General features: G+C 69.1%; 52 protein-coding genes (2 of these 52 running past the window's edge). 34 read left to right on the forward strand and 18 right to left on the reverse strand.

Annotated features, from left to right (window positions below; genetic code table 11):
* Positions 1-174 carry the final stretch of a hypothetical protein gene (locus EV647_RS17715; RefSeq protein WP_134004023.1) on the forward strand. Its footprint begins 423 nt before the window's first position, so 174 of the gene's 597 nt are visible here — the last part of the coding sequence; its start codon lies off the left edge, out of view; it ends in the stop codon at positions 172-174.
* Between the two features lie 405 nt (positions 175-579).
* On the opposite strand, the gene EV647_RS17720 is transcribed toward EV647_RS17715, so the two are convergent.
* The 4 genes from EV647_RS17720 to deoC are packed head-to-tail and all read right to left on the reverse strand — an operon-like array spanning position 580 to position 4,854.
* Positions 580-1,593, reverse strand: a complete 1,014-nt coding sequence (locus EV647_RS17720) for a S66 peptidase family protein (RefSeq protein WP_134004025.1) — start codon at positions 1,591-1,593, stop codon at positions 580-582.
* Positions 1,594-2,466, reverse strand: coding sequence for an aldehyde dehydrogenase (locus tag EV647_RS17725; protein WP_131344378.1), 873 nt, complete (start codon positions 2,464-2,466; stop codon positions 1,594-1,596).
* A complete protein-coding gene (locus EV647_RS17730; protein WP_134004027.1) occupies positions 2,456-3,892 on the reverse strand; it encodes an aldehyde dehydrogenase family protein in 1,437 nt (478 codons plus the stop codon). The genes EV647_RS17725 and EV647_RS17730 overlap by 11 nt, the downstream gene beginning before the upstream one ends.
* A gap of 5 nt (positions 3,893-3,897) precedes the next feature.
* Complete coding sequence (gene deoC, locus EV647_RS17735; RefSeq protein WP_134004029.1) at positions 3,898-4,854, reverse strand: deoxyribose-phosphate aldolase; 957 nt, start codon at positions 4,852-4,854, stop codon at positions 3,898-3,900.
* Between the two features lie 46 nt (positions 4,855-4,900).
* Between deoC and EV647_RS17740 the strand changes: the two genes are divergently transcribed.
* The 4 genes from EV647_RS17740 to EV647_RS17755 all read left to right on the forward strand — a co-directional run bounded on the left by EV647_RS17740 (position 4,901) and on the right by EV647_RS17755 (position 8,045).
* Entirely contained in the window at positions 4,901-5,461 is a 561-nt protein-coding gene (locus EV647_RS17740) for a PH domain-containing protein (RefSeq protein WP_134004031.1), read from the forward strand.
* Positions 5,462-5,468: 7 nt separating this feature from the next.
* Entirely contained in the window at positions 5,469-6,365 is an 897-nt protein-coding gene (locus EV647_RS17745; protein WP_238177258.1) for an alpha/beta hydrolase family protein, read from the forward strand.
* Between the two features lie 112 nt (positions 6,366-6,477).
* Positions 6,478-7,440: a neutral zinc metallopeptidase gene (locus EV647_RS17750; protein ID WP_134004033.1), complete on the forward strand. Its 963-nt coding sequence runs from the start codon at positions 6,478-6,480 to the stop codon at positions 7,438-7,440.
* A gap of 155 nt (positions 7,441-7,595) precedes the next feature.
* Positions 7,596-8,045 carry a hypothetical protein gene (locus EV647_RS17755; protein WP_133785185.1) on the forward strand — a complete coding sequence of 150 codons (450 nt, stop codon included), beginning with the start codon at positions 7,596-7,598 and terminating at the stop codon, positions 8,043-8,045.
* 38 nt (positions 8,046-8,083) lie between these two features.
* Here EV647_RS17755 and EV647_RS17760 read toward each other — a convergent pair whose 3' ends face one another.
* Entirely contained in the window at positions 8,084-9,718 is a 1,635-nt protein-coding gene (locus tag EV647_RS17760) for a phospho-sugar mutase (RefSeq protein WP_134004035.1), read from the reverse strand.
* A gap of 9 nt (positions 9,719-9,727) precedes the next feature.
* Positions 9,728-10,189 carry a gamma-glutamylcyclotransferase gene (locus EV647_RS17765; RefSeq protein WP_134004037.1) on the reverse strand — a complete coding sequence of 154 codons (462 nt, stop codon included), beginning with the start codon at positions 10,187-10,189 and terminating at the stop codon, positions 9,728-9,730.
* 31 nt (positions 10,190-10,220) lie between these two features.
* On the opposite strand from EV647_RS17765, the gene EV647_RS17770 reads away from it, so the two are divergent.
* From EV647_RS17770 to EV647_RS17785, 4 genes are all read left to right on the forward strand, one after another.
* Complete coding sequence (locus EV647_RS17770; RefSeq protein ID WP_134004039.1) at positions 10,221-11,600, forward strand: NAD(P)H-quinone dehydrogenase; 1,380 nt, start codon at positions 10,221-10,223, stop codon at positions 11,598-11,600.
* Between the two features lie 164 nt (positions 11,601-11,764).
* A complete protein-coding gene (locus EV647_RS17775; protein WP_238177259.1) occupies positions 11,765-12,526 on the forward strand; it encodes a hypothetical protein in 762 nt (253 codons plus the stop codon).
* A gap of 21 nt (positions 12,527-12,547) precedes the next feature.
* Positions 12,548-13,438 (forward strand): hypothetical protein, encoded by an 891-nt coding sequence (locus EV647_RS17780; protein ID WP_238177260.1) that lies wholly within the window; start codon positions 12,548-12,550, stop codon positions 13,436-13,438.
* Between the two features lie 23 nt (positions 13,439-13,461).
* Positions 13,462-14,352 carry a hypothetical protein gene (locus tag EV647_RS17785; RefSeq protein ID WP_238177261.1) on the forward strand — a complete coding sequence of 297 codons (891 nt, stop codon included), beginning with the start codon at positions 13,462-13,464 and terminating at the stop codon, positions 14,350-14,352.
* A gap of 57 nt (positions 14,353-14,409) precedes the next feature.
* Here EV647_RS17785 and EV647_RS42075 read toward each other — a convergent pair whose 3' ends face one another.
* Positions 14,410-15,255, reverse strand: a complete 846-nt coding sequence (locus EV647_RS42075; RefSeq protein ID WP_166680157.1) for a hypothetical protein — start codon at positions 15,253-15,255, stop codon at positions 14,410-14,412.
* A 175-nt stretch (positions 15,256-15,430) separates the two neighbouring features.
* Between EV647_RS42075 and EV647_RS17795 the strand changes: the two genes are divergently transcribed.
* The 3 genes from EV647_RS17795 to EV647_RS17805 all read left to right on the forward strand — a co-directional run bounded on the left by EV647_RS17795 (position 15,431) and on the right by EV647_RS17805 (position 19,262).
* Positions 15,431-16,804 carry a peptidoglycan recognition protein gene (locus EV647_RS17795; protein WP_134004041.1) on the forward strand — a complete coding sequence of 458 codons (1,374 nt, stop codon included), beginning with the start codon at positions 15,431-15,433 and terminating at the stop codon, positions 16,802-16,804.
* Positions 16,801-17,985, forward strand: coding sequence for a SpoIID/LytB domain-containing protein (locus EV647_RS17800; protein WP_134004043.1), 1,185 nt, complete (start codon positions 16,801-16,803; stop codon positions 17,983-17,985). The genes EV647_RS17795 and EV647_RS17800 overlap by 4 nt, the downstream gene beginning before the upstream one ends.
* A 110-nt stretch (positions 17,986-18,095) precedes the next feature.
* Entirely contained in the window at positions 18,096-19,262 is a 1,167-nt protein-coding gene (locus tag EV647_RS17805) for a glycoside hydrolase family 76 protein (protein ID WP_134004045.1), read from the forward strand.
* An 86-nt stretch (positions 19,263-19,348) separates the two neighbouring features.
* On the opposite strand, the gene EV647_RS17810 is transcribed toward EV647_RS17805, so the two are convergent.
* From EV647_RS17810 to EV647_RS17825, 4 genes are all read right to left on the reverse strand, one after another.
* Positions 19,349-20,200: a peptidylprolyl isomerase gene (locus EV647_RS17810; protein ID WP_134004047.1), complete on the reverse strand. Its 852-nt coding sequence runs from the start codon at positions 20,198-20,200 to the stop codon at positions 19,349-19,351.
* Between the two features lie 109 nt (positions 20,201-20,309).
* On the reverse strand, positions 20,310-20,714 hold the full coding sequence (locus tag EV647_RS17815; RefSeq protein WP_166680361.1) for a VOC family protein: 405 nt from the start codon (positions 20,712-20,714) through the stop codon (positions 20,310-20,312).
* Complete coding sequence (locus tag EV647_RS17820; protein WP_134004049.1) at positions 20,714-22,489, reverse strand: biotin carboxylase N-terminal domain-containing protein; 1,776 nt, start codon at positions 22,487-22,489, stop codon at positions 20,714-20,716. The genes EV647_RS17815 and EV647_RS17820 overlap by 1 nt, the downstream gene beginning before the upstream one ends.
* A 63-nt stretch (positions 22,490-22,552) precedes the next feature.
* Positions 22,553-23,002 carry an Lrp/AsnC family transcriptional regulator gene (locus EV647_RS17825; RefSeq protein WP_134004051.1) on the reverse strand — a complete coding sequence of 150 codons (450 nt, stop codon included), beginning with the start codon at positions 23,000-23,002 and terminating at the stop codon, positions 22,553-22,555.
* A gap of 61 nt (positions 23,003-23,063) precedes the next feature.
* Between EV647_RS17825 and EV647_RS17830 the strand changes: the two genes are divergently transcribed.
* Together EV647_RS17830 and EV647_RS17835 are read left to right on the forward strand one after the other, a co-directional pair.
* A complete protein-coding gene (locus tag EV647_RS17830; RefSeq protein WP_134004053.1) occupies positions 23,064-23,987 on the forward strand; it encodes an SMP-30/gluconolactonase/LRE family protein in 924 nt (307 codons plus the stop codon).
* A 61-nt stretch (positions 23,988-24,048) separates the two neighbouring features.
* On the forward strand, positions 24,049-24,978 hold the full coding sequence (locus tag EV647_RS17835) for an SMP-30/gluconolactonase/LRE family protein (RefSeq protein ID WP_134004055.1): 930 nt from the start codon (positions 24,049-24,051) through the stop codon (positions 24,976-24,978).
* A 5-nt stretch (positions 24,979-24,983) separates the two neighbouring features.
* Here EV647_RS17835 and EV647_RS17840 read toward each other — a convergent pair whose 3' ends face one another.
* The gene (locus tag EV647_RS17840) at positions 24,984-26,420 is read right to left on the reverse strand and encodes an Nramp family divalent metal transporter (RefSeq protein WP_134004057.1); all 1,437 of its coding nucleotides are present in this window, start codon (positions 26,418-26,420) and stop codon (positions 24,984-24,986) included.
* Between the two features lie 95 nt (positions 26,421-26,515).
* On the opposite strand from EV647_RS17840, the gene EV647_RS17845 reads away from it, so the two are divergent.
* Positions 26,516-29,614 (forward strand): LuxR C-terminal-related transcriptional regulator, encoded by a 3,099-nt coding sequence (locus EV647_RS17845; protein WP_134004059.1) that lies wholly within the window; start codon positions 26,516-26,518, stop codon positions 29,612-29,614.
* On the opposite strand, the gene EV647_RS17850 is transcribed toward EV647_RS17845, so the two are convergent.
* Together EV647_RS17850 and EV647_RS17855 are read right to left on the reverse strand one after the other, a co-directional pair.
* Positions 29,601-30,041 carry a YdeI/OmpD-associated family protein gene (locus tag EV647_RS17850; RefSeq protein ID WP_134004061.1) on the reverse strand — a complete coding sequence of 147 codons (441 nt, stop codon included), beginning with the start codon at positions 30,039-30,041 and terminating at the stop codon, positions 29,601-29,603. The two genes, EV647_RS17845 and EV647_RS17850, sit on opposite strands and share 14 nt — an antisense overlap.
* A gap of 10 nt (positions 30,042-30,051) precedes the next feature.
* The gene (locus EV647_RS17855; RefSeq protein WP_238177262.1) at positions 30,052-32,169 is read right to left on the reverse strand and encodes an MMPL family transporter; all 2,118 of its coding nucleotides are present in this window, start codon (positions 32,167-32,169) and stop codon (positions 30,052-30,054) included.
* A gap of 147 nt (positions 32,170-32,316) precedes the next feature.
* On the opposite strand from EV647_RS17855, the gene EV647_RS17860 reads away from it, so the two are divergent.
* Genes EV647_RS17860 through EV647_RS17890 form a run of 7 tightly spaced genes read left to right on the forward strand, consistent with a single transcriptional unit; the run spans position 32,317 to position 42,144 of the window.
* Complete coding sequence (locus tag EV647_RS17860) at positions 32,317-33,684, forward strand: MFS transporter (protein WP_134004066.1); 1,368 nt, start codon at positions 32,317-32,319, stop codon at positions 33,682-33,684.
* Entirely contained in the window at positions 33,681-35,801 is a 2,121-nt protein-coding gene (locus EV647_RS17865; protein WP_134004068.1) for a molybdopterin oxidoreductase family protein, read from the forward strand. Before EV647_RS17860 ends, EV647_RS17865 begins: the two co-directional genes overlap by 4 nt.
* Positions 35,798-39,694: a nitrite reductase large subunit NirB gene (gene nirB, locus EV647_RS17870; RefSeq protein ID WP_134004070.1), complete on the forward strand. Its 3,897-nt coding sequence runs from the start codon at positions 35,798-35,800 to the stop codon at positions 39,692-39,694. Before EV647_RS17865 ends, nirB begins: the two co-directional genes overlap by 4 nt.
* Complete coding sequence (gene nirD / locus EV647_RS17875; protein WP_134004072.1) at positions 39,691-40,035, forward strand: nitrite reductase small subunit NirD; 345 nt, start codon at positions 39,691-39,693, stop codon at positions 40,033-40,035. The genes nirB and nirD overlap by 4 nt, the downstream gene beginning before the upstream one ends.
* On the forward strand, positions 40,025-41,152 hold the full coding sequence (locus EV647_RS17880; RefSeq protein ID WP_166658589.1) for a uroporphyrinogen-III synthase: 1,128 nt from the start codon (positions 40,025-40,027) through the stop codon (positions 41,150-41,152). Before nirD ends, EV647_RS17880 begins: the two co-directional genes overlap by 11 nt.
* A complete protein-coding gene (locus EV647_RS17885; RefSeq protein ID WP_134004074.1) occupies positions 41,149-41,895 on the forward strand; it encodes a sirohydrochlorin chelatase in 747 nt (248 codons plus the stop codon). Before EV647_RS17880 ends, EV647_RS17885 begins: the two co-directional genes overlap by 4 nt.
* 21 nt (positions 41,896-41,916) lie before the next feature.
* On the forward strand, positions 41,917-42,144 hold the full coding sequence (locus tag EV647_RS17890) for a hypothetical protein (RefSeq protein WP_134004076.1): 228 nt from the start codon (positions 41,917-41,919) through the stop codon (positions 42,142-42,144).
* Here the strand turns inward: EV647_RS17890 and EV647_RS17895 are convergent.
* Entirely contained in the window at positions 42,141-42,539 is a 399-nt protein-coding gene (locus tag EV647_RS17895; protein WP_238175304.1) for a MerR family DNA-binding transcriptional regulator, read from the reverse strand. The two genes, EV647_RS17890 and EV647_RS17895, sit on opposite strands and share 4 nt — an antisense overlap.
* A gap of 68 nt (positions 42,540-42,607) precedes the next feature.
* Between EV647_RS17895 and EV647_RS17900 the strand changes: the two genes are divergently transcribed.
* Positions 42,608-43,771, forward strand: coding sequence for an acyl-CoA dehydrogenase family protein (locus EV647_RS17900; RefSeq protein ID WP_134004080.1), 1,164 nt, complete (start codon positions 42,608-42,610; stop codon positions 43,769-43,771).
* Between the two features lie 7 nt (positions 43,772-43,778).
* Positions 43,779-45,308, forward strand: coding sequence for an acyl-CoA carboxylase subunit beta (locus EV647_RS17905; RefSeq protein ID WP_134004082.1), 1,530 nt, complete (start codon positions 43,779-43,781; stop codon positions 45,306-45,308).
* Here EV647_RS17905 and EV647_RS17910 read toward each other — a convergent pair.
* Complete coding sequence (locus tag EV647_RS17910; protein ID WP_166680362.1) at positions 45,305-46,210, reverse strand: phosphotransferase family protein; 906 nt, start codon at positions 46,208-46,210, stop codon at positions 45,305-45,307. The genes EV647_RS17905 and EV647_RS17910 overlap by 4 nt on opposite strands.
* A gap of 72 nt (positions 46,211-46,282) precedes the next feature.
* Here EV647_RS17910 and EV647_RS17915 point away from each other — a divergent pair, with 72 nt between their 5' ends.
* Both EV647_RS17915 and EV647_RS17920 read left to right on the forward strand, forming a co-directional pair.
* A complete protein-coding gene (locus EV647_RS17915) occupies positions 46,283-47,059 on the forward strand; it encodes an HpcH/HpaI aldolase/citrate lyase family protein (protein ID WP_134004086.1) in 777 nt (258 codons plus the stop codon).
* 631 nt (positions 47,060-47,690) lie between these two features.
* On the forward strand, positions 47,691-48,386 hold the full coding sequence (locus EV647_RS17920; protein WP_134004088.1) for a maleylpyruvate isomerase N-terminal domain-containing protein: 696 nt from the start codon (positions 47,691-47,693) through the stop codon (positions 48,384-48,386).
* A 664-nt stretch (positions 48,387-49,050) separates the two neighbouring features.
* On the opposite strand, the gene EV647_RS17925 is transcribed toward EV647_RS17920, so the two are convergent.
* Positions 49,051-50,124: a GTP-binding protein gene (locus EV647_RS17925; RefSeq protein WP_134004090.1), complete on the reverse strand. Its 1,074-nt coding sequence runs from the start codon at positions 50,122-50,124 to the stop codon at positions 49,051-49,053.
* Positions 50,125-50,209: 85 nt separating this feature from the next.
* On the opposite strand from EV647_RS17925, the gene EV647_RS42565 reads away from it, so the two are divergent.
* The 7 genes from EV647_RS42565 (at position 50,210) to EV647_RS17960 (ending at position 56,106) form a co-directional block, all read left to right on the forward strand.
* A complete protein-coding gene (locus EV647_RS42565) occupies positions 50,210-50,593 on the forward strand; it encodes a hypothetical protein (RefSeq protein ID WP_202876201.1) in 384 nt (127 codons plus the stop codon).
* A gap of 12 nt (positions 50,594-50,605) precedes the next feature.
* On the forward strand, positions 50,606-51,817 hold the full coding sequence (locus EV647_RS17935) for a GNAT family N-acetyltransferase (RefSeq protein ID WP_134004092.1): 1,212 nt from the start codon (positions 50,606-50,608) through the stop codon (positions 51,815-51,817).
* A gap of 17 nt (positions 51,818-51,834) precedes the next feature.
* A complete protein-coding gene (locus EV647_RS17940; protein WP_134004094.1) occupies positions 51,835-52,548 on the forward strand; it encodes a DUF4129 domain-containing protein in 714 nt (237 codons plus the stop codon).
* Positions 52,545-53,129, forward strand: coding sequence for a hypothetical protein (locus tag EV647_RS17945; RefSeq protein WP_238177263.1), 585 nt, complete (start codon positions 52,545-52,547; stop codon positions 53,127-53,129). Before EV647_RS17940 ends, EV647_RS17945 begins: the two co-directional genes overlap by 4 nt.
* A 7-nt stretch (positions 53,130-53,136) precedes the next feature.
* Positions 53,137-54,144, forward strand: coding sequence for a MoxR family ATPase (locus tag EV647_RS17950; protein WP_238175303.1), 1,008 nt, complete (start codon positions 53,137-53,139; stop codon positions 54,142-54,144).
* Positions 54,141-55,442, forward strand: a complete 1,302-nt coding sequence (locus EV647_RS17955) for a DUF58 domain-containing protein (protein WP_134004096.1) — start codon at positions 54,141-54,143, stop codon at positions 55,440-55,442. Before EV647_RS17950 ends, EV647_RS17955 begins: the two co-directional genes overlap by 4 nt.
* Positions 55,443-55,557: 115 nt before the next feature.
* Positions 55,558-56,106, forward strand: coding sequence for a hypothetical protein (locus tag EV647_RS17960; RefSeq protein ID WP_134004098.1), 549 nt, complete (start codon positions 55,558-55,560; stop codon positions 56,104-56,106).
* Here EV647_RS17960 and EV647_RS17965 read toward each other — a convergent pair.
* Complete coding sequence (locus tag EV647_RS17965) at positions 56,103-56,648, reverse strand: TetR/AcrR family transcriptional regulator (protein WP_134004100.1); 546 nt, start codon at positions 56,646-56,648, stop codon at positions 56,103-56,105. The two genes, EV647_RS17960 and EV647_RS17965, sit on opposite strands and share 4 nt — an antisense overlap.
* 92 nt (positions 56,649-56,740) lie before the next feature.
* On the opposite strand from EV647_RS17965, the gene EV647_RS17970 reads away from it, so the two are divergent.
* Positions 56,741-57,671, forward strand: the 5' portion of a protein-coding gene (locus EV647_RS17970; RefSeq protein ID WP_134004102.1) for an MFS transporter. 482 nt of this gene lie beyond the right edge of the window; only the first 931 of its 1,413 coding nucleotides appear in the window; the start codon lies at positions 56,741-56,743; its stop codon lies off the right edge, out of view.

Genomic DNA, 57,671 nt, shown 5'->3' on the forward strand with positions numbered 1-57,671 from the left:
CTGAAGTCCGGCCGCCCCGGCACCACCATCGAAACCAAGCTCAAAGGCACCAGCTACGACGACCCCGGCCTCACCTTCCAGGCCACGATCAAGTGGAAGTTCGTCACCACCACAGCCCCGGTAGCCTGCTACCCCGACCCGAACCCGACCCTGACCCGCACGGTGGTGAGGTGACCCGTGCAACGTGTCAGAAGCGGCCCTCCCCCAATGGGAACGGATAACCTGTCGCGTGCAGGGGGTCTGTGACTGGGGAATCCTGCTGAACGTTCCAGGTGCATTGCATTCCCCACTCCCGCGGACCAGACCCGGACCGGGGAGTGCCCACCCGAAACGAGCAGCCCGCGCATCGAGCAGGAGAGCCGGTTCACCGGCGCCTTCGCCGGCCCCGCGGCCCGGCGCCGGATCTGGGGTGGATCTTCCCCCCAAATCGGGACAAGACCCTCCCCAAGTCACCTCCACCCGGCCTCACGCCGCTTCCCGGAACGTTTCGTCACCGGCTGGCGTTTTTGTTCCGCAAACCACCACCCAACGGATCGTCACAAGCGCCGGATAACCGGGTCTGTTGGTCCGCGCGCTACGTCAGTAGGTGACCGTGATCCGTTCCGCGGCTGGGTCGACGTGGATCTGGCCGCCGTACGGGAGGACTTGCTGGGGGTCGGTGTGGCCGATGTCGAGGCCCTTCACGACGACCGCGTTCGGGTTGTACTCCGCTAGCGCGCGGTCGACCGCCAGGTACTGGCCGGCGACGTAGGCGACCGACTCCTCCGGCGTGAGGACCTGATCGAGTGACGTGGACTTCGGACGGCCCCAGAGGACTGCGTCGAAGCGTTCGAGCAGGCCGCGTTCGCCGAAGTTGCGGAGGATGCGGTAGACCGTCTCGGACGACGGCATCTCCTCGCTCGTCTCGCCGAACAGCACACCGCCGTACGACTCGGTCGGAAGCATCCAGCGGTTGGCGGACAGTTGCCAGTCGAGGATCTCGATGCAACCGCCCCAGAGCTTTCCGCTGACCGCCCGCGATCCGCTCCAGGTCCAGCCGGTGCCGGGGAACAGTGGCGGTTCGGTCTCCAGGTTCTCCGGGACGTTCCAGTCGTGGTCGTGGTCGGTCCAGGCCTTCGCAGGTGTCAGCTCGAACTCGCCGCCGGTGAACATCGCCGCCCGCAGCGACCGCTCGGTGTCCGGGTGCATCGCGCCGCCGCGCCCGAACTGCACCATCACACTGCCGCCGTGGAAACCCGGCAACCCCAACGAATACAGGAAGTTCAGCAGGTTCGTGTTGTCGCTGTACCCGAAGAACGGCTTCGGGTCCGCCTGGAACACCGCCGGATCCAGATGCTTCAGCACGGTGATCTGGTCCTCGCCGCCGATCGACGCGAACACCGCGCGGATCGACGGGTCGGACCAGGCCGCGTGCAGATCCGCGGCCCGCTCCTCCGGAGTGCTCGCGAGCTTCCGGGTGGTCGGGTACTCGACCGGCTCCAGCCCGAAGTCGTCGCGCAGCCGACGCAGCCCCAGCTCGTACGGCCCGGGAAAGATCTCCGGCAGTCCCCGGGACGGCGAGACGATCGCGACCCGGTCACCTGGCTTCAGCACTCAGACCCCGATCGGATGCCAGACGGTCTTCAGTTCGAGGTACTGCGTGAGGCGGGACAGGCCCTGGTCCGCGGACCAGTCCTCCTCGGCGGGACGGCGTACCCGCTTGAGGTTTCCGGCGGCGGCGATCTCAAGGTCGCGGGCCTCGTCGTCGGACGTGATGCCGCACAGGTCGATCGCGTTGACGTCGTCGTGCGACGCCAGCCACGGCCCGATCTCGGACGCCGACCCGGTGAGGAGGTTGACCACACCACCGGGTACGTCGGAGGTCGCCATCACCTCGCCCAGCGTCACGGCCGGCAACGGGCGCTCGTACGACGAGACAGCGACGACCGTGTTGCCGGAGACGATCGCAGGCGCGATCACACTGGTCAGGCCGAGCAGGCTGGAGTCCTGCGGAGCGAGCACCGCGACCACGCCGGTTGCCTCGGGCAACGAGAAGTCGAAGTACGGTCCCGCGACCGGGTTCGAAGAGCCGACCACCTGGGCGAGCTTGTCGGCCCACCCGGCGTACCAGACCCAGCGGTCGATCGACGCGTCGACGACCGCCCGAGCCTTCGAGATCGACAGGCCTTCACCAGCGGCGACCTCGGCGCTGAACTGCTGGTGCCGGCCCTCCATCACCTCGGCGATCCGGTACAGCACCTGACCGCGGTTGTACGCCGTCCGCGCGTGCCAGCCGCCGAACGCCTTGCGGGCCGCGACGACCGCGTCCCGGGCGTCCTTGCGGGAGGCCTGCGACGCGTTCGCCAGGAACTTGCCCTTGGCATTGTTCACGACGTACGACCGGCCGGATTCGCTGCGGGGGAAGGCGCCGCCGATGTAGAGCTTGTAGGTCTTGCGCACCTCGAGCCTTTGCGTGTCAGTGGGCAAGGTAGGCCTCCAGACCGTGGCGACCGCCCTCGCGGCCGTAGCCCGACTCCTTGTAGCCGCCGAACGGCGACGTCGGGTCGAAGCGGTTGAACGTGTTCGCCCAGACCACGCCGGCGCGCAGCTGGTTCGCCATCCAGAGGATCCGGGAACCCTTCTCGGTCCAGATCCCCGCGGACAGCCCGAACGGGGTGTTGTTCGCCTTCTCGACGGCTTCGGCCGGGGTCCGGAAGGTCAGCACCGACAGCACCGGGCCGAAGATCTCCTCGCGGGCGATCCGGTGTGCCTGCGAGACGCCGGTGAACACGGTCGGCGGGAACCAGTAGCCGTTGGCCGGCAGCTCGCACTCCGGCGACCAGCGCTCGGCGCCCTCGTCCTCGCCGATCTGCGACAGCTCACGGATCTTCGCCAGCTGCGCCGCCGAGTTGATCGCGCCGATGTCGGTGTTCTTGTCCAGCGGGTCGCCGACGCGCAGCGTCCCCATCCGGCGCTTCAGCCGCGCGAGCACCTCGTCGTACACGCTCTCCTGGACCAGCAGCCGCGAACCCGCGCAGCAGACGTGGCCCTGGTTGAAGAAGATGCCGTTGACGATGCCCTCGATGGTCTGGTCGATCGGCGCGTCCTCGAAGACGATGTTCGCCGCCTTGCCGCCGAGCTCGAGCGTGACCGCCTTGCGGGTGCCGGCCACCGACTTCGCGATCGCGCGGCCGACGTCGGTGGAGCCGGTGAACGCGACCTTGTCGACGTCCGGGTGCTCGACCAGCGCCTGACCGGTGCGGCCGGCGCCGGTGACGATGTTCACCACGCCCGGCGGCAGATCGGCCTGCTGGCAGATCTCCGCGAACGCGAGGGCAGTCAGCGGCGTGGTCTCGGCCGGCTTCAGTACGACGGTGTTGCCGGCGGCCAGTGCGGGCGCGATCTTCCACGCCAGCATCAGCATCGGGAAGTTCCACGGGATCACCTGGCCCGCGACACCCCACGGCTGCGGGTCGTCACCGACACCGGCGTACTCGAGCTTGTCGGCCCAGCCCGCGTAGTAGAAGAAGTGCGCGGCCACCAACGGGATGTCGACGTCGCGGGACTCGCGGATCGGCTTGCCGTTGTCCAGCGACTCCAGCACCGCGAGTTCACGTGAGCGCTCCTGGATCAGCCGCGCGATCCGGAACAGGTACTTCGCCCGGTCCTTGCCGCTCATCGAGCCCCAGACCCTGTCGAACGCCTTGCGGGCCGCGCGAACGGCCTTGTCGACATCCGCCGGTCCGGCCTCGCTGACCTCCGCGAGCACCTCCTCGGACGCCGGGGACACGGTCTTGAACGGCTTCCCGTCCGTGGCCTCGACGAACTGGCCGTTGACGAACAGCCCGTACGACGACTTGATGTCCACGATCGCCCGGGACTCGGGCGCGGGTGCGTACTCGAATCTGCTCATGCCTGTCAGTCCAAGGTGAAGTAGTCGGGGCCCGGGTAGTGCCCGGTGGCCAGCTTGGTGCGTTGCATCAGCAGGTCGTTCAGCAGGCTGGACGCCCCGAAGCGGAACAGCTCCGGGTCCAGCCAGTCCGGGCCGGCCGTCTCGTTGACGGTGACCAGGTACTTGATCGCGTCCTTCGCGGTCCGGATCCCGCCGGCCGGCTTGACGCCGATGTGCAGCCCGGTGGCCTCGTGGTAGTCGCGGACCGCCTCCAGCATCACCAGTGTGACGGGCAGCGTGGCCGCGGGGGACACCTTGCCGGTGGAGGTCTTGATGAAGTCCGCGCCGGCCAGCATCGCCAGCCAGGAGGCCCGCCGGACGTTGTCGTAGGTGACCAGTTCGCCGGTCTCCAGGATCACCTTCAGGTGCGCGTCGCCGGCCGCCTCGCGGATCGCGGCGATCTCGTCGAAGACCATCGCGTACCGCCCGGACAGGAAGGCGCCGCGGTCGATCACCATGTCGACCTCGTCGGCGCCGGAGGCGACCGCGTCCTTGGTGTCCTGGATCTTGATCGCGAGGCTGGAACGCCCACTGGGGAAGGCGGTTGCGACACTCGCGACGTTGATACCGGTGCCCTGCAGCTCGCGCTTCGCGGTCGCGACCAGGTCCGGGTACACACAGACCGCGGCGACCTGCGGAGCCGTCGGGTCGGCCGGGTCGGGCCGTTTCGCCTTCGCGCACAGGGCCCGCACCTTGCCCGGGGTGTCCTGTCCCTCCAGCGTGGTCAGGTCGATCATCTGGATCGCCAGGTCCAGCGCGTACTGCTTCGCGCTGGTCTTGATCGACCGGGTGCCCAGGGTGGCGGCGCGGGCCTCCGCGCCGACCTGGTCGACGCCCGGCAGCCCGAGCAGGAACCGGCGCAGCCGATCCTCGGACGAAGTCACGTCGGCCAAGCTGTCGACGCCGCTGTCGAGTGTGGTCACCCACGGCAGTCTAGTGCCGTTCCGGACTGCCGGTTACTTTGTGCGGGTGAAGTCGAAATCGCCGGAGAGCGAGCAGTACCTGTCCGCCTCGAACCGGATCACCGGGTCCATCGTGATCGTGATCGGGGCGCTCGGCCTGGTCGACATACTGCTGGAGTGGCGGACCGCGAGCGGGCTGCTGGTCGGCAGCGTCATCGGGATGTTCATCGTGCTGGCGTACGTCGGGCTGATCCGGCCGTCGGTGACCCTCAGCCCCGAGCACCTGCTGCTGCGTAACCACCTGCGCGACCACCAGATCCCGTGGTCGAAGGTGACCGGCGTCGACGTGACCGACATCCTCCGGATCCACACCGACGGCAACCGTTTACGCGCCCCCGGTGTCCAACTGGTCATGCGCGACCTTCGCAAGCAACGGGTCGGCGGTCGCAAGCTCTCCGCGGACAGTTCGATCTCCAAGGCCGACTTCGTCGTCAACCGGATCGAGCACCACCAGGAGCAGTACGCCGGGAAGTCCCAGGGTGAGGTGGTGAGCGGCTGGGCGGCGCCCGAGCTGATCGTCTTCGGCGTACTGGCCGTGATCGCGGTCGTCGCCGCCGTGGTCCGCTGACCGGCGCGTGCTGACCCGGCGCGCGTTCGTCCGCACCGGCGCCGCGGCGGCGGTGGCCGGCGTCGCCGCGGTGGCCGCGCTGGAAACGGGCGTCCTGCCCGGCCGCGCCCGGGTGCACGACCTTCTCGGTCTCACCGGCCCGGACGGCGTCGTACCCGACGTACCCGCGGGCCCGGTGGTGTCCGGGAGCTTCGACTCGTTCGGCCGCCGTACGAAGGTCGGCTACAGCATCATCTATCCGGACGGGTACGACGCCTCGGCCGAGCTGCCCGTCGTCCTCGTCCTGCACGGTCGTGGGGGCGACCACACGTCGGCCGTCAACGATCTCGGCATCGACCGCTACCTGACCGCCGCGGTCCGGGCCGGTACGCCGCCGTTCGCGCTGGCAACCGTGGACGGCGGCCGGGACAGCTACTGGCATCGCCGGGCGGACGGCAACGATCCCGGGTTCATGCTCGACCAGGAGTTCCTTCCGCTGCTGACCCGTCGGGGGCTGCAGACCAGCCGGTTCGGCGTCCTCGGCTGGTCGATGGGCGGGTACGGCGCCCTGCTGTGGGTCGCCCTGCACTACTGGCAGCGCCGGGTCGGCCCGTCCGCGCGAGCGGTGGCGGTCGGCGCGCTCAGCCCGGCGCTGTGGCACAGGTACGCCGACGTACAGCCGGGAGCGTTCGACGACGCCGCGGATTTCGAACGCAGCCAGGTGTTCGACCGGCCGAGCGGATTCCGCGACGTTGCCGTCCGCATCGACTGCGGCCGCGACGACCCGTTCGCCGACGCCGCCCGGGAGCTCCGCGAGCAGTTGCAGGCGTCCGGCGGGCAGCAGGCCGGCGTACACACTCCTGGCTACTGGCGGCGCATGCTCCCTGACCAGCTGCGATTTCTGGGCGAAAAAGTCGCCCGCTGAGCGGAACTGTGGCGTGAATCGCCGCGTCAGAGCCCGTGTTCAACCCTTGAGTGAACCCCTGTGCACTCAGGATTGGTCCGACAGGTCCCTAGACACATCGAGAGTGGAGCTCATGGTCAACCTCTCCCGCTACACCCTGCGTGGCATGGCCACCGTCGGTGCCCTGGCCGGCTTCGCCGCGCTGGCGCTGCCGAACGCCCAGGCCGCGCAGACCTCCAGCACGACCAAGACGGCTGCGACGGCCGCAACGGCGACGACCGCCGACCCGGCGATTCCGAACGGCCACCAGCCGATCGTCATCGGTAACCCGCCGGCTGGTGACGGCCTGACCACGAAGGCCTCGCTGACGAACGTCGTGCGCTACAACCGCCTGTACAAGACGGGGCCGATCACCCCGTCGAAGTGCAAGGAGGTCAACGTTTCGCTGCGCACCTACACCGGTGTCAACCAGTACCTCTCGCAGCTGTTCCGCTGCACCTACGCCGAGTGGGCGCTGCCGCTGAAGCAGGCCGGTGCTGCGTACAAGGTGGCCCCGACGCTGGTCGTCACCACGGCGCGCACGATCAACTCGTACTGCGGCACGGTGACCGACACCGCGTTCTTCTGCGCGTACAACGGCCGGTCCTGGATCTACATGCCGACCGCACAGATCATCAGCTTCTGGAAGTCGAGCCCGACCCTGGCGCGGGCGTACGCGACCAACACGCTGGCGCACGAGTACGGTCACCACGTCCAGTGGCTGACCGGCATCCTGAACGCGTCCTGGCAGCGTCAGCGCGCCTTCAGCACCTACGCCGCGCAGCTCGAGGAGAGCCGTCGTCGTGAGCTGCAGGCGTCCTGCCTCGGCTCGGCCAGCATCGCCGCGAACAAGCGGTACTACCCGATGAGCGGTGGCCTGTACCAGCAGTGGGTCTACGTCGTGACGAACTCCGGCGACCAGCCGGGTGGCGTCCGTGACCACGGCTCGCTGAAGAACCACCGGTTCTGGTCGTTCGCCGGCTTCAACGCCTCGCGCAGCTACGCCGTCGCGGGCAACTGCAACACCTTCAACGCAACCTCTGCCTACGTCTCCTGACGTCAGCACGTAACTCGGCCGCCCGGTACGCGTTGGCGTACCGGGCGGCTGTTTCTTTTTGGCGACACCTGCACGATCTGCGATCGTGTGGTTACTTGTTTCGGGTGCGGACGCCCTAGAGTTCTTGAGTCGAGCATCGAACGGCAGGAGTCACAGTGAACTACGACGAGTTCAACACCGAGTACGCGAAGGTGCTGGACAAGATCAAGAGCGGCCGGAGCACCTGGTCCGAGCTGTCCGGGCACGTCACCCGGCTGCGCCAGGCGACCGCGGGGATCACCGTGCCGGTGGAGCGCACCCAGGTCGACCACGACCTCGCCGCGCTGAGCCAGATGGTGGACATGTCCCGGCGTACCAACGACAAGGAGGACGTCTGGACGGTCACGTCGGACGCGATCCGCAAGGCCAGCAGCCAGGAGGGTACGGTCGCGGACCGGATCGCCCGGATCGAGGCGAGCATCAACGACATCACCGCCCTGGCCAACCGGAACCCGGACGAGCGGGACGCGCTGATGCAGTCCACCAGCACGCTCCGCATCCTGCACTCGTCGCTGCAGAGCTCCCTGCACGCCGAGGAAGCCGAAGCGGCCGCAGCCGCCCGCTGAGCTCCAGAGCCACCCGCCAGGTGTTCTGAAGCTGAGGCCTAGATACCTGCCGCGGCAGCCAGATCCGACTTGACGGCTGCCAACGCGGTCGCTGCCTGAGCGCGTGCCGCGGTGACGTCCGTCGTGACCGGGACGACCACCTCGAGATAGCACTTCAGCTTGGGCTCCGTACCCGACGGGCGCACGACCACGCGTGCGCCGTCGGACAGCGTGTACCGCAGCCCGTCCGTCGGGGGCAACGACTCCGATCCCTTGCCCAGGTCGTCGATCCGCTCGACGGCGTACGCCCCGAGAGCCGTGGGCGGTGTCGCGCGCAGCCGGTCCATCGCCTGCGCGATCAGCGACAGGTCGTCGACCCGCGCCGCCAACTGGTCGGTCGCGTGCAGTCCGTGCTTGACCGCGAGATCGTCCAGCAGGTCGAGCAGCGTGCGTCCCGCCGCCTTCGCCTGCGCGGCCAGCTGCAGCACCCGGACCAGCGTCGACACGCCGTCCTTGTCCTTCACAGCCGCCGGATCCACGCAGTACCCGAGCGCCTCCTCGTAGCCGAAGACCAGCTCCGGCACCCGCCCGATCCACTTGAACCCGGTCAGCGTCTCGACGTACCGGACGCCGTACGACGCCGCGATCTTGCCGAGCAGCGACGACGACACGATCGAGCAGGCCGCCACGCCGTCGGGGCGTGACGACAGCAGGAACTCACCGAGCAGCGCGCCGAGCTCGTCGCCGCGCAGCATCCGCCAGCCTCCCGCGGCCGACGCGTCCGGGACGGCGACCGCGCACCGGTCCGCGTCCGGATCGTTCGCCACCGCGATGTCGGCGCCCATCGAGCGCGCCAGTTCCAGCGCGGCGTCGATCGCGCCCGGCTCCTCCGGGTTCGGGAACGAGACGGTCGGGAAGTCCGGATCCGGGTCGGCCTGCGATGCGACCACCTGCGGTACGGCGAACCCCGCACGGGCGACCGCTGCCTCGACCAGGGTCCGCCCGACGCCGTGCAGCGGCGTGTAGGCCACGTTGAGATCCCGTGGTGCATCCGCCGGCACCAGCTGGGCGATCCGGTCCAGGTAGGCGTTCAGCAGGTCGTCTCCGGTCGTCTGCCAGTCGTCGCCCCGCGGTACGTCGGCCAGCGAGCCGACAGCGGCGATCGCGGCCGCGATCTCGGCGTCGGCCGGCGGCACGATCTGCGAACCGTCGCCCAGGTAAACCTTGTAGCCGTTGTCCTGCGGCGGGTTGTGCGACGCGGTCACGACCACGCCGGCCACTGCGTGCAGATGCCCGATGCCGAAGGCGACGACCGGCGTCGGGGCCGGCCGATCGAGCAGTACGGCGTCCAGGCCGGCGCCGCGCATCACGGCCGCGGTGTCCTGCGCGAACACGTCCGACTTGTGGCGGGCGTCGTACCCGATCAGGACCGGGCCGTCGGTGAGCCCCTTCGCCTTCAGGTACGCCGCGAGTCCGGCGGCGGCACGGATCACGACGACCCGGTTCATCCGGTTCGGTCCGGCGCCGACCGCACCGCGCAGACCCGCCGTACCGAACTCCAGGGTGCCGGAGAAGCGGTCGGCGAGCTCAGTGGTGTCCCCGGCGTCCAGCAGCGCCTGCAGCTCGGCGCGGGTGTCAAGGTCGGGGTCCTCGCGCAGCCAAGCTTCGGCGGCGGCCCTCAGATCATCTGTCACATGGGCACTCTAATGACCCGACGACTGACAAGGCCGTGAGCGGATGTCCGCCACGTAGTCGTCGGGTGCCCCGGCCGCCTCGGCGGCCTCGGCCAGGATGCCCAGGTAGCGGGCCGAGGGCAGGCCGCCCTCGTAGGCGTTCAGGACGTACATCCAGGCCAGTTGCTCGCCGTCCAGGGTCTGCGCCCGGACCTGGATCTTGCGGTAGATGCCCTGGTCGATCGCTTCCCACTCGTCGAGGCGCTCGACGTCCTTGGGGTGGATGTCGTAGAGCGCCACGAAGACCTGGTTGGTGGGGTCGGCCGGGTCCTCGACCACGGTGGCCATCGCGCCCTCCCAGCCGAGCTCCTCGCCGCCGAAGGTGAGGCGCCAGCCGGTGATCCAGCCGGTCCCGCGCAGGGGCGAGTACGGGCACCGCTCGGACATCAGGTTCGGGTCCAGATTCGACGCAAACGCGGCGTACAGGGTCACGGAATCAGAGGATACGGAAGAATGACCTCCCGTGGCGCGAGTTGTGATCATCGGAGGCGGTCCAGGCGGGTACGAAGCGGCCAGTGCGGCCGCCCAGCTGGGCGGGGAGGTGACGGTCGTCGATTCCGACGGGATCGGCGGTTCCGCCGTGCTCACCGACTGCGTACCGAGCAAAACCCTGATCGCCACCGCGGAGGTGATGACCGAGGTGGAGGAGGCCGGGGAGCTGGGCGTCCGGCTGGACGACGGCGACGACGACCCGGCGAACTCCGTGCGTGTCGATCTCTCCGTCGTCAACAAACGGGTGAAGGCGCTGGCCACCGCCCAGTCCGAGGGCATCGAGCGCCGGCTGGACCGCGACAAGGTCCGGATCGTCAAGGGCCGCGGCCGCCTGGACGGGCCGGAGACCGTGGTCGTCGGCGACGAGCGCCTGGACGCCGACGTGATCCTGATCGCCACTGGAGCAAGGCCTCGCATCCTCCAGGGCTCCGAGCCGGACGGCGAGCGGATCCTGACCTGGGAGCAGGTCTACGAGCTCGACGAACTGCCCGAGCGGCTGATCGTGGTCGGCTCCGGTGTCACCGGTGCGGAGTTCGCCAGCGCGTACGACGCGCTCGGCAGCGACGTCGTCCTGGTGTCGTCGCGGGACCGGGTGCTGCCCGGTGAAGACGCTGACGCGGCAGCAGTCCTCGAGGACGTGTTCAAGCGGCGCGGACTCACGGTCCTGGGCAAGTCCCGGGCCGAGTCGGTCAAGCGGCAGAGCGACGGTGTCGTGGTGACGTTGACCGACGGCCGGAAGGTCGAGGGCTCGCACGCCCTGCTCGCGGTCGGCTCGCTGCCGAACACCGACGACATGAATCTGGTCGAGTCGGGCGTGTCGCTGACCGACGGCGGCTTCGTCCAGGTCGACCGGGTCTCCCGGACCACGGCCCGCGGCGTCTACGCGGCCGGCGACTGCACCGGCGTACTGATGCTGGCCTCGGTGGCCGCCATGCAGGGTCGGATCGCGATGGCGCACGCGCTCGGCGATGCCGTCACCCCGTTGGACCAGTCAACGGTCTCCGCCAACGTCTTCACGGCCCCCGAGATCGCGACGGTCGGCCTGACCCAGGCGGTCGTCGACGCCGGCGGCAGTACGGCGATGGTCGTCAAGGTGCCGCTGGCCGACAACGCCCGCGCCAAGATGCAGGGTGTCCGCGACGGTTTCGTCAAACTCTTCTGCCTCCCCAACACCGGCATCGTCGTCGGCGGTGTGGTGGTGGCCCCGCGAGCCAGCGAACTCATCCACCCCATCTCGCTGGCCGTCGGCGCCCGCCTGACGGTCGACCAGGTGGCACAGGCCTTCACCGTCTACCCCTCGGTCTCCGGCTCGGTCGCCGAAGCCGCCCGCCGCCTGCACCTCCGCAGCTGAGCTCGATCAACTCGCCGCAACTTTGGCGGCGGAGGCTGCATCGTCTGAGGTGTGAAGAGCTACCTGAGACGAGCCTCCACCGCAGCAACGGCCGCCGTACTGCTGGGTGCACTGACCACCATCGCCCCGGTACGGCGACCGCTGCCGCGTCGGCTGCCTGCAAGATGCAGCTCCAGCCGGTGACGAGCGGCGGTGACGCGCCCAACACGACCATCACTGCCGGGACGCCACCGACCGCGAAGACCGTCGCCGGACCTCATCTGTTCTCGCCAGGAGCAGCGCGGGTCAGCTCGACCTGGCGCTGGGACGCCGGCTCGAACGACGGGTACGTCGTCCTCGGATCACGCCTGTACCAGGTGTCCTGGGGCTACGACGAGATGACCGGCGAGCTGTACAACTACCAGAATCCGGTCGGGGGCGGCTGGGACAAGTTCACGATGTTCGAACAGGCCACCTACGGCTCGCCGGCGACCCGGATCGCGCGCTACGGCCTGCGCAACGACGGCGTCCTGTTCCGCTGGACCAGCTGGAAGAACGTCCGCCAGTACGCCGGGTTCTCCGCGGTGAAGGCGATGACGCTGATCAGCGAGACCAAGACGTACGACACGTTCCTCGCCACCACGCGCGGCGGCGCGCTGTACACGATCCACATTCCCGCGGACACCCGACTGCAGCCGACCGTGAAGAAGGTCCGCACCTCGACCTGGCAGGGCTTCGAGACACTCGTGGCCGAGCGCTGCGGCACGCAGAGCACGTTGCTCACGGCAATCGACAAGGACACCGGCAGCGCCTACCTGTACGCCGTCGGGCACGCGAACGGCACGTCGACCGTGATCCAGGGCCTCGGCAAGGTCTCCGGCACCTTCAAGGACCCCCTCGTCTCACTGTGGCGCCTCGACGGCGCACCACCTCGCAACGGCGAATAACCACTCCTGAAAGGCATTTCGATGAAACTGAACCGGGCTTCCGCAGCGGCGGCCTCCGCTCTGCTCCTCGGCGGGTTGGCCGCACTGCCGGCCGGCACCGCGACCGCAGCCGGTACCGCGACGGCTAGCGCGACCGCCGCCTGCTCGATCAACCTCGGCTCGATCACGGCCGGCGGGGACATGGCCAACGCCACGGTCACCGCGACCTCGCCGGCCACCGTCAAGCGGTCCACCGGCCCGCACATGCTCTCCCCGGGACTCGCGAAGCTCGCCTCGACCTGGACCGACTCGCTCGGCGTCGGGGCGGACTACACGGTGTACGGCGACGTGATCGTCAGCGGAACTCTGTACGCCGGCGCGTACGGCGTGGACTCCGCGGGCAAGCCGTTCACCTCGCTGAAGTCCCGCGGCGTCGGGTACATCGGCTACAAGGCGATCGAGTCCTCGTGGTACTGGGGCAAGGTCGACCGGACGGCGGACTACCGGCTGCGCGGCGACGGGGTCCTCTACCGGTACACGGGCCGGGTGGTGACGCGCTGGCCGGGCTACTCGTCGGTGAAGACGATGGCGCTGATCAGCGAGACGCCGACGTACGACACCTTCCTGGCCACGACGAACGGCGGCGCGCTCTACACGATCCACATCCCGGTCACGGGTACGCCGGTCGTCAAGAAGGTCCGCACCTCGACCTGGCAGGGCTTCGAGTACCTGGTGGCGGAGAAGTGCGGCACGCAGAGCACGCTGCTTGCCGGCATCGACAAGGACACCGGCTCGGCCTTCCTGTACGCCGTTGGTCACGCCAACGGAGCCTCGACCGTGATCAAGGGCCTGGGCAAGATGCCCGGTGACTTCAAGGACCCGGTCTACTTCCTGAACACCGCCGAGGGAAACGCCCCGCTGTTCGGCGAGTGAGAAACTCACAAAAGGAACCTTTGATGAGCCTGAAGCGCGCTTCCGCGGTCGCGGCCTCCGCCGTACTGCTGGGGTCCCTGGCAACTCTTCCCGCCACTACGGCGAGCGCATCCGCGTCCGCCGCCTGCACGATGACCGTCGGATCGATCACGGGCGGCGGTGACATCGCCAACACCGATGTCACCGCGACAGCACCGATCACCGCCAAGCGCACGGTCGGAGTCCACGTGTTCACCCCCGGAGTAGCCAAGTTCAGCGCGACCTGGACCACGCGAGTCACACCGCCGTCCGGCAAGTCCACCAGCGGTGAGCTCGTGCTCAACTCGGCGCTGTACTCGGCGTGGTACGGCACCAAGTCCGACGGGACGCCGCAGAACGGGATCAGCAACGGCAGCAAGGGCTGGCAGGGTTACCACGTCGTCCAGACCTCGGTCTACTCCGTCCCGGGCGCGCCCTACTGGAGGGCCACGTACGGCCTGCGGAACGACGGCGTGATGTACCGCTGGAGCGGCGAGTACGGCGACCTGGCCCGCTACACCGGCTTCGCGTCGGTGAAGACGATGACGCTGATCAGCCAGACCAGGACCTACGACACGTTCCTCGCGAACGCCCGCGGCGGTGCCCTGTACACGATCCGGATCGCGCGGGATCCCAAGGTGCTGCCAGTCGTGAAGAAGCTCCGCACGTCCACCTGGCAGACGTTCGAGAACCTGGTCGCCCAGAGGTGCGGCGTGCAGAGCACCCTGCTCACCGCGATCGACAAGGAGACGGGTTCGGCCTACCTGTACGCCGTAGGCCACGCAGGAGGAGCGTCGACTGTGATCAAGGGCCTCGGCAGGGTGCCCGGCACCTTCACCGACCCCGTCGACTACCTCCGGACCGACGAGGCGATCCCGCCGCTGTTCGGCGAGTGAGGACAGCACAAGGCCCCGGTGACCAGCTGGTCACCGGGGCCCTGTCGCGTTCACGCTCTAGAAGTCGCCGCCGAAGTCTCCGCCGCCGAAGTCGAAGCCGCCGCCGTCGCCACCGTCGCCACCGTCGAACGGGTTGTAGTCGCCCCCGCCGTCACCGCCGCCATCGCCTCCGCCGTCGCCGCCGAAGTCTCCGCCGCCGTCATAGCCGGCCGCGTAGTCGCCGTACCCGCCGCCGGCGAACATGCCGCCGAGCATCGTGCCGAGGAACATTCCGGTCATCACACCGCCGAGCGCGCCGAACATGCCCTGCGCGTACGGCGAGTAGGCCGGGCCGGCCTCCCAGTACGGCACCCGCTGCGGGCCGACCATGACCTTGCGGACGTCCGGCTCGGCGCCGGCGCGGACCCGCTCGGCGTCGGCCGCACAGGCCGGCACCTCGCGCTGCGCGCCACCTGGCGGCGCCCACATCACGTCGACCACGGACGGGCCGTGCTGCGGGTTGAAGAAGCACGACGGGCGACGCTGCGGCAGCGGTTCGCCGGCCACACGGGCGCGCACACAGGCAGCGGCGTACCGGCCGTCCTCGAGGATCTCGATCACGTGCTTGATCTGATCTGCCTCGGTGACCTGGCCGACGGCCTGCTTCGCGGATTCGTAGGAGTCCAGCGCGCGCTGGTAGTCCTGCCGCGCACCGTCGCCGAGGTCCTTGCCGACCATCTCCAGGTCGAGGTCCTGCAGCTCCTCGCCGAACCGCGTGATGTCCTCGTCGGCGGTCCGCTTCACCGACTCGAGCTCGGCGGCCGTGATCTCGTGCTGCTGCTTGGTCTGCAGCTGGGTCCGACGGTACGAGCGGTACGCCAGAACCGCGATCACCACCACGGCGATGATCAGGATGAATTCCATGTCGGGCCTCTCTCGGGGGCTTTGGGGAGAGCCTATCCAACCCCTCAAGACGGGCCACGCCACGCAGGGTGACGTAATCCCGGGAAAGCGGTCACCGTCGGCGCATAATCGAGAAGCGCGCCGCCCAGCGACTGTCCGTCCCCGCGCCGGAAGGCCAAATGTGGGCAACACAGCCATGGGCAAGACTGCGCGACTAGTGCCGCTCGTGCTGACGGCGGCTGCCTTGGTCCCGCTACCGCACGACCCGCCCGATCGCTCCTACCAGGAGATCCCGCTCGACGGCCCGTCCGTCCGAGCCGAGACCACACCGTTCGGCATGGTCGGCATCACCTGGCCCGCAGGCGTCCAGGGAGTGACGGCGAAGGTTCGCGTCCAACGTGACGGGCAATGGACCGATTGGCAGCCGCTGCAGATCGAGGACGATCACGGTCCCGATCCATCGGAGCCCGAAGGAATTGAGCGCGCCGGCACCGAGCCGTTGTGGGTCGGTAACGCCACGGGTGTGCAGGCGAGTGCGGTGACTGCTGCCGGGGCGGTCTCCGACGCCAAGGTGGTGCTGATCCAGCCCGGCGTGCTCGGCTCCGACTCCGAGGAGCCGGGCGGCCCGATCGAGGCGGCGTCGAGCAGGGCGCCGTACCCGATGCCGTTGATGGTGAGCCGGAAACGGTGGGGCGCGGACGAAAGGCTCCGCGCGCTGAACGGTGCCTCGTGCGTGCGGCCGAAGTACACGAAGACTGTGCTGGCGGCGTTCGTCCACCACACCGCCGATCGGAACGACTACACCCGCACGCAGGTTCCGGCGATGGTGCGGGCGATGTACGCGTACCACGTGAAGAGCCGCGGCTGGTGCGACCTCGGGTACAACTTCCTCGTCGACCGCTTCGGCCGGGTCTTCGAGGGCCGGTACGGCGGTGCGCAGCTGCCGGTGCTCGGCGCGCACACGTCGTCGTTCAACGCGAACTCGTTCGGCGTCGCGGTGATCGGAAACTTCGAGCAGACGGCACCGCCGCCGGCGATGCTGGAGTCCACGGCCCGTGTGATCGCGTGGAAACTGGACGCCAACTACCGGTCGCCGCTGGCCACGATCTTGCTCGACGGAAGCCGCCTGCACACGGTTTCCGGACACCGCGACACCAAGGCGACCGCGTGCCCGGGAACCCAGCTGTACAACAAGCTCGGCTGGCTGAAGCAGCGCGTGAACACCTTGATGAGCGGGAGTTTCTCGACCCCGATCTACGAGTACGCACGGAAACTCGGTTTCCGGAGCCTCGGCCAGCCGTTCTGGGGCGAGCACCGGACCCGGACCGGCTGGGCGACGTACTTCGGCACCCGCGACGTCTTCTACTCCGTTGCCACCGGCCCGCATTCCACGTCCGGCGCTTTCCGGACCCGGTACCGGCGGCTCGGGGCCGGCAGCGCGCGGCTCGGGCTGCCGATCACGGATGCCTATCAGGTCGCGGGCGGAGCGCGGCAGAAGTTCCAGCGTGGCTGGCTGGTCTGGGACCGGCGTGACCGTCAGGTCCATCTTGTCTACGGGAGACCATCATGAAGAAACGTGCGATCGCGCTGGTGGTGCTGTCGTCCACGGCGATCAGTGCCACCGCCCAGGCGCGCGAGGTCGTCCCGGACGCGGCGCCGGACACGACGATCAACGGGCGTGGATTCGGGCACGGCCGCGGACTGTCGCAGTACGGCGCGCAGGGTGCGGCGCTGGCCGGGAAGCCGGCGAAGCAGATCCTCGACTTCTACTACCCGGGGACGACGACCGGGAAGGCGACCGGCAGCATCAGGGTCCGGGTCAGCGCCGACACGACCGACGGCGTGCGGGTCGGTGCGGTGAGCGGGCTCGCGGTCCGCTCGCTGGCCACCGGCAAGGTGTACGCGTTGCCCAGGGCATCGACCAGGAATCAATGGTCGATCGACCCGAACGGCGAGCACGGCGCGAAGGTCAGCTCGTACGACGCGAAGACCCGGAGATGGACGCTCTACAAGACGTTCACGGGGATGGCGCAGTTCGAGGGCGCGGCCGTGATCGGGCTGGTCCTGCCGAGTGGCGCCGTACGCCGGTATCGCGGTGCGCTGCGGGCGATCGACGTGTCCGGGGCGCATCTGGACACGGTGAACGTGCTGCCGCTCGAGTACTACCTGCGGGGTGTCGTACCCCGGGAGTCGGTGTCGAGCTGGCGGCCGGCCGCGTTGCAGGCGCAGGCCGTTGCCGCCCGCACCTATTCGGTGTTCCACCGGGCCCGCGCGGCGCGGAAAGCGTATGACTTGTGCGACACCACGTCCTGCCAGGTGTACGGCGGATACGACTCGGAGGAGACGTCGACGAACAACGCGATCGCGGCGACCGCGGGACAGGTCCGGCTCTACAAGGGCAATCCGATCATCGCGGAGTTCTCCTCGTCGAACGGCGGAGCGACGGCGGCGGGCGATGCGCCGTACCAGCTCACCAAGGTGGACGGCTGGGACGCGTACCCGAAGAACGGGAACCCGAACGTGACGTGGACGGTGACCCGGACGGCCGCCGAGATGCAGGCGGTCTTCGACGTCGGCTCGATCCGGTACGTCCGCGTCCTGAAACGGACCGGCGTCGGCCCGGGCGGCGGGCGGGCGCTCACCGTCGAGGCGGCCGGGTCGCGCGGAAAACGTGTGCTGACGGCCGACCAGGTGCGGATCCGGCTGCACCTGCGGTCCGCGTGGATCAGCTTCCCGGCCCGCACGCCTTGATATACCAACTGTTCTGCTCCGAGTGCCTGATGGCTGAGGCATTGACGGGGTGTCTGTGCTCCGGCTAAACATGACATCGCTGTCAATCACCGCCCAGGAGGAGCAGGTCGATGCGCAGAAAGATTGGTATATCAACTCGTCTGGCCGCCGGAGTGCTCGCGGTCGCGGTCCTCGGGTCGCTGAACATGACCACGGCCAGTGCCGCCGACGCCGGGACCGACCCGACCGCAGCCGCTCGGGCGCGTGCGTCGTACGACGCGATCAACAAGTACTTCGACGCCGGCAAGGGGCTGCTGCTGGAGGAGTACCCGAACACCCAGAGCAACCCGTACTCGTACGTCTGGCCGTACTCGCAGGCGGCGATCGCGGCCGAGGACCTGGCCGGCGTACCGGGTGCGGGCCGCGCCGGCTCCGCGGAGGCCGATCGGCGGCTCGCGGCGTACGAGTTCTACTGGAACGCCGGGACGACGCCGCCCGGGTACGACTCGTACGTCCGGCCGCCGAACGGTCAGGGCGGCGACAAGTTCTACGACGACAACGAGTGGATCGGGCTGAACCTGATCCAGCGGTTCAAGCGGACTGGTGACCGTGCTGCACTCGCTCGCGCCAAGGAGATCTTCGCGCTCGTCGTCCACGGCTGGGACACGGATCCGTCGCACCCGTGCGCCGGTGGCGTGTACTGGACCCAGGCGCCGTGGAGCCAGGACCGCAACACGGTGTCGAACGGCCCGGGTGCCGAGCTCGGGGCGCACCTGTACCTGCTGACGCGGGACAAGTCGTACCTGACCTGGGCCCAGTGGATGTACCAGTGGGCGCAGGACTGCATGCTCGCGCCGAACGGGCTGTACTGGGACCACATCGACCTGGCCGGCAACATCGAGAAGACGCAGTGGAGCTACAACCAGGGCGTGATGCTCGGCGCCGGCGTGTTGTTGTTCAAGGCAACGGGTAACGTCCAGTACCTGCGCGACGCGAAGTCGGTCGCCAACGCCTCGCTGGCGTTCTACAACACGCCCGAGATCCTGGCGAAGAACGGTGCGGCGTTCAACTCGATCTGGTTCAAGAACCTGTTGATCCTGGACTCGGTCGCGCCGGATCCCCGCTACCGCAAGGCGATGCAGTCGTACGCCGACTACAACTGGAACACCACCCGGGACCCCGCGACGAACCTCTACAAGTTCCGTGAGGGATCGGTCGAGCTCCTTCAGCAGTCCGGTATCACCCAGGTCCACGCGCTCCTGGCGTGGCCGCGCTCGCAGTACCACCTGCTGGCCTGACGCCAAGGAAACAGCCAACACCCACCGCGCCTGACAACACCGCGCCGCCCGTCCCCGCAGGGGGCGAGCGGCGCGGTGGTTCTCTCTCAGGCTGCTGCTGATGCTGTCTTGATCTCCACCGGCGTGATCGGCGTACCGTCCTGGGGGCCGTTCTGCGGCGTGACGCCGGCCTCCGCGACCTTGTCTATCAGCTTCACGCTCGGCTCGTCGATCGTCCCGAACGCCGTGTACTGCGGGGTGAGCCCGGAGGCGTCGCCGTACACGATGAAGAACTGGCTGCCGTTCGTGTTCGCGCCGGAGTTCGCCATCGCGAGGGTGCCGCGGCCGTACTTCAGGGTCGGGTACACCTCGTCCGCGAAGCTGTAGCCCGGTCCGCCGGAGCCGCTCCCGCTCGGGTCGCCGCACTGCAGCACCTGCAGGCCTTCACCGACTGTCAGCCGGTGGCACTTCGTGTTGTCGAAGTACTTCTGGCCGACCAGGCTCAGGAAGCTCTTCACCGTGCAGGGCGCGAGTGCGCTGTCCAGGGTGAGCTGCAGGTCGCCGATGGACGTGTTCAGGCTGACCTTCGACGTACCCGACGCCTTGACCTTCCCGTCGGCCGGCGCGTTGACCTTCTTCGCGGCCGGCTCGGCGGACTTCTTGTACGTGCAGTTGACCTCGGACGCGAGCGGCGTCGCGCGCTTCGGGGCCGGTGCCATCGCGGTCGGGATGCTGGCCGGCTTGTTCTCCGGCGCCGCCGACGCGGAGGAGGCGGCCGGCTTGTCGTCGCCACCCACCCCGAACACCACGAAAACCCCCACGAGAACCACGACCACCGCCGCGACCGCAGTCATGGTGATCCCCAGATTCCGCCGCTGTCGCCGCCGCTCGAGCTCCCGCTCAGCCTGCCGCTTCGCCTTCCGCGCCGCCAGCTGCTGCTGATGGGTCTTCTTGGACATGCAGTAACCCTCCTCACCGAGACACCTGCAGGGAACCTACAGCGAAAACCTGAGAACTGTCTGTCAATCCAGCCAGACCAATTCCCAGCGGGGGTCACCACGGGCGCTGTCAGGGGGAGCCGGCGCCCCAGACGAGGCAGAACTCGTTGCCCTCGGGATCGCGGAGGACCTGCCAGAGGCCGCCGTCGTAGATGTCGTCGGCTCGGGTGGCGCCGAGGCTCAGGGCGTGGGCGATGGAGCGGTCCTTGGTGTCCGGAGGGACGTAGAGATCCAGGTGGACACGGTTCTTGCGGACCTGTTTGCCTTCGGAGACCCGCGCGAAGTCCAGTCGCACCCGTCCGCCGTGAAGCTCGACGACGCCGTCGTGCTCGGGACGCAGTTCGCCGCCGAGCAGTGCCTGCCAGAACTGCCCCAGCCGCTCCGGATCCGTACAGTCGATCGCCACCGCATCGATCACCGGCACCGGCAGGTACGCCGCACCGTCGTCCGCGGCCTGCACGGGCTCGGAGGACATCAGTCCTTGATCTCGCAGATGGCGGCGCCCGCCGAGACCGTGGCGCCTACCTCCGCACTGAGGCCGGTAACGGTGCCGGCCTTGTGGGCGTTCAGGGGCTGCTCCATCTTCATCGCCTCGAGGACCACGATCAGGTCGCCCTCGGCGACGGTCGCGCCTTCCTCGACGGCGATCTTGACGATCGTGCCCTGCATCGGCGACGTCAGCGCGTCGCCGGACGCGGCCGAGCTCTTCGTCCCGCCCGCCCGCCGCGACGGCTTCTTCTTCGACCCGCCGGCAGCGGGTGCGGCACCGATCGCACCGAGCCCGGCGGGCAGAACGACCTCGAGCCGCTTGCCCCCGACCTCGACGGTGACCTTCTCGCGCTCGGCGTCGGACGGCGCCAAGGCGGTCGGGCCCTCGTACGGCGTGAGCTGGTTGTCGTACTCGGTCTCGATCCAGCGGGTGTGGACCTTGAACCCGTCCGTCCCGACGAAGGCCGGGTCGGAGACGACCGCGGCGTGGAACGGGATGACCGTCGGCATGCCCTCGACGACGAACTCACGCAACGCCCGGCGCGACCGCTCCAGCGCCTGCGTCCGGTCCCGCCCGGTGACGATGAGCTTCGCGACCAGTGAATCGAACGCGCCCGGCACCGTCTCGCCCTGGTCGTACCCGCCGTCCAGACGGACACCCGGACCTGACGGCGCGTGCCAGCGCGTCAACGTTCCCGGAGCGGGCAGGAATCCGCGCCCGCCGTCCTCGGCGTTGATCCGGAACTCGATCGAGTGCCCGGAGATCTCCGGGTCGTCGTATCCGAGCTCCTCGCCGTTGGCGATCCGGAACATCTCCCGGACCAGGTCGAGCCCGGTGACCTCCTCGGAGACCGGGTGCTCGACCTGCAGTCGCGTGTTCACCTCGAGGAACGAGATCAGTCCGTCCTGTCCGACCAGGAACTCGCACGTCCCGGCGCCGACGTACCCGGCCTCGCGGAGGATCTTCTTCGACGACGAGTAGAGCAGTTCCAGCTGCTCGGGCGACAGGAACGGAGCCGGCGCCTCCTCGACGAGCTTCTGGTACCGGCGCTGCAGCGAGCAGTCCCGCGTCGACACGACGACAACGTTGCCGTGGGCATCGGCCAGGCATTGGGTCTCGACGTGCCGCGGCTTGTCCAGGTACCGCTCGACGAAGCACTCGCCGCGTCCGAACGCGCTGACAGCCTCGCGGGTGGCCGACTCGAACAGCTCCGGGACTTCCTCGAGCGTCCGCGCGACCTTCATCCCGCGCCCGCCACCGCCGTACGCCGCCTTGATCGCGATCGGCAGCCCGTATTCCTGGGCGAACGCCACCACCTCATCAGCGTTCGCCACCGGGTCCGGCGTACCAGGAACCTGGGGCGCGCCGACCTTCTCCGCGATGTGCCGCGCCTTGACCTTGTCGCCGAGCGAGTCGATCGCCGACGGCGGCGGCCCGATCCAGATCAGCCCGGCGTCGATCACCGCCTGGGCGAACGCAGCGTTCTCGGCCAGGAAGCCGTAGCCCGGATGTACGGCGTTCGCGCCCGAGCGGGCGGCCACGTCCAGGATCTTGCCGATGTTCAGGTAGGAGTCGGCCGGTGTCGACCCGTCCAGCGCGTAGGCCTCGTCGGCGAGCCGGACGAACAGCGCGTCCCGGTCCTGGTCGGCGTACACGGCGACGCTTTCCAGCCCCGCGTCGGCGGCGGCCCGGACGACCCGGACGGCGATCTCGCCCCGGTTGGCGACCAGCACCTTGGTGATCTGCAAGCTGTCGGACACAGCGACTCCCTTCGGCTGGCCCGAGTCTAGGGTCAAGGGGCCGCCCTGGGGGCAGGGTGTTGCTCACACCACGGTGGGTTGTCTCTCGAAGAACGTCTCCAGCACCACCACTGTCTGAGTGCTGGTCACCCCGTCCACCTGGTGGAGTGCACGCAGGGTCGCCTGCAGGTCCTCGGTGGTCGCCGTGCGGACCTTCACCAGGACCGACGCCGGCCCGGCGATGATGTGCGCCTCCTCGACCGCCGGGATCTTCCGCAACGCCTTCAGGGTCGGCTCGTCGCCCATCCAGGCGCCGGACTCGAGCATGACGAACGCCAGGACGCCGAGCCCGACCGCGGCCGGGTCCACGTCGACCGTCGTACGCCGGATCACGCCGGCCGCCTTCAGTTTCCGGACCCGTTCGTGGGCGGATCCGGCCGAGAGCCCGACCGCCTGCCCGAGCGCGGCGTACGACTGCCCGGCGTCCTCCTGCAACGCGGCCAGCAACCCACGATCCACATCATCTACTGTCATATCGGTCACAAACCAAATCTCGTTCTATATGGACGGTCAGCGACAGGATAGCGTTCCGCATATGACGATCACACTCAACGCAGCGCCGCCGCGGCTCCGGGCCGAGCTCGTCGTGCTCGACGAGCGCTTCACCAAGATCGCGGGCGACGAGTACCTCGAATGCCTGTACGACGGCGGCCGCTGGCTCGAAGGACCGGCGTACTCGCCGGCCTGGCGCTGCCTCGTCTTCAGCGACATTCCGAACGACCGGCTGCTCCGCTGGGACGAGTTCTCCGGCCAGGTCAGCGCGTTCCGCCAGCCCTCCGGCTACGTCAACGGCAACACCATCGACCGCGCCGGCCGCCTGATCAGCTGCTCGCAGGGCGATCGCCAGGTCGTGCGAACGGAGTACGACGGCAGCCGCACGGTCCTCGCCTCGCACCTCGACAGTTCGGGGTCGAGCCGGCGGTTGAACAGCCCGAACGACGTGGTCGAACGCAGCGACGGGTCGATCTGGTTCACCGACCCGCCGTACGGGATCACCTCGAGCTACGAGGGACACGCCGCCGAGCAGGAGATCGACGGTTGCCACGTCTACCGGATCGCCCCGGACGGCGCACTGACCGTCGTCGCGGACGACTTCATCCGTCCGAACGGGCTCGCCTTCTCCAACGACGAGAGCCAGTTGTACGTCGTCGACACGCCGGGCAAGCACATCCGCCGGTTCGACGTGGACGGCGAGAAGCTGACCGGGGGTGAGGTGTTCGCACCGTGCGAGGGCGGAATGTTCGACGGCATCCGGTTCGACAACACCGGCCGGGTCTGGGCGGCCACGCACGAAGGCGTGCACTGCTTCGATCCCGACGGCACGCTGATCGGCAAGCTGGTGCTCCCGGACGTGGTGTCCAACCTGACCTTCGGCGGCCCGAAGGGCAACCGCCTCTTCATCACCGCGACCACCTCGGTGTGGTCGTGGCTGACCAACGTACAGGCCGCCCCGAGATAGCGCAGGAGAACCGCATAGGCTCTTCCGCGAGTGTTCGCAGCCGAGTTCGCGAGGAGTCGTGATGACCGGAATTCTCGAGCCGTTGGCAGGGACCGCGCCGGCCGTCTGGGAGAAGCTGGACGACCGCTTCGAAGGTATCCGTGGCGACAGCCGCCTCGAACGGCTGTGGACCGGTGGCCGCTGGGTCGAGGGCCCGGTGTACTCCGCCGCGGGCCGCTACCTGTTGTGGAGCGACATCCCGAACGACCGGATCCTGCGCTGGGACGAGACGTCGTACCAGGTCTCCGTCTTCCGGCACCCGGCCGGCAACACCAACGGCCACACCCGCGACACCGAGGGCCGGCTGGTGAGTTGCGAGCACGGCAACCGGCGCGTGACGCGGACCGAACACCACGGCGGTATCACCGTGCTCGCCCACGAGTACGACGGGAAGCGGCTGAACTCCCCGAACGACGTGGTGGTGAAGCGCGACGGGTCGGTCTGGTTCACGGATCCGGCGTACGGGATCGACAGCGACTACGAGGGGTACAAGGGCGAGATCGAGACCGGCGGCTGCCACGTGTACCGGGTCGCGCCGGACGGTGGGCTGACCCGCGTCGCCGACGACTTCGACCGGCCGAACGGGCTCGCGTTCTCACTCGACGAGTCGTTGCTCTACATCACCGATTCGGAGCAGGGGACGATCCGCGTCTTCACCGTCGACGGCGACACCCTGAGCGGCGGCGAGCTGTTCGCCGAGTGCGGCAACGGCATCTTCGACGGCATCCGCCTCGACACCCAGGGCCGCGTCTGGGCGTCGGCCGCGGACGGCGTGCACATCTACCACCCCGACGGCACGCTGCTCGGCAAACTCCTGGTCCCCGAGACCGTCAGCAACCTCACCTGGGGCGGCCCGAAACGCAACCGCCTCTTCCTCACCGCGACCACGTCGGTCTACTCCCTCTTCACCACGGCCAACGGAGCCCCGGAGGCCTACGGCCCCCGGGGCTGAGCGCTCTAGAGCTTCTTGGCCTGGTCGATGATGGTGAAGACGGCCAGGAAGCCGAAGGCCAGGAACGAGAACCAGAGGACGGCCGAGCGCCAGGTGGTGATCCGGATGGCGCGCGGGAGCGCCCTCGAGTTCATCCACCAGAGCAGGCCGGAGTAGACGAACATCATGGTGCCGGCGGTACAGGCCGAGATCACCAGGAGCACCAGCGGCTGCGTGAGGCCGGCCAGCAGGACGATGATGCCGAAGGCAACCAGTCCCCAGACCAGCCAGAAGTACAGCTTGGACTCGGTGAGGCTGGACTCGCGGAGGTACCGGGCCTTGACCATGTCGGCCGCCAGCCGGGACGTGTAGTCGACGATGCCGGCCGCGGCGGCGAACAGCGAGAAGGCGCCGATCGCCCAGAACAGGTAGCCGAACCAGCCGCCCACCAGGGTCTGCAGCGTCGTACCCTCGATCTTCAGGAAGCCGATGTTGTTCTTCACGTTGCTGTCACCGAAGAGGGTGGCGTGCGCGAGCATCGAGGTGAAGACGATCGTGACGACAGTGATCGCCACGAAGGTCGCGGCCTGCTCGATGTTCGCGAACTTCCACCAGCGCTTCCAGCGGGCCAGGTTCTCGTCGTTCGGCGGGAACGTGTAGCCGTTGGCGGTCGGGTCGGCCTCGGTCTCACCGGTCACCGGTGACGTCAGCCGCGGCACGTGCACGCCCATCCCGAACCCCTTGTCACGGATCCAGTTGCTCTGCACGAGGTTCTGGCCGCCACCTGCTCCGGCGTACGCGATCGCGCCCATCACCAGCGCGAACCCGAGCTGCTCGGCCGGGAACTGCGGGTGCGTGACCGCGTCCCCGAGCGCGCCGTACGTCTTCCCGCGGATCGCGAAGGCGAGCGCAAGGATCACGAGCAGCGCGACGGCGGCGATCTTCACCGCGATCAGCCGCTCGAGCATCACGTAGACGACCGGCGCGAGGGTCAGGATCGCGCCGATCAGCACCAGCATGCCGATCGCGATCCAGCGCGGGTTGCCGGCGCCGAACAGGTACGTGAGCATGCTCGCCGAGCTCGTCGCCCAGCCCGGCCAGAGGTTCGCGAAGTACGTCATGATCGCGAAGAACAGACCCCAGTGCTTCCCGTACCGGTTGAAGCCGGTCAACGCTGTCTCACCAGTTGCCAGCGTGTACCGCTCGATCTCCATGTTCAGGAACCACTGGACCACCACGCCGACGACGGCGCCCCAGAGGAACACCAGGCCGACCTGGCTGGAGATGTAGGGCCAGAGGATGAACTCTCCCGAGGCCAGACCCACCCCGGCGCCGACCATGCCGGGGCCGATGATCTTCCAGGTCTTGGTGGGCGGATCGGGAAGGTCGCGAACCTGCGGTGCGGGCAGGTTCTTGGTCGGTAGCGCGAATCGTCCGTGGTCAGTCGACTTGGTGTCCGCCATGAGGCTCCTCACTTCCTCGACCCCCCTCTGACCGGAGGGTAGCGAATACTGTCGACCAGGGCGACCCGACACAGCCGAATGGCAGACTGGCGCCCATGGGTGGGGTGACAGTCCTGATCGCGTCGTACGCCGGTGCCGCCAGCGCACCCGCCTACGCGCGCCTGGCCGGCCTGGCCGCCGAACTACCGGGGGAGCAGCTCGTACGCCGGGACGCCGGGCAGCCCGTCCTGGTGTACGACGACGCGGCAGACGCGATCGCCGCCGCCGGGACGCTCCGTGAGGGAGCCTCCCGAGTGCCCGCCGGCGAACTGCTCCGGATCGCCCTGCACGCCGCACCGACCGCCACACCCGCGGTCCGCCACGCCGAACAGGTGCTGGCCCTCGCCAACCCCGGCCAAACGTTGCTCACTGCAACAACTGCCGCGGGCCTCCGGGACGCTCCGGACCTGACCGACCTCGGCGTGCACCGCTTGCGTGATCTCGGTTCGCCCGAGCGGATCTTCGAGCTCACCACCACGAACGAGCCGCTGCGTTCCCTCGATCGGGTGCCGAACAATCTGCCCGTCATGTTCACCAGCTTCATCGGCCGGGAGACCCAGGTCGCAGCGCTCCGAACACAGCTTTCCGGCAGCCGCCTCGTCACCCTCACCGGACCGGGTGGGAGTGGAAAGACCCGGTTGGCCGCTCAAACCGCGGCGCAACTGGCCGAACGCTGGCCGGACGGTGTCTGGTGGGTCGATCTCTCCGCAGTCACCGACAGTGCGCAAATCCCCGAGACGGTCGCCGCCGCGAGCGGTCTCCTGGTCGAGTCCGGCGACCGATTGCTCATCGGGCAGCTCCGGACCAAACGTGCCTTGATCTGCCTCGACAACTGCGAGCAGATCATCGAGGGTGTCGCCGAGTTCGTTGTCGCCCTGCAGACCGGCTGTCCGGAGGTCACCGTCCTCGCGACGAGCCGGGAGCCGCTGGACATCCCCGGCGAGGCGATCTGGCGCGTCCCCGCCCTCGCCCCCGATGAAGCCCGGGCGCTGTTTCTCGAACGCTCCGGCACCGGTTTTCCGGACACGAAGCAGGCGACGTCGTCGGAGTCAGAACCGGCCGGATCGTCGGAGTCCGATCAGGCGGTCCGCTCGATCTGCGCGCGCCTCGACGGCATCCCACTCGCCCTCGAGCTCGCCGCCGCCTGGGCCCGCACGCTGACACCTACGCAGATCGAAGCAGGCCTGAGCGACCGGTTCGGCCTGCTGACGAAGAACGTTCGTGGTGTCGCCGCTCGCCAGCGCACGCTCGCCGCATCCATCGACTGGAGCTACGACCTGCTCGACGAGGACGAGCGCCAGGTCTTCCGCCGTCTCTCGGTCTTCGCCGGAGGGTTCACCCTCGACGCCGCATCGGCCGTCTGCGGCGCCGTACTCGAGGTACTCGCGAGGCTTGTCGACAAATCGCTCGTTGTCGCCGAGGGCGGGCGGTACCGGCTGCTGGAGACGATCCGCGAGTACGCCGGAACACGTTTGACGGCCGATGACGACGTACGGGATCGGCATCTCGACCACTACCTCCAGATCGCCGAGGCCGCAGAACCCCTACTGGACAAGGATCGTGACGCCTGGCGAGCGCTGATCGAACCGGATCGCGAGAACTATCGTGCCGCCCTGGAACACGGGCTTTCCGCGGACGATCCCGAGCGCGGCCGGCGACTGGCCGCGGCGCTTCGGTGGCTGTGGAACCTGCAGGCAACCGGTAACGAGGGCATCGGCTACCTGCGCCGCGCGATCGAACGTGCGCCGGACGACAGAACATTGCTGCAGGCCCGTTTGCTCTACGGGTACGCGACGGTTGCCGACACCGTCGATCCGTTCGGGTACGACGCCGCGGGTCGTGGACTCGAGCTCGCGACCGAGTTGGGTGACGACCGGCTGCGTTCGCTGTTCCTCGCACTTGTCGCGGTCGGGGAGTTCTTCACGGACTTCCAGAAGGCGTGGGATCTGACGGCGGAGGGTGTACGGCTCGCCGACGGGATCGGTGACGAGTCGGCCCGGAACGCGAACGTCGCCCTGCAGTGCGTACTGCTCTCGCTGTGGGACCGTCATGACGAGCTCCGTCCGCTGCTCGATCGCGCCGCCGACGGCCTGACCACCAGCGGCGAACGCGGTATCGCTTCCACCGTGCTGACCGTCTGGTCCGAGAGCCTGGTCTCCACCGGCGAACCCTTGAAGGCAGTCGAGATCGCCGAACGCGCTCTCGCCGCCGCCGAACCGCTCGCCGACTTCCACCGCGTCGGCACCGCCCGCGGACAACTGGCGTCGGTGCTGGCCAGAACGGGCCGCCTCGACGAAGCCCGCGAGTTGATGCGGCCGCTGCTCGAGCTGGCCGACACGGCGGGCGCCGTCGTACCGAATCTCGGTCAGGTGATGGGGCTGATCTCGTTCTGGAGCGGCGAGTACGACGCCGCGGTTGAGTGGCTTGCCCGCGACACCGCACCGGACAGCCCGCTCGCCGGGACCTTCGCGCCCGCGATGTTGCTGCCCACGGTCGCCGCCGCCGAGCGCGCCCGTGGACACGACGCGACCGACCTCCTCGAACGCGCCGCGGAGCTGGCGCGTCGCTACAACCTCCCGCGGATCCTGGCCGACGCGCTCGATCAACTCGGTCGCATCGCGATCGTCGAACACCCCGACAAGGCGGCAGACCTCCTGCACCAGGCGCTGACGATCCGCGTCGACCACGGGCTGCGCACATACGTCATCGACAGCCTCGAGTCCCTTGCCCTACTGGCGATCCACACGAACCGTCCCACGGACGCGTCCCGTCTCGGCGGGGCCGCATCCGCCGCCCGTACGGCGCTCGGCCTGGCAACACCTCCCGACCTCCCGGCGCCCTTGGACGAAGCACGTCACCAGCCGGAGCGGAGCCAGGACGAGCCGCCGCTCCCGTTGGACGAGGCCGTCGCGTATGCCCGGCGTACGCGCGGTGCCCGCGGTCGCCCGTCGTCCGGCTGGGCCAGCCTCACGCCCACCGAGGCACAGGTGGTCGCGCTCGCGGTCGAAGGCCTGAGCAACCCGGAGATCGGCGAGCGACTGTTCATGAGCCGCGGCACGGTCAAGACCCACCTGGCCCACGTCTACGCCAAACTCGGCGTCGCCAACCGCACCGAACTGGCCTCGCTCAAGCTGGATTCATTCAGGCGGGCCTGAGCATCTCCAAAGCCTTCGCAATCCGCCGAGCCCGGGTCTCCGGCTTCTTGGCGTCGTTGATCGCGTTCACGTGCTCGCGCCGATGGCTGTAACTCAGCCCGTCGAACACCTCCCGCAACCCCGCCTCGGCCAACGCCGCCGCGAGATCCTCCGGCACATCCACAACTCGCTCACCGTTATCCCGCTCAACGGTCACAGTCACCGCGTCACCGGCCCCCTTCCCCAACTCGCTGCGAATGCTCTTCAGCACCCCCAACGCCATACACCCACCCATGGACGCGATCGACCCCCGATACCCCACCCCGTCAAACGTAGCCACCACCGGAATCCGCCCACCCCCACCCAGCGCAGCGACGACCTCCCCAGGAACCTCCACCCAAGCCCCACCACCGTCGTTCACCACGATCGCTGCCTCGAACGTCTCCATAGCTCGCACCCTAGGACGCGAGTTTGCTGGGCCACCAGACCTTCTTGCCGAGGTCGTGGGCCAGGGAGGGGACGAGGAGGGAGCGGACGACGGTGGTGTCGAGGAGGACGCCGAAGGCGACCATGAACGCTATTTGGGCGAGGAAGAGGATGGGGAGGACGGCGAGGGCGGAGAAGGTGGCGGCGAGGACCACGCCGGCGGAGGTGATGACGCCGCCGGTGACGGCCAGGCCGACGAGGATGCCAGGTCTGGTGCCGTGTTCCTGGGATTCCTCGCGGACGCGGGTCATCAGGAAGATCGAGTAGTCGATGCCCAGGGCAACCAGGAAGACGAACGCGTACAGCGGGATGCCCGGGTCGGCGCCGGGGAACTTGAAGACGTGGTTGAACATCAGCGCGCTGACACCGACGGTCGCGCCGAACGACAGCACGTTCGCGATCACCAGCAGGATCGCGGCGACCAGCGAACGCAGCAGCAGCATCAGGACGACGAAGATGACCGCGAGGATGGTCGGGATGATCACCCGCAGGTCGCGTTGCGCGGCGTCCAGTACGTCGAGATTGATCGCGGTGTTGCCGCCCACCAGGATGTCGGGGCTCACCTTGTCCAGTTCGGTCCGCAGGTGCTTGACCACCTTGGTCGCGTCCGGTGAGTCGGCCTGCACCTTCAACGTGGCCTGGACCAGTACTTTGCCGTCCACAACCTTCGGCGGTACGCCGGGAGCGGCTGAGGCGGATGCCCCGCCGACACCGTCGACCTTCGTCGCGGTCTGGACCACCTGATCTGCCAGTGCGACCGGGGTCAGGATCTGCACCGGCGTACCCGCTCCCGCGTCGAAGTGCTTGGCCAGCTCCTCCTGGCCGGTGACCGACTCGACGCTGTTCAGGAACAGGTCCTCTTGCGACGTACCACTCGCCTTGAAGGTCGGCAGGAACGCGGCGCAAGCCAGCAACGCCAGCGCCGTGATCGCCCAGACCCGCCGGGAACGCCGGCCGACCAGACCCGACACGCGTCCCCAGAGCCGGCGCCCGCCGACCTGGTCGCTGGAGTGCACGTGGTCGACGCGCGGGATCGACGGCCAGAAGATCCGCCGTCCGAACGCGAGCAGGATCGCGGGCAGGAACGTCATCGACGCGATCAGCGCACCGGCGATCCCGAGCGCGCCGACCGGCCCGAGGCCCTTGGTACTGCCGAGCTGCGAGAGCAGCAGACAGAGCAGGCCGAGGATGACTGTCGCGGCGCTCGCCGCGATCGGCTCGATCGAGGCTCGCCACGCGACCCGCATCGCCTGGAACTTGCTGTCGTAGTCGTGCAACTCCTCTTTGTAACGGGAGACGAGCAGCAGCGAGTAGTCGGTCGCGGCGCCGACGACCAGGATGAACAGGATGCCCTGGCTCTGACCGTTCAGTTGCAGTACGCCGTTCTTCGCCAGCGGATAGACCACGAGCGCGGCGAGCGCGAGACCGAAGACCGCGGTGAGCAGGACGGCGACCGGGAGGATCGGGCTGCGGTACACGATCAGCAGGATCACGAACACGACCGCGAGTGCGACCCCGAGCAGGATCCCGTCGATCCCGCTGAACGCGACCACGAAGTCCGCGAACACCCCGCCCGGGCCGGTCACGTAGACGGTGAGACCAGTTGGCGTGAGGTCCTGCTTGATATCGGTCCGCAGGCTGTCCGCGACGGCGTACAGGACCGTTTCGCCCTCCTCGACCACCTCGTCGGCGCGGTCCTGGTCGATCTGCACCGTGAGCAGCAGCGCCTTGCGGTCCTCCGACGGGATCGCCGGCGTGGCGGGACCGGTCAGGTAGTCGCCGAGCTTCTTGCCGGCGCCGAGGTCGAGTGTGGGGAGCTTCGCCTGGAACGCCTTGACGTTGGCGAGGTCGGCGGCCGTGATCCCGGACTCACGCTCGATCAGGACGAAGTACGGCAGCGCCTTGGAGTCGACGAACTTTGCGGTCTCGTTGGCGACCACCGTCGACTCGGCCTGTTTCGGAAGGAAGTTGGCGTTGTCGTTCTGCTGGACCTCGCTGAGCTTTCCGACCGCCGGTCCGCCGAGGGCGCCCAGCACGAGCCAAACGATCAGTACGGCGGCGATCCCCGCCCTCCACCTCCACCGGTTCACCGGGGAACAGTACCCGGAACCTCTCACCACCCGGCGACGGGTGTGCGGGAGCCGTTTCGGCGACGTAACAACAAGATGACTACGTGGAAACACCCCGGTCATAGCGTCCTGGCCTAATCGAACAGGTCGGATGATCGGAGACACGCGATGACGCTCGAGGCAGGACCGGAGGTCGCCACTACCCGCGACCGGACCGGTGCGGTCGGAACGGTCGAGGCACCGCGACGCGGGCGCTGGATCGATGTCTGGGATCCCGAGGACGCCACGTTCTGGGCCGAGAAGGGCCGTGCGGTCGCGCGGCGGAACCTGTGGCCCTCGATCTTCGCCGAGTTCCTCGGCTTCTCGGTGTGGCAGCTGTGGAGCATCGTCGTGGTGTCGATGCCCAAGGCGGGCTTCACCTACACGACGGACCAGCTGTTCTGGCTGGTCGCGCTGCCGAGCCTGGTCGGCGCGACACTGCGGTTGCCGTACACGTTCGCCGTACCGAAGTTCGGCGGCCGGAACTGGACGATCGTGTCCGCCAGCCTGCTGCTGGTCCCGACGCTGGGTCTGTCGTACTTCCTCAGCCGGCCGGACACGCCGTTCTGGCTGATGGTGCTGATCGCGGCCACGGCAGGCGCGGGCGGCGGCAACTTCGCCAGCAGTATGACCAACATCTCGTTCTTCTACCCGGAGAAGGAGAAGGGCTTCGCGCTCGGCGTCAACGCGGCCGGCGGCAACCTCGGCGTCGCGGTGGTGCAGCTCGTGGTCCCGATCGTGATCGTCGCCGGCGCCGGCCTGACGCTGAACCGGGCCGGTCTGATCTGGCTGCCGCTGATCGTCCTGGCCGCCTTCTGGGCCTGGAAGTCGATGGCCAACCTGTCGGCCGCGACCTCGTCGTTCCGGGCGTCGGTGGCGGCCGCGAAGCGCCCGCAGACCTGGATCATCTCGTTCCTCTACATCGGCACGTTCGGGTCGTTCATCGGCTTCTCCGCGGCGTTCCCGCTGCTGATCAAGACCACCTTCCCGGACATCACCGTGGCGCACATCGCCTTCCTGGGTGCGCTGGTCGGGTCGGTGTCGCGGCCGTTCGGCGGGAAGCTGGCCGACCGCGTCGGCGGGGCCTGGGTGACCGTCTGCTGCTTCGTGGTGATGGGCCTGGGCATCCTGGCCTCGGTCGTCGCTCTCAAGGCGGACAGCTTCGCCGGGTTCCTGATCAGCTTCTTGTTCCTGTTCGTGGCCAGCGGTGCCGCGAACGGATCGGTGTACCGGATGATTCCGGCGGTGTTCCGGCTCACCACGCCGGGCGACCCGGGCCGGGCCCGGCGTGAGGCCGCGGCCTGTATCGGGATCGCGTCCGCGGTCGGCGCGTACGGCGGTTTCCTGGTCCCGCGTGGATTCGCGATGTCGACGAGCCACTTCGGCTCGCTGATCCCGGCGCTGTACGTGTTCTGCGGGTTCTACGTGATCTGCCTCGCGGTGACGTACTTCTGCTACCTGCGCAAGGGCGGTTCGCTCAGCCGGGAGCACGTGTGACGGCAGTTGCGACTCATTGTCCGTACTGCGCTCTGCAGTGCGCCACCACGCTGCACCCGGTCGCTCGGCCGGGTGCGGTGGAGGTGCGGCCGCGCGACTTCCCGACCAACAAGGGCGGGCTGTGTCGTAAGGGCTGGACGGCTCCCGAGGTACTCACGGTGCCGGACCGGCTCACCATGCCGCTGGTCCGCAACGCCGCGGGCGAGCTGGTGGAGACGAGCTGGGATGCAGCGCTGGATTTCGTTTCCGACCGGATCAAGGCGTTGCAGGCCGCTCACGGGCGGGACGCGATCGCGGTGTTCGGCGGCGGCGGGCTGACCAACGAGAAGGCATACGCGCTGGGCAAGTTCGCCCGCGTGGCGCTGAAGACGGCGAACGTGGACTACAACGGCCGGTTCTGTATGTCGTCGGCGGCCGCTGCGACGAACCGGGCGTTCGGAATCGATCGCGGATTGCCGTTTCCGCTGGCCGATCTGGGTGGTGCGGGAGCAGTCCTCCTGGTCGGCAGCAACATTGCGGAAACGATGCCGCCGGCGGTGGCGCATCTGCAGGGCGCACGCGACTCGGGTGGACTTCTGGTCGTCGACCCGCGTCGCTCCGCAACTGCTGGTCTGACTGAGGAAAACGCTGGAATTCACCTGCAGGCGACACCTGGTACCGACCTCGCGTTGGTGCTTTCGCTCACCCACGTGGTGCTGCAGGAAGGTCTGGCGGACACGGCGTATCTGCAGGAGCGGACCGATGACCCGGATGCGCTCGTCCGTACGACGGCGTCCTGGTGGCCGGAGCGGGCCGAGCGGGTGACCGGTGTTCCGGCGGCGACGATCCGGCGGGCCGCACGGGTCCTGGCGGCGGCTGCTCCGGTGCATGGTGGCGCTGGGGCGTTCGTCCTGACGGGCCGCGGGGCCGAGCAGCACAGCAAGGGCACCGACACGGTGACTGCCTGCATCAACCTCGCGTTGGCGCTTGGCCTCCCGGGCCGGATGGGCAGCGGGTACGGCTGCATCACCGGGCAGGGAAACGGTCAAGGCGGCCGGGAGCACGGGCAGAAGGCGGATCAGCTGCCTGGGTACCGGAGCATCTCGGACCCGGCGGCGCGTGCCTACGTCGCTGGTGTCTGGGGCGTGGATCCGGACGAGCTGCCGGGGCCGGGGAAGAGCGCGGTCGAGCTCATCAACTCCCTCGGTACGACGGATGGTCCGAAGGCGCTGCTGGTGCACGGGAGCAACCTGCTCGTGTCGGCGCCGCACCTGTCGTCGGTACGGGAGCGTCTGGCGTCCCTCGACCTGCTGGTTGTCGCGGACGTCGTGCCGTCGGAAACGGCACTGCTCGCGGACGTGGTCTTTCCGGTCACGCAGTGGGCCGAGGAGGAAGGGACGATGACGTCCCTCGAAGGCCGGGTCCTGCGGCGGCGTGCCGCGGTGGCCGCGCCGGGTGAGGTGCGGAGCGATCTCGCGGTGTTCGCGGGGATCGCCGAAAGGCTCGACGTACCAGGGTTCTCGACTGATCCGGCCGAGGTGTTCGAGGAGCTGCGGAGAGCAAGTGCCGGCGGGAAGGCCGACTACTCCGGGATCACCTGGGAGCGCTTGGACGCGGACGAGGCGTTGTTCTGGCCGGTGCCGCACGAGGGGCATCCGGGGACGCCGCGGCTGTTTTCCGACGGATTTCCGACGGCGGACGGCCGGGCGCACGTCGTACCTGTCGATCACCGGCCGGTCGCGGACGATCTCAGCACGGAGGCACCGCTCTATCTGGTGACGGGGCGGTTGCTGCAGCACTACCAGAGCGGCGCGCAGACGCGGCGGGTTCCGGAGCTGGCCGAGGCCGAGCCCGAGGTGTACGCCGAGATTCATCCGCGGGTCGCCGCGCAGCTGGGGATCGGCGACGGGCGTCCGCTGCGGTTGCGGACCGCGCGCGGGTCGATGGTGCTGCCGGCGCGGGTGACGGCCGACGTCCGGCCGGACACCGTTTTCGTGCCGTTCCACTTCGGTGGCGCGGAGGCGGTCAACGAGCTGACCAACGACGCGCTCGACCCCGTGTCGCGGATGCCCGAGTTCAAGGCGTGTGCCGTCGAAGTCACCGCCGCTGCCCTGCCAGCGACGGGAGTTCCGGCATGAGAGTAGTGATCATCGGCGGCGGGATGGCCGGCCGGCGGCTGGCAGAGCTGTTGCCGTCGTACGACGTCACGGTCCTGGGCGACGAGCCGTCGTACAACCGTGGCCGGCTGACCGAGTACGTGGCGGGCCGCGCGGAGGTTGCTGTCGGCAACGAGCCGCTCAAGACCGCGGTGGCCGTAGATCGGGCACGGCGGGTTGTGACCGACGACGGTGGTCGCGAGCACCCGTACGACCGGTTGGTGTTCGCGACCGGTGCTGTGCCGGTGGTTCCGAAGGGCGTCGTGGGCGGGCAGCTGCTGAGGTCCGCGGACGACGCACGGGCAGTGGTTGCGGCAACAGGCACGGCCCGGCGTGCCGTCGTCCTCGGCGGCGGGGTGCTCGGGGTCGAGACGGCTTGTGCGCTGCGTGAACGCGGAGTCGCGGTCACGGTGGTGCACGACGGCGAAACCCTGCTGGACAAGACGGTTCGCGCGTCGGCGGGACGTCGCGTGACGCGCGCGGTCCGGCGGCTCGGTGTCGAGGTCCTCCTCAACACGGAACTTGACGGAACGGAACAAAAGAACGGCAGTTTCCGCGCCCTCCGGCTGCGGAACGGCCGCCAGGTGTTCGGCGATCTGCTGGTCGTCGCGTGTGGTGTCCGGGCCCGCACCGAGCTGGCGACCGGCCTGACGGTGCGCGACGGAATTGTCGTGGACACCACGATGACCAGCCCGGACGACCCACGGGTGCACGCGATCGGCGACTGTGCCGAGATCGACGGGCGCCTCACCGGCACGGTCGACTCGGCGTGGATGCAGGCCGAGGCGCTGGCGAAGCACCTGATGAACGAGACCGCGCAGCTACCTGACTACGAGGTCGTGCGTGTGACGGCCGGTGGCCTCGACCTGCTTGTTCTTGGCGACAAGGACGAGGACGGGGCCGTGGTCCGGCTCGAGGACGAGACGCGGTACGTGCGGGCCGTTCTGCGGGACGGCGTGGTCCGGTCTGCGGTGGCAGTCGGTGCGCCGGAGGTCGCCGCGGAGCTGGTGCTGCTGGCGGATCGGGGTACGCCGGTGGTGGCGGACGGGCTGCTCACCGAGCCCGACGTACCCGCGGTACAGAACAAGAAGGTGGCGACCGTGTGCAGGTGCAACGGCGTCACCAGGGTCGCGATCGAAGCGGCCTGGCGTGGGGGTGCCGACAGTGTCGCCGGCATCGCCGCCACGACGCGGGCGACGACCGGGTGCGGAAGCTGCACCGGCGCCGTCGGCGAACTGCTCGACCGCTTCCGGCGCGGCGAGACCGAACCAGTCCCGAGCAGGAGGGCGACGATGGCAGAGCTGAACAAGGCCAAGCACGTGGTGGTGGTCGGTGGGGGTATGGTCGCGCACCGGCTGGTCGAGGCGCTGCGGCAGCGCGATACGGACGTCAATTTCCGGATCACGGTCTTCGGCGAGGAGCCGCGGCTGCCGTACGACCGGGTTGCACTGACCAGCTACTTCTCCGGCCGCGACCCGCAGGACCTGTCGCTCGGCGACCCGGATCTCTGGGACGACCCGGCGGTCAACCTGCGCAAGGGCGTGCAGATCACGTCGATCGACACCACGGCGAAGACCGTCACCACTGCGCGCGGCGAGCAGGTCGGGTACGACGAGCTCGTCCTGGCGACCGGCTCCGCGGCGTTCGTTCCGCCGGTGAAGAACAACGACGCACAAGGCTGCTTCGTCTACCGGACCATCGACGACGTCGCCGCGCTGCGCGTGTACGTCGAGCGACTGAAGAGCGAAGGCAAGGACGTCAACGGCGTCGTCGTCGGCGGTGGTCTGCTCGGCCTGGAAGCGGCTGGCGCGCTGCGGGCGCTCGGCGCCGGCACCAAGGTCGTCGAGTTCGCGCCGCGGCTGATGCCGCTGCAGGTCGATGAGGGCGGCGGTTCCGCGCTGGCCCGGCTGATCGAGGGCCTCGATGTCGAGGTACTGACCGGGACGCAGTGTCAGCGGGTGAAGCTCACCTCGCAAGGTGCGGCCCGCGCGATGGGCGTTGCCGACGGCCCCGATCTGCCGGCCGACGTGGTGGTCTTCGCGGCCGGTGTCCGGCCGCGTGACGAGCTCGGCCGCGAGGCCGGTCTGCAGATCGGAGAGCGCGGCGGTGTCGTGGTCGACGAAGCCTGCCGTACGTCCGTTCCTGGTGTCTGGGCGATCGGCGAAGTCGCTTGTATCGAAGGGCGCGTGTGGGGCCTGATCGCCCCCGGCTACACCATGGCCGAGATCGTCGCGGACCGGTTGCTCGGTGGCGAAGCGACGTTCCCGGGCGCGGACACGTCGACGAAGCTGAAGCTGCTCGGCGTCGACGTCGCGAGCTTCGGTGACGCGTTCGGCGCCACCGAGGGCGCCCTCGACATCGTGTACGCCGACCCCGTGGCCGGTGTCTACAAGAAGCTCGTGCTGTCGGACGACGCCCGTACCCTGCTCGGCGGCATCCTGGTCGGCGACGCGTCGGCGTACTCCGGACTGCGGCCGATGGTCGGCCGGGAGCTCGGTGCGGACCCGGCCGCCTTCCTGCTGCCCGAGGGCGCCGGTCCGGTGCAGCTCGAGCTGCCTGACGACGCGCCGGTGTGCTCGTGCAACAACGTGTCCGCGGGGACGATCCGCTGCGCGGTCCGCGACGAGGGCTGCAGCGACATCAAGTCGGTGTGCGGGAAGACGAAGGCCGGTACGTCGTGCGGCTCGTGTCTGCCGATCGTCAAGAACCTCCTCAACACCGAGCTCACCAAGGCCGGCGTCGAGGTCAGCAAGGCGTTGTGCGAACACTTCGCGCTGTCGAGGGCCGAGCTGTTCGACGTCGTCCGGATCACCGAGCTGCGGACGTTCAGCGAGATCGTCGAGCGGCACGGCAGCGGTCGCGGGTGCGACATCTGCAAGCCGGTGGTCGCGTCCATCCTGGCGAGTCTGGACCCGGCCGGTCACGTGCTCGAGGGCGAGCGCGCGTCGCTGCAGGACACCAACGACCACGTCATGGCCAACATGCAGAAGGACGGCACCTACTCCGTCGTACCGCGGATCCCGGGCGGTGAGATCACGCCGGAGGGCCTGATCACGATCGGCGAGGTGGCGCGCGACTTCGGGCTCTACACGAAGATCACCGGCGGCCAGCGGGTCGACCTGTTCGGGGCGCGGATCGAGCAGCTGCCGGCGATCTGGAAGCGGCTGGTGGACGCGGGCTTCGAGTCGGGGCATGCCTACGGCAAGGCGCTGCGGACCGTGAAGTCGTGCGTCGGGTCGACCTGGTGCCGGTACGGCGTACAGGACTCGGTCGGGATGGCGATCGCGCTGGAGCTGCGGTACCGCGGGCTGCGGTCGCCGCACAAGCTCAAGCTCGGTGTCTCCGGCTGTGCGCGGGAGTGCGCGGAGGCGCGCGGCAAGGACGTCGGCGTGATCGCTACCGAGAAGGGCTGGAACCTGTACGTCGGCGGCAACGGCGGTATGACGCCGCGGCACGCCGAGCTGCTCGCCTCGGACCTGACCGACGAGGAGCTGTTCCAGGCGATCGACCGGTTCCTCATGTACTACATCCGCACCGGCGACCGCCTGCAGCGGACCGCGGTGTGGATGCGCGAGCTCGAAGGCGGCCTGGACCACGTGCGCGACGTCGTACTGAACGACAGCCTCGGCATCGCCGCCGACCTGGACGCGGCGATGGCCAAGCACGTCGACTCGTACGTCGACGAGTGGCAGGCGACGCTGAACGATCCCGGCAAGCTCGCCCGGTTCGTGTCGTTCGTGAACGCGCCGGACCAGCCCGACGCCGACCTGCGGTACGTGGTCGAGCGCAACCAGCCGCGCCCGGCCACCTCGGCCGAGCGCGGGCAGCTGGAGCCGGTCCTGCTGGCCGGCCCCCGATTGGAGGTACGTCGATGACCATGACAACTGTCGGGCACACCGTGGTCTGTGCTTTCGAGGCACTGTTGCCGGAGCGTGGCGTCGCCGCGTTGCTCGGGGAAGTGCAGATCGCGTTGTTCCGCACCCACGACGACGAGGTGTTTGCCATCGGCAACCAGGATCCGTTCAGCGGGGCGAACGTGATGTCGCGGGGCATCGTCGGCAGCCGCGGCGACGTACCGACGGTGGCGTCGCCGATGTTCAAGCAGGTCTTCGATCTGCGCACCGGGGCGTGCCTGGACGATCCGGAGGTGTCGCTGCCGGTGTACCCGGTCGAGATCGTCGACGGACAGGTCGTGGTGGGTCCAGGTGACTACTAGGCCGGGGCCGCTGAGCGGTTGCACGATCGCCATCACGGCGCATCGGCGTGCGGAGGACCTGATCGCGTCGTTCGAGCGGCGCGGTGCGAAGGTGCTGCACGCGCCGACCCTGCAGATCGTGCCGGTCGCCGACGACCACGCGCTGATCGAGGCGACCCGGCGGGTGATCGCGAACCCGCCGGACGACGTCGTGGTCACCACAGCGGTCGGGTTCCGCGGCTGGATCGAGGCGGCCGACACAGCCGGTCTCGCCGCGGACCTGCTGGGTACGTTGGAGCAGTCGCGAATCCTCGCCCGCGGTCCGAAGGCGCGCGGCGCGATCCGCGCGGCCGGGCTGGTCGAGCACTGGTCGGCACGGTCGGAGACGACCGCCGAGGTGGTCGAATGGCTGCGCGCGCAGGGCGTCGTCGGGCGGAAGATCGTCGTACAGCTGCACGGGTTGTCGGATCCGGCGTTGCAGGAGGCGCTGCGTTCGGCCGGCGGGTCGGTGCGTGGGCTGGAGGTGTATCGGTGGGGGCCTGCGCCCGATGCGGCCGTGGTGGAGCGGATGATCTCGCAGGTGTGCGCGGGGACCGTTGACGCCGTCGTACACACGTCGGCACCGGGTGCGCAGGCGATGCTTGACGCCGCGGCGTTGAACGGGCAGTACGACGACCTCACCTCGGCGTTGCGGACCGGGCGGGTGCTGAACGCCTGCGTCGGTCCGGTGACGGCGGCGCCCTTCGAAGCGCTGGGACTGGACCCGTTGGTTCCGGACCGGTATCGGTTGGGCGCGCTGATCCGGCTCGTGACCGATCGGCTCACAGACGACAACGCGCGGTCGATCGAGACGGCGTTCGGCCAGTTGGTGATTCGTGGAGGTGCTGCGGTGCTGGACGGTGTGGTGCTGCCACTCGGTCCGGGCCCGCGCGCCGTACTGGCCGCCCTGGTCGCGGCCGGTGGTGATGTGGTGTCGCGACCGGAGCTGCTCGCGGTGCTTCCTGGAGCTGAGGACGTACACGCGGTGGAGGTCACGGTGAACAGACTGCGTACGGCGGTCGGTCGTCCGGAACTGGTGCGGACGGTAGTGCGACGCGGCTACCGCCTGGCCGTAGAACCCGCCGGAGTTGCCTCATGACCGACCTCGTAGCCGTCGCCCACGGGACAGCCGACCCTCGCGGTATCCAGGTGATCCACGACCTCGTCCGGGAGATGGCTCGTCAACGCCCGGACCTGCCTATTTCGTTGGGTTTCGTCGACCTGCTGACGCCGGCGCTGCCGTCTCTCGTTCGTCGCGTCACCACGGACGCTTCGGACGCTGTCGTCGTACCGCTGCTACTGAGCTCCGGCTACCACGTGTACGTCGACGTTGCTGCCGAAGCGCAGCGCTATCCCGGGCGGGTTCACGCGGCCGCTGCGCTTGGTCCTGATCCCGTGCTCGTCGAGATCCTCGCCGACCGGCTCGGCGACCTGTCCCGCGTGGACACCGTCGTACTGGCCGCCGCCGGCTCCTCCGACCCCCGCGCGCTGGCCGACTGCGAGGAGACGGCGAGTCTGTTGGCTGAGCGCGTCGACCGGCCTGTCCAGGTGGCCTACGTGTCCGGCGCCGGCGACCGTCTCCCCGACGTACTCGCCCGCACCCCGGGCCGCCTGGCAATAGCGACGTACCTCTTGGCCCCCGGGTTCTTCCACAACCTCATCCACCGCCAGTCCGGCCCCCACCCCGTCACGCCACCCTTGGCCCCCCACCCCCACCTCGCCACCCTCGCCCTCCACCGCTACGAGGAGGCCCTCGAGCCTCGAGCAGTGGACTCGGTACGACGATCCGCGACGCACCGGGTGGGCGCGCCCGTCGCGCGGCGATGCTTGCGTGTGGGGTGATGGGCGCGGATCGTGGGGGATGTGCGTGGGAAGAAGTGGGCTGACCTGAGTACCCGGCAGCAGCGGTTGGTCGTCGCTGGAGCGGTCGTCGAGAGCGTGTTGAAGGCGGTCGCACTGGCCGACCTGGCGCGACGTCCGGCCACCCAGGTTCGTGGCCCCAAACCGCTCTGGGCCCTGGCTCTCACCCTTTTCAACTCCCTCGGCGCCGCACCGATCATCTACTGGCTGTACGGCCGCAAGACGACCTAGCGACTGTCGCTCTGATCTCTGAGGGCTTTGAGGTCTGCGTGGCAGCGGGCTTCTACTTCGGCGAGGTCCTGGAGGGTTTCTTCGATGTCGCGGCGGCGTTGTTCTAGTTCGGTGCGGCGGTGGGTGATCTGGTCGAGGAGGTAGGCGAGCTGGCCTTCCTCGCCGGGTTCGGCGTCGTACATGTCGACGATCTTGGCGATCTCGTCGAGGGAGAAGCCGAGGCGTTTGCCGCGCAGGATGAGGGCGAGGCGGACGCGGTCGCGGGGGTGGTAGACGCGCGCGGTGCCACGGCGTTCGGGATTGAGCAGGCCGCGGTCCTCGTAGAACCGGATCGTCCGGAGCGTCACGTCGTACTCGGCGGCCAGTTCGGCGATCGACCAGGTCTCTGCGGGCACCTGGCTATTGTGCATGCTCCCTAGCGTGCTTTACGTTTACGTAAGCGTCAAGCACGAAGGAGTGCCGCATGTTCGAGTTGTCCGCGGAGCATCAGGAGTTCCGTCGTAGCGTTCGCGACTTCGCGGAGGCCGAGATCGGTCCGCACGCGGCCGAGTGGGACCGCAAGCACTACTTCCCGGTGGAGGTCGTGCAGAAGATGGGGCGGCTCGGGCTGTTCGGGCTGACCGCGCCGGAGGAGTACGGCGGCGCGGGCGGCGACTTCACCAGCCTGTGCGTGGCGATCGAGGAGATCTCCCGGGTCGACCAGTCGATGGGGATCACGCTCGAGGCGGCGGTCGGGCTCGGCATCAACCCGATCCTGACGTTCGGCACCGACGAGCAGAAGGCCGCCTGGCTGCCCGACCTGGTCGCGGGCCGGTCGCTGGCCGGATTCGGGCTGACCGAGCCGGAGTCCGGGTCGGACGCCGGCGCCACCAAGACCCGCGCGGTGCTCGACAACGGCGAGTGGGTCATCGACGGCTCCAAGCAGTTCATCACCAACTCGGGTTCGAGCATCACTTCGTGTGTGACGGTCACCGCGCGCACCGGCGAGAAGCCGGACGGCAAGCCGGAGATCTCCACGATCATCGTCCCGAGCGGTACGCCGGGATTCACCGCGGAAGCGGCGTACGACAAGCTCGGCTGGCATGCCAGCGACACGCACCCGCTGTCGTTCGTGAACTGCCGGGTTCCCGAGGCCAATCTGCTCGGTGAACGCGGCAAGGGGTTCGCGCAGTTCCTGGCGACGCTCGACGACGGCCGGGTCGCGATCGCGGCGGTCGCACTGGGCTGCATCCGCGCGTGCCTGGAGCTGTCCGTGCAGTACGCCGGTGAGCGGCAGACGTTCGGCGTACCGATCGGCCGCAAGCAGGGTGTCGCGTTCCAGATCGCCGACCTCAAGGTGATGGCGGACGCCGCCTCGTTGCTGGTCTACCGGGCCGCCGCGCTGAAGGATGCGGGTGCGTCGAGGGCCGACTTCAAGCAGGCCGCGTCGGTGGCCAAGCTGTACGCGACCGAGTCCGCGGTGACCGCGACCCGGATCGCCACCCAGGTCTTCGGCGGCTACGGCTTCATGGAGGAGTACCCGGTCACCCGGTTCTACCGCGACGCCAAGATCCTGGAGATCGGCGAGGGTACGTCGGAAGTCCAGCGGATGCTGATCGCCCGGAGTCTCGGGCTCCCAGTGGAATGATGACCGCATGACCCACGACCATTGGACCGAGGTCAAGGTTGCTCGTGAGGCGACCCTGGCGCCGCCCGAGAAGGCGGCGGCCAAGCTCGCTTCGCAGAACAAGCTGTACGTCCGCGACCGGATCGCCCTGCTCGTCGACGAGGGGAGCTTCGTCGAGGATGCGCAGCTGGCGAACGCCCTGAACGCGGGCCTGCCCGCCGACGGTGTCGTCACCGGCCGCGCGCTCGTCGACGGCCGGCCGGCGCTGATCGTCGCCAACGACCCGACCGTCAAGGCCGGCTCCTGGGGTGCGCGGACGGTCGAGAAGATCGTCCGGATCACCGAGGTCGCGCTCCGCGACGAGCTGCCGATCTTCTGGCTGATCGACTCCGCCGGCGCCCGCATCACCGACCAGGTCCAGCTGTTTCCCGGCCGCCGCGGTGCGGGCCGGATCTTCCACAACCAGGTCGCGCTGTCCGGGAAGGTCCCGCAGATCTGCTGCCTGTTCGGTCCGTCCGCGGCGGGCGGCGCCTACATCCCGGCGTTCTGCGACGTCGTGATCATGGTCGACGGCAACGCCTCGATGTACCTCGGCTCGCCCCGGATGGCCGAGATGGTGGTCGGGGAGAAGGTGACGCTGGAGGAGATGGGCGGCGCCCGGATGCACACCAGCGTCTCCGGCTGCGGCGACCTGCTGGCGAGCGACGACGCCGAGGCGATCGAGCTCGCGAAGCAGTACTTCTCCTACCTGCCCGGTTCGTGGCGCTCGCGACCGCCGTCGTACGACGCCTCGGACGCCGGCCGCGACTTCACCCGGGACCTGGTGCCGGCCGAGGAGAGCGTCGGGTTCGACATCCACGACGTGATCGACGCGCTCGTCGACGAGGACACGTTCTTCGAGATCAAACCGGCGTACGCGCCGGAGCTTGTGGTCGGGTTCGGGCTGCTCGCGGGGCAGGTGGTCGGGATCGTGGCGAACCAGCCGGCGGTGAAGGGCGGCGTACTGTTCGTCGACTCGGCGGACAAGGCCGCGCGCTTCATCTGGCTGTGCGACGCGTTCAACGTGCCGCTCGTGTATCTGTGCGACGTACCGGGCTTCATGATCGGCAGCGAGGTCGAGCGGGCCGGGATCATCCGGCACGGCGCGAAGATGATCACCGCGGTGTCGGAGGCGACAGTGCCGACGGTGTCGGTGATCGTCCGGAAGGCGTACGGCGCCGGGCTGTACGCGATGTGCGGCCCCGGGTTCTCGCCGGACGCGTGTGTCGCGTTGCCGACCGCGAAGATCGCGGTGATGGGGCCGGAGGCGGCGATCAACGCCGTGTACTACAACAAGATCCAGGAGATCGCCGACGAGGGCGAACGGGTCGAGTACGTGTCCAGGCTGCGCGAGGAGTACGAGACCGACATCGACATCCTCCGGCTGGCCGCCGACCTGGTCATCGACGCGATCATCGAGCCGGAGAACCTCCGCGCCGACCTGATCGCCCGCCTCGCCGCAGCCCAGTCCAAGGACCGGACATTCTCCCACCGCCGCCACGGCGTACCGCCGGTCTAGCTCAGCCGAGTGCCTAGGTAGTCAGCCAGGCCCGTGCGCCATTGGTGGGCCTTCGAGCGGAGGTCCGGCTCCAGTTGCTCGAACTCCTCGAAGTCACCACTCGCATACCAACCAACCGCCCCACACAACCGCCAGACGTCGACCTTGTTCAGACGCGGCCCGTAGGTCTCGTAGAACGCGTCCGGCAGCTGTGGGGTGCGGTCGAGGAGATAGATGTGCTCTTCGAGTGCCGCGACCTCGCCCGCCGGGTCGCCGACGCGTGCGTCGCCCCAGTCGATCAGTAGCGTCTCGGCCGGGCCGACGATGATGTTGGACGGGTTCATGTCGAAGTGCAGGAGGGCCGTCGGCCCGCTGAGGCTATCGGCGTGCGCGTCGATCAGCGCGTGAGCCTGCGGAAGTTGTGCGACAACCTCGGGCAGGTGCGTACGCAGGTAGTCCTCGGCTGCGGTCAGGTCCTCGTGCAACTTCGCGACAGGGTCGGCGGAGGTCAGCGTGAGGCCGTCCGGGCCGAACGTACCTTGCAGCTTTCTTGGGAAGCGTACGGCGTGCAGGCGCCGCATCGCCGTGCCGAGCGAGCGCCACGCGTCGCTTGTCATTCGTCCCTCCGCCACAACGGTGGAGAGCATCTCGCCGGGCGCGTACTCGTACAGCGTCGCCTCGTCGTTGCCACCGAGCAGACGCGGTGCAGGTACGTCGTGATCGGCCAGGAACTGTGCCTGTACCACCGGAAGCGGGCGTGGGTGCGAGGCGCGATGCCGGAGAACGACGCGGGTGCCGTCGGCGAGTGTCGCCAGGAGGATCACGTGGTCGAAGCCATGTCCGGTGATCGGTACGGCGTTCGCGACCGCCGGCAGGCCGGCCTCGGCGACCAACTCGTGCAGGAGGAGCTCCGTGGATGCCATCCGCAGCATCGTCTCGTCCAACTGATGGTTGGTCGAGGGATTTTCGGGCGATGGTCTGGATAGTGTGCGGGGGTGAATGCAAACGATTTCTCGCACAAGGTCCGGGCTCGGGAGAAGTTGGTCGGGTACTGGATCACGCTGGATTCGCCGGCCGCCGCTGAGCGGATCGCGCGGCTCGGGTACGACTACGTGGTGCTCGACGCGCAGCACGGACTGATCGGGTACCAGGGGCTGATGACCGGGCTGCTCGCGATCGACGCCGGGTCCGCGATCGGGCCGCAGCCGACGGTCGGGCTGGTGCGGGTCGAGGCGAACGATCCCACGCCGATCGGGCGGGCGCTGGACGCCGGGGCGACCGGTGTGATCGTGCCGCTGATCGACAGCGCGGACGACGTGGCTCGGGCGGTTCGGGCGGCGAAGTACCCGCCGGCGGGTGTGCGGTCGTTCGGGCCGATGCGGGCCTCGCTGCGGATCGGTCCGGTGCCGGCAGACAGCGACGACGCGACCGTCGTACTCGCGATGATCGAAACCCCGCTCGGCCTCGAGAACGTGGCCGAGATCTGCGCGACGCCCGGGCTCGATGGTGTGTACGTCGGCCCGTCGGACCTCAGTCTGGCGCTCGGTGCTCGCTTCCCGGGTGATCCGGAGGTCGAGGGTCCGTTCGAGGAGGCGGTCGAGCTGATCGCGCGCACCGCGCGGGAGGCCGGGATCGCCGCGGGCATCCACACGTTCGACGGCGAGTCGGCCAAGAAGCGACTGGACCAGGGCTACACCTTCGCCACCGTCGCCTCAGACCTCGCCCACCTCGAAGCAATCGCCGCCACCCACCTCGCCACAGCCCGCTCGTAGGGCCCCACTCACCAACTGCGTCGTCCCGCCTCGACACAGCTCGCTCGCACGAGGCGCCGCTCACCAACCGCGTCGACCCACGTCGACACGGCTCGCTCGTAGGGGCGTCGCTCGCCAACTGCGTGGGTCCACGTGGGCACGGCTCGCTCGTTGGGGTGTCGCTCGCCAACTGGGTCGGTCCACGTCGGCTCGGTTCGCTCGTTGGGGTGTCGCTCACCAACTGCGTCGGTCCACGTCGGCTCGGCCCGTTCGTTGGGGCGTCGCTCATCAACTGCGTCGGTCCACGTCGGCTCGGCTCGCTCGTGGGGGCTCACCAACCGCGTCGGCCGGCTCGGCTCGGCCCGTTCGTAGGGGCGTCGCTGACCACCTGCGTCGGCGCAGCGCGGCGCGGCTCGCTCGTGGGGCGGACCTCCGCCACTCAGCAACCGCGCCGGTTCGGCGCGGTTCACGCTCAGCCGACGGGTGAGACCGGCCGTCGGCACGGGTTGGTGAGTGGTGGGCGTCCGGCCGTCGGCGGAGCTTGGTGAGTGGTGGCTCCGACGGTCGGCAGGGCTTGGTGGGTCGTGTGAGTCCGGAACACCTCGGTGGCTTCTCGGGTTACGTTCTTCACAGGACATCGAGGAGGCCGGGGATGAAGGCACCCGAGCGCGGCGCGTTGCCGCTGGGACTGGCGGCGACGCTGGGGCGGACCTACGGGCGGCTGACCGAGACGGTACACGGGCTCAGCGACGCGGACTTCCAGCGCGAGACCCGGTGCGCCGGCATGCCCGTCGGTCCGCTGCTCGTGCATCTGCTGTACGACGCTCAGCGGGCGCTGATCGCGTTCGCGAGCCCGGCCGTGGTCGAGCCGGACCGGGACTTCGTCACGTACTGGCGCGACTTCCCGCCGCAGCCCGACGGCGACACGAATTTCGTGCGGAACGTCGCGGCGGCGTATCGCAAACCCGGTCTGCTCGTGCAGCACTGGCGTGAGGTGTCCGAGGCGGCCGTCCGTGCGGCCGCGGCCGGGCTGGCGATCAAGGGACACCGGGTCGAGACGCAGGGTCATGTCCTGCGGGCGGTCGACTTCGTGGCCACTTTGGTGCTTGAGGCAACGGTCCATCATCTCGACCTGATCGTCGGCCTGCCGGACGCGCCGGAGCCCGATCCCGAAGGACTGCAGGTCACCGCGCGCACGCTGGACGGGCTGTTCGGCCCGGAGGCCTGGGACGTGATCGCGTGGGACACCACCACGTACATCCTGAAAGCAACCGGCCGCCTGCCCCTCGACGAGGACGACCTGTCAATGCTCGGCCCCCACGCCAACCGCCTCCCCCTCCTCGGCTAGCCCGCCCACCCCATTTGCCTGGCTGACCCACGCATTTGCCTGGTTAACCAGCCAAATGGGGGGTTCCCCACCCTGAACCACGGTGCAGAACCCCTCATTTGGTGGGTTAACCAGGCATATGCGGCGAGCCCGAGTGCGGCGGCGGGCACGCGCACGGCGCAGGCGGCGCGGGGGCAGGCCGTGAAGTGAGTTGGCGTGGGCGTGAGGTGAGCTGGGGGCGGACGGAGCGTGCGGTGGGGGAGCATGAGGTGAGCTGGAGTGGGGCGTGAGGTGGGGCGGAGCGTGAGGTGAGCTGGAGTGGGGCGTGAGGTGGGGCGGAGCGTGAGGTGAGCTGGAGTGGGGCGTGAGGTGGGGCGGAGCGTGAGGTGAGCTGGGGGGCGGAGCGTGCGGTGGGGGAGCGTGAGGTGAGCTGGGGTGGGGCGTGAGGTCGGGCGGAGCGTGAGGTAGGGCGTGAAGTGAGCTGGCGTCCGGGCGTGAGGTGGGCCGTGATGTGGGCTGGCGTGGGGCGGGAGGTGGGGCGGAGCGTGAAGTGAGCTGGGGTGGGGCGGGCGGAGCGTGAGGTGAGCTGGGGTGGGGCGGGCGGAGCGTGAGGTGAGCTGGGGTGGGGCGGGCGGAGCGTGAGGTGAGCTGGGGTGGGGTGGCGTGGAGTGAGACGGGGGTGGGGTTAGAGGACGCCGGCGAAGGGGTCTTCTAGGGTGGTCCAGTCGAGTTGGGCTAGTTCGGACTCGGTGAGGAGGCAGGCGTCGAGGACTGCTTGGAGGCGGGCCGGGTCGAGGCTCATGCCGGTGGCGACGACGGTGCACTCGGCGAGGTGCTCGGTCTCCGACCATTCGCCGAGCATTCCGAGCGACGCGCTGTACCCGGCGGATTCCCACCGCACGCGCTGCGTCGGACGGTTCGCCAGCCACACCACGCCGCGACTACGAACCACGCCGTCCACGATGTCCTCGAGCGCATCGCTCAACCGCGCGGGATGCAGCGGCCGCGTCGACCGCCACAGCACCGTCGTCACGCCGTCGCCGCTCGGCTGCACCCGATCCGATGCCGCGAGTTCACCCGCCCACGCCTCGGCCGCGTCGAAGGCGAACCGCCCGGTCCGTGCAACCGGTCCATTCGGTACGCCGGCAACGTCCGCCGTCACCACCGACGTCCGCGGGTTCAGGTGCACCAAAAGGTGCTCGAGCCGCTCGACCGCCGTACTGCGATGCGCGTTGGCCAGCACGCACACGTCGGCGTACTCGATCTGGCGTGCGGTCAGCTCCGCGACGTTGCGCCGATCCGGCAGACCGAGCGCCAGGCCGCGCTCGGCGAGCAACTCGTCGCCGGACAGTTGCTCGACCACGAGTACGGCGTCGACGACGCAAGTGACCGTGTCGACGTCGATCTCCGGCAGGACGGACCTCAACGTGGTGACCAGCGGTCGCGCCTCCATCCCGGGCGGCGCCGCGAGCACGATGTGATCCCAGTGCCCACGCGCGACCAGCGTCTCCAGCAACGGTAGGAGCGACTCGATCAGCTGACACGCGCCGCAGTCGTCCGCGACCGTGAACTCGCCCGCGTCGATCGGCCCCGACGCATCCCGCACCCGCCAGGACAGCACGCCCCGACCAGGCAGGTCGTCCTGGTCGATCACGACGGCCACGGTGGTGGCGTCGGTCATTGCTTCCAGCACGGGCCCCCGCAACGTCGTGGAAAGCCCCACCAACAAGGACAACGGAGTTTTCGCTTGGGCGGTCATGGCAAACAGTATATGAAAACGGTTTTCATCAGTCCAGGGTGGTGTCAACTGTTGATCGCCCGAGGGCTGGCTTGGATCGCCTGCTGTGCCTAGGGTTCGGCGCATCGGCGAACGGGAGTTCGCGGACGTGCTGCGGGAAGCCATCCAGGCGCGCGGGCTCGGGCTCGGGCGGATCCAGGAGCGGCTCCGCGCGCGTGGCGTGTCGATGAGCCTCGCCACCTTGAGCTACTGGCAGTCGGGCCGGTCGCGCCCCGAGCGGCGGGACTCGCTCGCCGCGGTCGGGCTGCTCGAGGAGGTGCTCGAGGCCCCGGCCGGGACGTTGTCGTCGTCGATCGGGCCGCCGCGACGCCGCGGGCGCTGGCTGAGTACGGTGCCGGACCGCACCGGGCTGGCGACGTACTGGCCGCGGCTCGGGGCAATGCCGGCCGGTGCCACCGTAAATCCCGGGTCGCCGAGCCCGATCGTCTGATAGGCAAAGGACATGACGATCGAGATCGGGCGGTTCGCGGGTGAGTGGGCGGAGCTCCTGGAGCTCCTGGACATGGCGTTCTCGGCGCCGTGGACCGACGAGCAGTACGAGTCCGAGCGGCGGATCTGGGAGCCTGAGCGCAGTGTCGTCGCGAGCGAGGACGGGCAGCTCGTGGGGCACACCGGCACGTTCTCGCACGTGATGACGGTGCCCGGCGGGCAGTTGCCGGTCGCGGGCGTGACGATGGTCGGCGTCCGGGCGACGCACCGGCGGCGCGGCATCCTGCGCGACCTGATGCGCAGGCAGCTGACCGACATCCACGAGGCCGGCCGCGAGCCGCTGGCGGCGCTGACCGCGAGCGAGCCGGTGATCTACCCGCGGTTCGGCTACGGACTCGCGTCCGACCACCAGGAGATCGTCGTACCCAAGGCGTCCCGCACGCTGCGCCCGGTGGCCGGCATCGACGACGTCCGGATCCGGTACGTCGACGTACGCGAGCATCTCGCCCGCTGCGCCGAGCTGCGGAACAGGCTGGGGTTGGAGCGACCTGGTGTGTGCCGCCACGACGAGCGCTGGCAGGAGTACACCATCAGCGCCACCGTCACGAGCAACATCGCGAGCGCGTCCAAGCTGCGATGCGTCGTCGCGGAGCGCGACGGCGAGTTGACCGGGTTCGCGTACTACCGGACGAAGCGCGCGGAGAAGGGGTACGTCGACGTACAGCGGGTGCATGCGGTGGACATCGCGTCGCATGCGGCGCTGTGGCGGTACCTGCTCGAACCGGACCTGCTCAGCGAGACCCGGTGCGAGATGCTCGCGTCGGACGACCCGCTGCTGGACCTGCTGCTCGACCCGCGAGCGCCAGGGCCGATCACGCGGGACGGCCTGTGGATCCGGCCGGTCGACGTACGTCGTGCGCTCGCGGAGCGGACGTACGCGCGGGACGTCGACGTCGTCCTGGAGGTGGTCGACGACTTCCTCCCGTGGAACGCGGGCCGCTGGCACCTCACAGGCGGACCGGACGGCGCGAGCTGCGAGTCCGTCACGCGCGACGCCGACCTCACTCTCGACGTCCGGGACCTCGGCGCCATCTACCTCGGTCGCCCGTCGGTCAAGAGGCTCGGCCGGGCAGGCCTGGTCGCTGAGCACACCCCTGGTGCCCTGGACGCGACCGCGGAAGCGTTTTCCACATCTCGGCTCCCGTTCCTCGACACAGGCTTTTGACGGGGTAGCCTGCCCAGATGCAGACGCAGCGTCGGGGTGCGCTCGCGGTGGTCGCCGTGCTGTTCGTGGGGGTCGTGGTGGCCGGCTTCGTCGTGCTCGCCTCCGCGAGTGGGCCGGTGCGCCCGATCAGCGACAGCACGCTGAGCGCGAGCCCGCGACCGCTGCCGACCTTCTCGGTGAGCGAAACGGCGCCGGAGCAGTCACAGCCGTCGCCGCGCGCGCTCCCGCAGCACGAGACGCCGGGCTGGGTGCTGTCGTTGTGGCAGGCCGTGGTCTACCTGATCATCGCCGCGATCGTGGGGTTCATCCTGCTGGTCATCGTCCGCGTCGTGCGCCGGGTCCGCCTTCCGCACGTGGAGGCCGACGAGCCCGATTGGGAGCGGATGAAGGCGGAGCGACTGGCCGAGGCAGTCGACACGGGCCTGGCCCGCATCGACACCGGTACGGCGACCGACGCGGTCGTCGCGTGCTGGGTCGCGTTGGAGGAGGCAGCTGCTTCGGCCGGCGTACCGCGGGAGCCGTCGGAGACACCGGCCGAGTTCATCGTGCGAGTGCTCGGGATCGGCGGGATCTCCGAGCCGCAGCTGATCCGGCTCGGTGAGTTGTACCGCGAAGCGCGGTACTCGACGCACGGCTCGAGCGAGCAAGCGCGGACAGAAGCCCGCTCAGCCCTGCTCCGCCTGCGCGACGACCTCGCCGCCGCTCACCCCGCCGAGGCGGAGGCCTTATGACGTCGTACCGATGGACGCCCTTGGAGGAGAAGGGGCCGCCGGCTGAGGGCAAGCGGAGGTCTTTGTGGCCGAGCAAGCTGCTGGTGCAACACCTTGGTGTGGCTGTGGTGGTGAGCTTGCTGCTCGTGACCGTGTTCGCCGCTGCCGGTATGGCGCCGCGGCCGCTGTGGTTCGTGGTGGCGGCGCTCGCGGTCGGTGTGGTGTCGCTGGCGATCCGGCTGGTGGTGCCGGAGACCGTGGAGACGAGCTGGCCCGGGCGGCATGACGACAAACTGGCTGCGCTGCGCGCCCGGACCAACGACAACCGCACGCAGTTCATCGCCACCTGGTTGCAGGAGTCGAGCCGCGAACGGCGTGCCGGTGAGGGGTCGCAGACCTTCGCCCGCCGGGTCCGCCCGCTGCTGTTCGAGCTGGCGACCGACCGCCTGGTGCACCGGCACGGCGTCGACCCCGAGCGGGAGCCGGAGCGGGCCCGCGGGATCACCGGCGACCAGCTCTGGCAGCTGATCGCCGGCGACGACAAACGCACCGCGTCCCTCGACGAGATCGAGTACGCGATCCACACCATCGAGAACCTGTGAGGGACCAGTGACCGACGCAGTGACCGACGCAGCGACTGACGCAGCGACTGAGGGCGAGCTGAAGCTCGGTGAGGTGACCGAGCTGAGCCGGCAGGTGCTGGAGCGGGTCAGCCAGGCCGTGGTCGGGAAGGCCGAGGCGCTGGAACTGGTGCTCGCGGGCATCCTCGCCGGCGGGCACGTACTGCTCGAGGACTACCCGGGGCTGGCGAAGACGCTGGCCGCGCGGTCGTTCGCGCAGGCGCTCGGGCTGGAGTTCCGGCGTGTGCAGTTCACGCCGGACCTGCTGCCGTCGGACGTGACCGGCGCATTCGTGTACGACCAGAAGGACTCCGAGTTCGTCTTCCGGCCGGGCCCGATCTTCACCGGCCTGCTGCTGGCCGACGAGATCAACCGGACGCCACCGAAGACGCAGGCCGCGCTGCTGGAGTCCATGCAGGAGCATCAGGTCACGGTCGAGGGGCAGACGTTCCCATTGCCCGCGCCGTTCCACGTGCTCGCGACCGCGAACCCGGTGGAGTACGAGGGCACGTATCCGTTGCCGGAGGCACAGCTCGACCGGTTCATGCTGCGGATCGGCTTCGGCTATCCCAGTCCGGCGGAGGAGTGGGAGGTACTGCGGCGCCGGATGAGCCGTCGTACTGAGGACCAGTCGGTCGAGGCAGCAACGGATGCCGCCGGGCTGCGTGCCGCGCAACGTGCCGTCGAGACGGTGACCGTGGACGACACAGTCGGTCAGTACTGCGTCGATCTCGCCACCGCGACCCGTCGGGACTCACAGGTTCTCGTCGGGGCATCGCCACGTGGCTCGCTGGCACTGCTGCTGACAGCACGCGCGTACGCCGTCATCAAGGGCCGAGACTACGTCGTACCGGAGGATGTGAAGGCGGTCGCGGTCGCTGCACTGGCGCATCGGATCACCGTGCGTCCGGAGCTGTGGCTCCACGAGGTCACCGGCGCGACAGTGGTACGCACCGTCCTCGGCTCGGTCGCGGCACCACCAACCGTGGTCTCATGAGTTGGCAGCCGACGCACGCGCAGGTTCGGGCGATCTGTGTTGCTGCGGTGCTGCTCGGCGTCGCGGTGTTGCTGCGGCGCGCGGATGCGGCCGTGTTCGGTCTGCCGCTGGCGTTCCTCGCGGTGTGGGGGCGGTTCTTCCGGCCGCGGGAGCGCCCGGAGGTGCATACCGAGCTGGACGCGGACGTGTTGTTCGAAGGGCAAGGTACGACGTACCGGATGCGGGTGCCGGAGTCCGTCGACCCGGACGTCGACCTGATCGTGGCGGCGTTGCCGCGGACGTTGTGGTTCCAGTACGACCCGCCGCAGGCCGCGATCGCGGAGCCGGTGTCGCACGGTGAGGTGCGGCTGGAGGTCGGCGTACGGTCGAAGCGCTGGGGACTGCGGTCGTTGGAGCGGCCAACGGTCACGGCGACGTCGACGGTCGGGGCGTACCGGATCCAGGTGACGTCGGCGGAGTCGCTGTCGGTCACGACGCTGCCGTTGCGCGAGGGATTCGAGGCGGTGGACGCCGTACCGCGGCCGGCCGGACTGGTCGGATTGCACCGGTCGCGGCGGCCGGGCGAAGGGACGGAGCTGGCCGGGGTACGGCCGTTCCGGACGGGGGACCGGTTGCGGCGGATCAACTGGTCGGTGTCGGCGCGGACGCAGGAACTGCACGTCACGTCGACGTGGTCGGACCGGGACACCGAAGTGGTGATCATGGTCGACACCGGCGGCGAGATCGGGATCAGCGAAGGGATCGACGGCCGGTCCTCGAGTCTCGACACCGCCGTCCGCGCGGCCGCCGCGATCGCCGAGCACTACCTGCGCAACGGCGACCGGGTGCGGCTGATCGACACCGGCAGCCTGTTCCGCGGCGTGCGGTCGGGGAGCGGGCGCGCGCATCTGCGGCGGATCCTGGACACGCTGGTGCACGCGGACCGGCGCGGCCGGCAGCAGGACGAGGAACAGTTGGCGCGGCGGAACCGCGTGCGCTCGGACAGCCTGGTGCTCGTTCTCAGCCCGTTGCTGCGGCCGACGATCCTCGGCTACATCGTCACGCTCGTGCACTCCGGCTGCACGGTGATCGCGATCGACACGTTGCCGCCGGACGTCGTGTCGATCATGGACCTCGACGCGCACGACACGCGGTCGTGGCCGCTCGCGTGGCGGCTGCGGTTGCTCGAACGGCGCCGCGACCTCGACCGCCTCAGCGACCTCGGCGTACCGACCGTCCCCTGGCAAGGCGCCGGCACCTTGGACGAGGTCCTCCGAGACGCCGCCAGAGTCTCCGCCGCCCCCAGGATCCGCTCATGACTCTACAAATGCCACGCCTCCGGCGCGGCCGGTCATGGGGCTGGAACTCCCGGTCTTCCCTCGTCGCTCCGGTCGCTGCGCTCCCTCCGCTCCTCAGCCCAGACCGGGAGGCCCCATGACCGTCGACGAGAAGATCACGTTGTGGTTGGCGCAGTTGCGGGTGGCTGGTCGGGCTGTGGTGGTTGCTCGGCTGGTGATCGCGGTGGCTGGGGCGGTCGCGTTGGTCGTGTCATCGGTGCAGTCGTGGGATCAGGCGGATCTGGTCCCGATCGTCGGCGGCGCGTTGTTGCTGTGCACCGTCGTACTGCCTGATTCACTGGCCGCGCTGCTGTTCGTGCTGGTGGTGACGCTCGGGTGGCTGATGCGTGCACCCGGCGCGCCGAGTTGGAGCCTGGCCCTCACCGCGGGTGCGCTCGTCGTGGTCCACCTGGCCGCAGCGTTCGCCGGCCAATTGCCGTCGTACGCGCGGGTGCACCGAGCGGCCCTGCGGCGCTGGTGGTTGCCGGGAGCAATCGCCGTACTGCTGGCGCCGGTGATCGCCGGCGCGGCCGCCCTGGTCCGCAATGCCGACGTCGCCGGCTCACTCGTCGTCACCGTCGCCGCCACTGCCCTGACCGCCGCAACCATCTGGTTCGCCGCCGACCAAAAACTCAGCCGGGACTAGTGCTCGCCGAAGGTTTTCTGGATCTCCTCGGCCCACGGCATCGGGATCGCGTCCGGGCCGAGGACCTGCATGGCGGACATGACGGTCAGCAGCATGCCGGCGGAGAGGAACTCGCGGGTCTGCTGGGGTGACGCGCCGGTCAGTTCGCGGACCAGGGTGTAGATGCGACCGAAGCGCTCGCGCACGCAGTCGCCGATTACGGGGTCGCCGCTGGCGGAGAAGCCCTGCAAGAGGACCAGGAGCACCTCACGCTCGGCGAACATCCGCTCGTAGCTTGCGCCGAGCGCGCCCAGTTCCGGGGTCTCGGCCGCGGCCTCGCGGAAGGTCTGCTCGATCCGCTCGCAGGCACTCCGTACGGCGGCCAGGAAGAGTTCCTGCTTGGTGCCGAACAGCCGGATCACATAGGGCTGTGAGACGCCGGCCAGCCGGGCGATCTCGTCGGTCTTGGTGCCCTCGTACCCGGACCTGGCGAAGGCTTGGACCGCCGCCTCCAACACCTCTGCACCGCGCTCCTTGGCAGTCAGCCGAACCTTGGGCGTCATCCGTGCTCCTTCCACTCCCTTGACATGTTATCAGTCGATGCATACTCTCGTCATCAAGCTTGTTATCAGTCAATTACAACTAGGGGTACGAGATGACATCGACCGCTCTCGATGAGAGGGAACTGACCGCTCCCCGGAGCCGCGGACTCGGGCTGGTGCTGGCCGCCGTAGGGATTCCGGTGTTCATGGTCACGCTGGACAACCTGGTGGTGACGAACGCGCTGCCGGTGATCAAGTCGGAGCTGGGGGCGTCCCTGTCGGACCTGCAATGGTTCGTGAACGCCTACACGCTCGCCTTCGCAGCGCTGCTGCTGACCTCGGCCGCGATCGGCGACCGGCTCGGCCGGCGGCGGGTGTTCCTGGCCGGGATCACGCTGTTCACCCTGGCCTCGGCGGCCTGCGCGCTGGCGACCGAGCCGTGGATGCTGATCGGGTCCCGCGCGATCCAGGGCATCGGTGCGGCGGCTGTGATGCCGTTGTCGCTGACGTTGCTCGCGGGCGCCGTACCGGAGAAGATGCGGAGCGCCGCGATCGGTATCTGGGGCGGCATCTCCGGCCTCGGAATCGCGGTCGGTCCGGTGGTCGGCGGAGCCGTCGTCGACGGCCTGAACTGGCAGTGGATCTTCTGGTTGAACGTTCCGGTCGGAGTCGTCGCCGTCGTGCTCGCCACGCGGGTCCTGACCGAGTCGCGGGGTACGGCGAAGCAGCTGGACCTGCTCGGACTCGTGCTGGCGACGTCCGGCGTACTGTCCGTCGTCTGGGGTGTTGTGCACGGAGCCGATGACGGCTGGACGTCCGTTGGCGTGCTGGGGTCGTTGCTCGCGGGCGGGGTGCTACTGGCCGCGTTCCTCGGGTGGGAGCGTCGGACGGTCGCGCCGATGTTGCCGCTGCGGTTGTTCTCGGTTCGCTCGTTCAGTGTGGTGAACGTGGTCGCGTTCAGCTTTGCGGTCGGCGTTTTCGGAGCCGTGTTCCTGCTCGCGCAGTTCTTCCAGGTCGTGCAGGGGTACACGCCGTTCCAGTCCG

Source organism: Kribbella sp. VKM Ac-2566 (assembly GCF_004366005.1).
Lineage (GTDB): Bacteria > Actinomycetota > Actinomycetes > Propionibacteriales > Kribbellaceae > Kribbella > Kribbella pratensis.

Coding starts and splice junctions, on each gene's coding strand:
- EV647_RS42075 (WP_166680157.1), bottom strand. CDS start 15,255: ATGGAATTCATCCTGATCATCGCCGTGGTGGTGATCGCGGTTCTGGCG.
- EV647_RS17805 (WP_134004045.1), top strand. CDS start 18,096: ATGCGCAGAAAGATTGGTATATCAACTCGTCTGGCCGCCGGAGTGCTC.
- EV647_RS17730 (WP_134004027.1), bottom strand. CDS start 3,892: ATGAGCAGATTCGAGTACGCACCCGCGCCCGAGTCCCGGGCGATCGTG.
- EV647_RS17785 (WP_238177261.1), top strand. CDS start 13,462: ATGAGCCTGAAGCGCGCTTCCGCGGTCGCGGCCTCCGCCGTACTGCTG.
- EV647_RS17860 (WP_134004066.1), top strand. CDS start 32,317: ATGACGCTCGAGGCAGGACCGGAGGTCGCCACTACCCGCGACCGGACC.
- EV647_RS17905 (WP_134004082.1), top strand. CDS start 43,779: ATGACCCACGACCATTGGACCGAGGTCAAGGTTGCTCGTGAGGCGACC.
- EV647_RS17825 (WP_134004051.1), bottom strand. CDS start 23,002: ATGACAGTAGATGATGTGGATCGTGGGTTGCTGGCCGCGTTGCAGGAG.
- EV647_RS17840 (WP_134004057.1), bottom strand. CDS start 26,420: ATGGCGGACACCAAGTCGACTGACCACGGACGATTCGCGCTACCGACC.
- EV647_RS17815 (WP_166680361.1), bottom strand. CDS start 20,714: ATGTCCTCCGAGCCCGTGCAGGCCGCGGACGACGGTGCGGCGTACCTG.
- EV647_RS17900 (WP_134004080.1), top strand. CDS start 42,608: ATGTTCGAGTTGTCCGCGGAGCATCAGGAGTTCCGTCGTAGCGTTCGC.
- EV647_RS17965 (WP_134004100.1), bottom strand. CDS start 56,648: ATGACGCCCAAGGTTCGGCTGACTGCCAAGGAGCGCGGTGCAGAGGTG.
- EV647_RS17750 (WP_134004033.1), top strand. CDS start 6,478: ATGGTCAACCTCTCCCGCTACACCCTGCGTGGCATGGCCACCGTCGGT.
- EV647_RS17830 (WP_134004053.1), top strand. CDS start 23,064: ATGACGATCACACTCAACGCAGCGCCGCCGCGGCTCCGGGCCGAGCTC.
- EV647_RS17845 (WP_134004059.1), top strand. CDS start 26,516: ATGGGTGGGGTGACAGTCCTGATCGCGTCGTACGCCGGTGCCGCCAGC.
- EV647_RS17810 (WP_134004047.1), bottom strand. CDS start 20,200: ATGTCCAAGAAGACCCATCAGCAGCAGCTGGCGGCGCGGAAGGCGAAG.
- EV647_RS17925 (WP_134004090.1), bottom strand. CDS start 50,124: ATGACCGCCCAAGCGAAAACTCCGTTGTCCTTGTTGGTGGGGCTTTCC.
- EV647_RS17940 (WP_134004094.1), top strand. CDS start 51,835: ATGCAGACGCAGCGTCGGGGTGCGCTCGCGGTGGTCGCCGTGCTGTTC.
- EV647_RS17945 (WP_238177263.1), top strand. CDS start 52,545: ATGACGTCGTACCGATGGACGCCCTTGGAGGAGAAGGGGCCGCCGGCT.
- EV647_RS17795 (WP_134004041.1), top strand. CDS start 15,431: ATGGGCAAGACTGCGCGACTAGTGCCGCTCGTGCTGACGGCGGCTGCC.
- EV647_RS17780 (WP_238177260.1), top strand. CDS start 12,548: ATGAAACTGAACCGGGCTTCCGCAGCGGCGGCCTCCGCTCTGCTCCTC.
- EV647_RS17935 (WP_134004092.1), top strand. CDS start 50,606: ATGACGATCGAGATCGGGCGGTTCGCGGGTGAGTGGGCGGAGCTCCTG.
- EV647_RS17955 (WP_134004096.1), top strand. CDS start 54,141: ATGAGTTGGCAGCCGACGCACGCGCAGGTTCGGGCGATCTGTGTTGCT.
- EV647_RS17920 (WP_134004088.1), top strand. CDS start 47,691: ATGAAGGCACCCGAGCGCGGCGCGTTGCCGCTGGGACTGGCGGCGACG.
- nirB (WP_134004070.1), top strand. CDS start 35,798: ATGAGAGTAGTGATCATCGGCGGCGGGATGGCCGGCCGGCGGCTGGCA.
- EV647_RS17885 (WP_134004074.1), top strand. CDS start 41,149: ATGACCGACCTCGTAGCCGTCGCCCACGGGACAGCCGACCCTCGCGGT.
- EV647_RS17835 (WP_134004055.1), top strand. CDS start 24,049: ATGACCGGAATTCTCGAGCCGTTGGCAGGGACCGCGCCGGCCGTCTGG.
- EV647_RS17800 (WP_134004043.1), top strand. CDS start 16,801: ATGAAGAAACGTGCGATCGCGCTGGTGGTGCTGTCGTCCACGGCGATC.
- EV647_RS17960 (WP_134004098.1), top strand. CDS start 55,558: ATGACCGTCGACGAGAAGATCACGTTGTGGTTGGCGCAGTTGCGGGTG.
- EV647_RS17775 (WP_238177259.1), top strand. CDS start 11,765: ATGCAGCTCCAGCCGGTGACGAGCGGCGGTGACGCGCCCAACACGACC.
- EV647_RS17850 (WP_134004061.1), bottom strand. CDS start 30,041: ATGGAGACGTTCGAGGCAGCGATCGTGGTGAACGACGGTGGTGGGGCT.
- EV647_RS17910 (WP_166680362.1), bottom strand. CDS start 46,210: ATGGCATCCACGGAGCTCCTCCTGCACGAGTTGGTCGCCGAGGCCGGC.
- nirD (WP_134004072.1), top strand. CDS start 39,691: ATGACCATGACAACTGTCGGGCACACCGTGGTCTGTGCTTTCGAGGCA.